Source organism: Vibrio sp. R12-SG2-ISO1 (assembly GCF_059834045.1).
On record NZ_JCBDGO010000021.1, the window covers coordinates 288,358 to 346,028 of the forward strand.

The 57,671-nt window shown below is 50.3% G+C and carries 48 protein-coding genes (2 of these 48 only partly in view); 30 read left to right on the forward strand and 18 right to left on the reverse strand.

Going from position 1 to position 57,671, the window contains the following annotated elements:
- From AC6R10_RS16145 to AC6R10_RS16205, 13 genes are all read left to right on the forward strand, one after another.
- Positions 1–1,378: the 3' portion of an ABC transporter ATP-binding protein gene (locus AC6R10_RS16145; RefSeq protein ID WP_500672883.1), read on the forward strand. Its footprint begins 182 nt before the window's first position; only the last 1,378 of its 1,560 coding nucleotides appear in the window; its start codon lies off the left edge, out of view; it ends in the stop codon at positions 1,376–1,378.
- On the forward strand, positions 1,371–2,477 hold the full coding sequence (locus AC6R10_RS16150) for an ABC transporter permease (RefSeq protein WP_500630807.1): 1,107 nt from the start codon (positions 1,371–1,373) through the stop codon (positions 2,475–2,477). The genes AC6R10_RS16145 and AC6R10_RS16150 overlap by 8 nt, the downstream gene beginning before the upstream one ends.
- The gene (locus AC6R10_RS16155) at positions 2,477–3,406 is read left to right on the forward strand and encodes an ABC transporter permease (protein WP_500672884.1); all 930 of its coding nucleotides are present in this window, start codon (positions 2,477–2,479) and stop codon (positions 3,404–3,406) included. Before AC6R10_RS16150 ends, AC6R10_RS16155 begins: the two co-directional genes overlap by 1 nt.
- A gap of 311 nt (positions 3,407–3,717) precedes the next feature.
- On the forward strand, positions 3,718–4,794 hold the full coding sequence (locus AC6R10_RS16160; RefSeq protein WP_500672885.1) for a BMP family ABC transporter substrate-binding protein: 1,077 nt from the start codon (positions 3,718–3,720) through the stop codon (positions 4,792–4,794).
- A gap of 93 nt (positions 4,795–4,887) precedes the next feature.
- Complete coding sequence (xdhA, locus tag AC6R10_RS16165) at positions 4,888–6,300, forward strand: xanthine dehydrogenase small subunit (RefSeq protein WP_500672886.1); 1,413 nt, start codon at positions 4,888–4,890, stop codon at positions 6,298–6,300.
- Positions 6,293–8,653: a xanthine dehydrogenase molybdopterin binding subunit gene (gene xdhB, locus AC6R10_RS16170; protein WP_500672887.1), complete on the forward strand. Its 2,361-nt coding sequence runs from the start codon at positions 6,293–6,295 to the stop codon at positions 8,651–8,653. Before xdhA ends, xdhB begins: the two co-directional genes overlap by 8 nt.
- The gene (xdhC, locus tag AC6R10_RS16175; protein ID WP_500672888.1) at positions 8,646–9,548 is read left to right on the forward strand and encodes a xanthine dehydrogenase accessory protein XdhC; all 903 of its coding nucleotides are present in this window, start codon (positions 8,646–8,648) and stop codon (positions 9,546–9,548) included. The genes xdhB and xdhC overlap by 8 nt, the downstream gene beginning before the upstream one ends.
- The gene (locus AC6R10_RS16180) at positions 9,535–10,053 is read left to right on the forward strand and encodes a 2-oxo-4-hydroxy-4-carboxy-5-ureidoimidazoline decarboxylase (protein WP_500672889.1); all 519 of its coding nucleotides are present in this window, start codon (positions 9,535–9,537) and stop codon (positions 10,051–10,053) included. Before xdhC ends, AC6R10_RS16180 begins: the two co-directional genes overlap by 14 nt.
- Positions 10,050–10,373 carry a hydroxyisourate hydrolase gene (gene uraH, locus AC6R10_RS16185; RefSeq protein WP_500637530.1) on the forward strand — a complete coding sequence of 108 codons (324 nt, stop codon included), beginning with the start codon at positions 10,050–10,052 and terminating at the stop codon, positions 10,371–10,373. Before AC6R10_RS16180 ends, uraH begins: the two co-directional genes overlap by 4 nt.
- 2 nt (positions 10,374–10,375) lie before the next feature.
- On the forward strand, positions 10,376–11,743 hold the full coding sequence (gene guaD, locus AC6R10_RS16190) for a guanine deaminase (protein WP_500672890.1): 1,368 nt from the start codon (positions 10,376–10,378) through the stop codon (positions 11,741–11,743).
- A complete protein-coding gene (locus tag AC6R10_RS16195) occupies positions 11,689–12,990 on the forward strand; it encodes a urate hydroxylase PuuD (RefSeq protein WP_500672891.1) in 1,302 nt (433 codons plus the stop codon). The genes guaD and AC6R10_RS16195 overlap by 55 nt, the downstream gene beginning before the upstream one ends.
- Positions 12,991–13,116: 126 nt before the next feature.
- Positions 13,117–13,377 (forward strand): EF-hand domain-containing protein, encoded by a 261-nt coding sequence (locus AC6R10_RS16200; RefSeq protein WP_500627243.1) that lies wholly within the window; start codon positions 13,117–13,119, stop codon positions 13,375–13,377.
- A gap of 116 nt (positions 13,378–13,493) precedes the next feature.
- Positions 13,494–13,772 (forward strand): putative quinol monooxygenase, encoded by a 279-nt coding sequence (locus AC6R10_RS16205; protein ID WP_500672892.1) that lies wholly within the window; start codon positions 13,494–13,496, stop codon positions 13,770–13,772.
- 10 nt (positions 13,773–13,782) lie between these two features.
- On the opposite strand, the gene AC6R10_RS16210 is transcribed toward AC6R10_RS16205, so the two are convergent.
- The 6 genes from AC6R10_RS16210 to AC6R10_RS16235 are packed head-to-tail and all read right to left on the reverse strand — an operon-like array spanning position 13,783 to position 21,567.
- The gene (locus AC6R10_RS16210; protein ID WP_500672893.1) at positions 13,783–15,048 is read right to left on the reverse strand and encodes an allantoate amidohydrolase; all 1,266 of its coding nucleotides are present in this window, start codon (positions 15,046–15,048) and stop codon (positions 13,783–13,785) included.
- Positions 15,049–15,057: 9 nt separating this feature from the next.
- A complete protein-coding gene (locus AC6R10_RS16215) occupies positions 15,058–16,308 on the reverse strand; it encodes a pyridoxal-phosphate-dependent aminotransferase family protein (protein ID WP_500672894.1) in 1,251 nt (416 codons plus the stop codon).
- Complete coding sequence (locus tag AC6R10_RS16220; RefSeq protein ID WP_500672895.1) at positions 16,308–17,876, reverse strand: gamma-glutamyltransferase family protein; 1,569 nt, start codon at positions 17,874–17,876, stop codon at positions 16,308–16,310. The genes AC6R10_RS16215 and AC6R10_RS16220 overlap by 1 nt, the downstream gene beginning before the upstream one ends.
- The gene (locus AC6R10_RS16225; RefSeq protein WP_500672896.1) at positions 17,839–19,062 is read right to left on the reverse strand and encodes an amidase; all 1,224 of its coding nucleotides are present in this window, start codon (positions 19,060–19,062) and stop codon (positions 17,839–17,841) included. Before AC6R10_RS16225 ends, AC6R10_RS16220 begins: the two co-directional genes overlap by 38 nt.
- A 34-nt stretch (positions 19,063–19,096) precedes the next feature.
- Entirely contained in the window at positions 19,097–20,095 is a 999-nt protein-coding gene (locus tag AC6R10_RS16230; RefSeq protein ID WP_500672897.1) for a bile acid:sodium symporter family protein, read from the reverse strand.
- Between the two features lie 26 nt (positions 20,096–20,121).
- Complete coding sequence (locus AC6R10_RS16235; protein WP_500629463.1) at positions 20,122–21,567, reverse strand: NCS1 family nucleobase:cation symporter-1; 1,446 nt, start codon at positions 21,565–21,567, stop codon at positions 20,122–20,124.
- Positions 21,568–21,841: 274 nt separating this feature from the next.
- Between AC6R10_RS16235 and AC6R10_RS16240 the strand changes: the two genes are divergently transcribed.
- The 4 genes from AC6R10_RS16240 to AC6R10_RS16255 all read left to right on the forward strand — a co-directional run bounded on the left by AC6R10_RS16240 (position 21,842) and on the right by AC6R10_RS16255 (position 25,807).
- Entirely contained in the window at positions 21,842–22,516 is a 675-nt protein-coding gene (locus AC6R10_RS16240) for a GntR family transcriptional regulator (protein WP_500672898.1), read from the forward strand.
- Between the two features lie 9 nt (positions 22,517–22,525).
- Positions 22,526–23,257 (forward strand): aspartate/glutamate racemase family protein, encoded by a 732-nt coding sequence (locus AC6R10_RS16245; RefSeq protein WP_500672899.1) that lies wholly within the window; start codon positions 22,526–22,528, stop codon positions 23,255–23,257.
- Between the two features lie 18 nt (positions 23,258–23,275).
- Positions 23,276–24,205 (forward strand): allantoinase PuuE, encoded by a 930-nt coding sequence (gene puuE / locus AC6R10_RS16250; RefSeq protein ID WP_500672900.1) that lies wholly within the window; start codon positions 23,276–23,278, stop codon positions 24,203–24,205.
- Between the two features lie 225 nt (positions 24,206–24,430).
- Positions 24,431–25,807: a nucleobase:cation symporter-2 family protein gene (locus AC6R10_RS16255; protein WP_500672901.1), complete on the forward strand. Its 1,377-nt coding sequence runs from the start codon at positions 24,431–24,433 to the stop codon at positions 25,805–25,807.
- Positions 25,808–25,889: 82 nt separating this feature from the next.
- Here the strand turns inward: AC6R10_RS16255 and AC6R10_RS16260 are convergent, their stop codons facing one another.
- Positions 25,890–28,688: an EAL domain-containing protein gene (locus tag AC6R10_RS16260; RefSeq protein WP_500672902.1), complete on the reverse strand. Its 2,799-nt coding sequence runs from the start codon at positions 28,686–28,688 to the stop codon at positions 25,890–25,892.
- 256 nt (positions 28,689–28,944) lie between these two features.
- Here AC6R10_RS16260 and AC6R10_RS16265 point away from each other — a divergent pair, with 256 nt between their 5' ends.
- Both AC6R10_RS16265 and AC6R10_RS16270 read left to right on the forward strand, forming a co-directional pair.
- Positions 28,945–29,130 (forward strand): hypothetical protein, encoded by a 186-nt coding sequence (locus AC6R10_RS16265; RefSeq protein ID WP_500627255.1) that lies wholly within the window; start codon positions 28,945–28,947, stop codon positions 29,128–29,130.
- Positions 29,131–29,321: 191 nt separating this feature from the next.
- Positions 29,322–31,064, forward strand: a complete 1,743-nt coding sequence (locus AC6R10_RS16270) for a choice-of-anchor I family protein (RefSeq protein ID WP_500672943.1) — start codon at positions 29,322–29,324, stop codon at positions 31,062–31,064.
- Positions 31,065–31,122: 58 nt separating this feature from the next.
- Here the strand turns inward: AC6R10_RS16270 and AC6R10_RS16275 are convergent, their stop codons facing one another.
- From AC6R10_RS16275 to AC6R10_RS16290, 4 genes are all read right to left on the reverse strand, one after another.
- On the reverse strand, positions 31,123–31,827 hold the full coding sequence (locus AC6R10_RS16275) for an aspartate/glutamate racemase family protein (protein ID WP_500632993.1): 705 nt from the start codon (positions 31,825–31,827) through the stop codon (positions 31,123–31,125).
- Between the two features lie 169 nt (positions 31,828–31,996).
- Positions 31,997–35,056, reverse strand: a complete 3,060-nt coding sequence (locus AC6R10_RS16280; RefSeq protein WP_500672903.1) for an efflux RND transporter permease subunit — start codon at positions 35,054–35,056, stop codon at positions 31,997–31,999.
- On the reverse strand, positions 35,053–36,108 hold the full coding sequence (locus AC6R10_RS16285; protein ID WP_500672904.1) for an efflux RND transporter periplasmic adaptor subunit: 1,056 nt from the start codon (positions 36,106–36,108) through the stop codon (positions 35,053–35,055). Before AC6R10_RS16285 ends, AC6R10_RS16280 begins: the two co-directional genes overlap by 4 nt.
- On the reverse strand, positions 36,108–37,184 hold the full coding sequence (locus AC6R10_RS16290; RefSeq protein WP_500672905.1) for an efflux RND transporter periplasmic adaptor subunit: 1,077 nt from the start codon (positions 37,182–37,184) through the stop codon (positions 36,108–36,110). Before AC6R10_RS16290 ends, AC6R10_RS16285 begins: the two co-directional genes overlap by 1 nt.
- A gap of 184 nt (positions 37,185–37,368) precedes the next feature.
- On the opposite strand from AC6R10_RS16290, the gene AC6R10_RS16295 reads away from it, so the two are divergent.
- Positions 37,369–38,073: a TetR/AcrR family transcriptional regulator gene (locus AC6R10_RS16295; protein ID WP_334551977.1), complete on the forward strand. Its 705-nt coding sequence runs from the start codon at positions 37,369–37,371 to the stop codon at positions 38,071–38,073.
- 118 nt (positions 38,074–38,191) lie between these two features.
- Here the strand turns inward: AC6R10_RS16295 and fusA are convergent, their stop codons facing one another.
- Positions 38,192–40,210, reverse strand: a complete 2,019-nt coding sequence (gene fusA / locus AC6R10_RS16300; RefSeq protein ID WP_500672906.1) for an elongation factor G — start codon at positions 40,208–40,210, stop codon at positions 38,192–38,194.
- Positions 40,211–40,512: 302 nt separating this feature from the next.
- Between fusA and AC6R10_RS16305 the strand changes: the two genes are divergently transcribed.
- From AC6R10_RS16305 to AC6R10_RS16325, 5 genes are all read left to right on the forward strand, one after another.
- The gene (locus AC6R10_RS16305) at positions 40,513–42,051 is read left to right on the forward strand and encodes a GNAT family N-acetyltransferase (RefSeq protein ID WP_487901412.1); all 1,539 of its coding nucleotides are present in this window, start codon (positions 40,513–40,515) and stop codon (positions 42,049–42,051) included.
- Between the two features lie 200 nt (positions 42,052–42,251).
- Positions 42,252–42,818 (forward strand): mechanosensitive ion channel domain-containing protein, encoded by a 567-nt coding sequence (locus AC6R10_RS16310; protein ID WP_500629476.1) that lies wholly within the window; start codon positions 42,252–42,254, stop codon positions 42,816–42,818.
- A gap of 178 nt (positions 42,819–42,996) precedes the next feature.
- Complete coding sequence (locus AC6R10_RS16315; protein ID WP_500672907.1) at positions 42,997–43,863, forward strand: hypothetical protein; 867 nt, start codon at positions 42,997–42,999, stop codon at positions 43,861–43,863.
- A gap of 10 nt (positions 43,864–43,873) precedes the next feature.
- Positions 43,874–44,551: a nucleoside monophosphate kinase gene (locus tag AC6R10_RS16320; RefSeq protein WP_500672908.1), complete on the forward strand. Its 678-nt coding sequence runs from the start codon at positions 43,874–43,876 to the stop codon at positions 44,549–44,551.
- Between the two features lie 141 nt (positions 44,552–44,692).
- The gene (locus AC6R10_RS16325) at positions 44,693–45,709 is read left to right on the forward strand and encodes a helix-turn-helix domain-containing protein (protein WP_500672909.1); all 1,017 of its coding nucleotides are present in this window, start codon (positions 44,693–44,695) and stop codon (positions 45,707–45,709) included.
- A 56-nt stretch (positions 45,710–45,765) separates the two neighbouring features.
- Here AC6R10_RS16325 and AC6R10_RS16330 read toward each other — a convergent pair whose 3' ends face one another.
- From AC6R10_RS16330 to AC6R10_RS16340, 3 genes are all read right to left on the reverse strand, one after another.
- Positions 45,766–47,244 (reverse strand): inorganic phosphate transporter, encoded by a 1,479-nt coding sequence (locus AC6R10_RS16330; protein ID WP_500672910.1) that lies wholly within the window; start codon positions 47,242–47,244, stop codon positions 45,766–45,768.
- 8 nt (positions 47,245–47,252) lie between these two features.
- Positions 47,253–47,927, reverse strand: a complete 675-nt coding sequence (locus tag AC6R10_RS16335) for a DUF47 domain-containing protein (protein ID WP_500629481.1) — start codon at positions 47,925–47,927, stop codon at positions 47,253–47,255.
- 98 nt (positions 47,928–48,025) lie between these two features.
- Positions 48,026–49,603 (reverse strand): SLC13 family permease, encoded by a 1,578-nt coding sequence (locus tag AC6R10_RS16340; protein WP_500672911.1) that lies wholly within the window; start codon positions 49,601–49,603, stop codon positions 48,026–48,028.
- Between the two features lie 353 nt (positions 49,604–49,956).
- Between AC6R10_RS16340 and AC6R10_RS16345 the strand changes: the two genes are divergently transcribed.
- Both AC6R10_RS16345 and AC6R10_RS16350 read left to right on the forward strand, forming a co-directional pair.
- On the forward strand, positions 49,957–50,595 hold the full coding sequence (locus tag AC6R10_RS16345; RefSeq protein WP_500672912.1) for a hypothetical protein: 639 nt from the start codon (positions 49,957–49,959) through the stop codon (positions 50,593–50,595).
- A gap of 10 nt (positions 50,596–50,605) precedes the next feature.
- Positions 50,606–51,088 (forward strand): CYTH domain-containing protein, encoded by a 483-nt coding sequence (locus AC6R10_RS16350; protein ID WP_500672913.1) that lies wholly within the window; start codon positions 50,606–50,608, stop codon positions 51,086–51,088.
- Positions 51,089–51,136: 48 nt separating this feature from the next.
- On the opposite strand, the gene AC6R10_RS16355 is transcribed toward AC6R10_RS16350, so the two are convergent.
- The 3 genes from AC6R10_RS16355 to AC6R10_RS16365 all read right to left on the reverse strand — a co-directional run bounded on the left by AC6R10_RS16355 (position 51,137) and on the right by AC6R10_RS16365 (position 54,030).
- Positions 51,137–52,108, reverse strand: a complete 972-nt coding sequence (locus tag AC6R10_RS16355) for a TRAP transporter substrate-binding protein (protein ID WP_500672914.1) — start codon at positions 52,106–52,108, stop codon at positions 51,137–51,139.
- 26 nt (positions 52,109–52,134) lie between these two features.
- A complete protein-coding gene (locus AC6R10_RS16360; protein ID WP_500672944.1) occupies positions 52,135–53,439 on the reverse strand; it encodes a TRAP transporter large permease in 1,305 nt (434 codons plus the stop codon).
- 75 nt (positions 53,440–53,514) lie between these two features.
- The gene (locus tag AC6R10_RS16365) at positions 53,515–54,030 is read right to left on the reverse strand and encodes a TRAP transporter small permease (RefSeq protein WP_487901410.1); all 516 of its coding nucleotides are present in this window, start codon (positions 54,028–54,030) and stop codon (positions 53,515–53,517) included.
- A 337-nt stretch (positions 54,031–54,367) separates the two neighbouring features.
- On the opposite strand from AC6R10_RS16365, the gene uxaC reads away from it, so the two are divergent.
- The 3 genes in view from uxaC to AC6R10_RS16380 are tightly spaced (at most 43 nt apart) and all read left to right on the forward strand, a layout consistent with a single transcriptional unit that may run on beyond the window.
- Positions 54,368–55,780 carry a glucuronate isomerase gene (gene uxaC, locus AC6R10_RS16370; protein WP_500672915.1) on the forward strand — a complete coding sequence of 471 codons (1,413 nt, stop codon included), beginning with the start codon at positions 54,368–54,370 and terminating at the stop codon, positions 55,778–55,780.
- 43 nt (positions 55,781–55,823) lie between these two features.
- Positions 55,824–57,299, forward strand: coding sequence for a tagaturonate reductase (locus AC6R10_RS16375; protein WP_500672916.1), 1,476 nt, complete (start codon positions 55,824–55,826; stop codon positions 57,297–57,299).
- On the forward strand, positions 57,296–57,671 hold the beginning of the coding sequence (locus AC6R10_RS16380) for a UxaA family hydrolase (protein ID WP_500672917.1). The gene runs 1,112 nt beyond the window's last position; 376 of the gene's 1,488 nt are visible here — the first part of the coding sequence; the start codon lies at positions 57,296–57,298; its stop codon lies beyond the right edge, outside the window. Before AC6R10_RS16375 ends, AC6R10_RS16380 begins: the two co-directional genes overlap by 4 nt.

Here is a 57,671-nt window from a genome sequence, read left to right on the forward strand (position 1 = left end):
GATATTATGGAACAACCATGAAGTCACGATTGCCTCACCGACCCAAGCAAGAGAGATGGGGATCGGCATGGTATTTCAACACTTTTCCGTGTTTGAAACGCTCACTGTGTTAGAAAACATCGAGCTGGGATTGGATAAAACCTTTCTGGCGACCATCGGCAATCTCAGACAAACGATCATCGATAAAAGTCTCCAATATCAGCTCCATGTTGACCCCGATCGTTACGTACATAGCCTAAGTATCGGTGAACGACAGCGTGTTGAAATATTGCGCTGCTTGATTCAAAACGTGAAGCTATTGATCCTCGATGAACCGACTTCAGTACTTGCGCCGCAAGAGATCGAAGGGTTGTTTGCGGTACTCAACCAACTTGCCTTAGAAGGCTGCGCCATTTTATTCATCAGCCATAAGCTCAAAGAGGTGACCGCCTTATGCCACCGAGCCGTCATTCTACGCGGCGGAAAAGTGACCGGTGAGTGCGACCCAAGCCAAGAAACGCCCAACAGCATTGCCAGAATGATGGTTGGAGAACATGCGACCCTCTCAGAGCACTATGACAAAGTGCAGGGCAGCGCCCCTGTCTTGCACACGAAAGGCTTGTCACTCGAGGCTTCTCATCCTTTTGGCTGCGCACTAAAAGACGTCGCTCTCCGCCTTAATGCAGGCGAGATCTTTGGCCTCGCCGGAGTGGCGGGAAACGGCCAAGAAGAACTGCTAGCGGCGCTTAGCGGCGAAGATACCCGAGCCAGCAAGCGCAGCATCCAGTGGCAAGACGAGGCGATTGGACACCTTGATGCCGGGCAAAGGCGCAAACGCGGCCTTGCCTATGTACCTGCTAACCGGCTTGGCCAAGGCGCAGTACCAGAGATGAGTTTGGAAGAGAACACGCTACTGACTCACGCCGCCCGCTTAAATCACAAGAGCTTGATTCAGTTTCCCAAACTCAAACAACTCGCCAAGCAGTTGATCCAAGACAATCAGGTCAAGTGTCGCAATGAGCAATCGCAAGCAAAAAGCCTCTCTGGCGGCAATCTGCAAAAATTCATCATGGGACGAGAAATCGCTCAATCCCCGACGCTACTGATTTGCGCCCACCCGACCTGGGGCGTGGATATTGGCGCAGCCAGCGCCATCCATCGCCAACTGATTGCACTGCGTGACCAAGGGGCAGCGGTGTTGGTGGTATCAGAAGATATTGATGAACTCTTTATGATCTGTGACCGCCTCGCCGCCATCTATGAAGGGCATGTCTCTCCGGCCGTAAAAACCGACGACACCTCTATCGACCAACTGGGTGAGTGGATCGCGGGTGGCTTTTTATCGCCATCTTCCCACCAAGGCGCAAGCAGCGAATCGCAGGGGGTGAGTCATGGTTAAAGTGGAACCTAGATTAGAAAGCTCGCAGTGGATGATGTGGCTATCGCCATTCATTGCGATAACGCTGACGCTTGCGCTGTCGAGCCTTTTGTTTGTCTGGCTGGATGTCAGTCCGGTGCGCGCCTTTGAAGTGTTTGTCGTTATGCCGTTTGAGGACAGTTATAACCTCGGCGAGTTGTTGGTGAAATCCACGCCGTTAATGCTCTGTGCGGTCGGTTTGGCGCTCTGCTATCGCGCCAATATTTGGAATATTGGCGCTGAAGGCCAACTGCTGATTGGCGCCGTAGCAGCAAGTGCGGTTGCCATCAGCGCCACCGAACAATCAGGTCCACTTCATCTAGTACTGGCCATCGGTGCTGGTGTTGTGGCTGGCGCGGGTTGGGCGGCCATCCCCACCCTGCTCTATCGACGTTTTCACACCAACATCATTTTAACCACTATCATGCTCAACTATGTCGGTCTCTATATTTTGCTCTGGGCGGTACATGGCCCGCTAAGAGACCCGCAAGGGTTTGGTTTCCCAGAGTCCGTGATGTTTGCCGATGCAGTCATGCTAAGCCCGCTATTTGAATCCGGCCGTGCTTCGATGGCGATCGTCATTGCCATTGGCATCGCGCTGCTCGCGGGGTTTGCCTTGTTTCGAACCTTACCCGGCTACCAACTGCGCGTGTTAGGTGAGGCCAAGGCAGCGGCTAAATACGCCGGTTTTTCAGAAAAGAAACTCGTCTGGGGCGTGATGCTTCTCGCGGGGGCGCTTGCGGGCTTTGCTGGGGCGGCGGAAGTGACTGGGCCCATTGGACAACTGATCCCGTCTGTCTCTCCAGGCTATGGGTACGCCGCGATCATCGTTGCGTATCTGGGGCGCTTAAATCCTATTAGTGTGGTGATTGCGGCTTTGTTTATGGGCGTGCTCTATATGGGGAGCGATCTCGCGCAAATTGAGCTGGGCTTACCTACTGCGGTGACAGGCCTATTCCAAGGTACTTTGCTGTTCTTCCTCCTTGCGTGCGACTTTTTGATCAACTATCGCTTGGTGATGGTGAAACCGCTTTTCGCCCGCACTCAAACTAACCCAATTGACCACCAAGGAGCCGCCTAATGGACGCACTACTTATCCAATCGCTGCTCATAGCAGCATTAAAAACTGGGACGCCGCTACTCATCATCGCCCTTGGTGAACTGATTTGCGAAAAAACCGGCGTACTGAACTTGGGCCAAGAAGGCATGATGCTGATGGGCGCCATGGCGGGCTTTGCCGGCGCGTATTTCACCGGCAGCCTCGCGATGGGCGTTCTCCTCGCTATGGTCGCAGGTATGACGATGGCCTTTATTTTTGGTGTACTGACACTCAGCCTGAGTGCCAATCAAGTCGCGACAGGCTTAGCACTGACTATTTTTGGTACTGGTTTGAGCGCCTTCCTCGGCGGCAGTTTAGTGGGATCCACCCTTGAAGGCTTTCAACCGATAGCGATTCCGCTGCTTAGCGATCTGCCTTTTCTTGGGCCGCTGCTTTTTCAACATGATCTATTGGTTTACGCCAGCTTTGTTCTGGTCGCTGTTAGTGCTTGGGTGCTCAGTCGGACGCGCGCTGGGTTGGTGATCCGTGCTGTCGGTGAGAACCCGCATTCGGCCAATGCCCTTGGCATTGAAGTGATCAAAGTACGCTACCTTGTCACGCTACTGGGCGGCGCACTTGCAGGACTGGCGGGCGCCTACATGTCTTTAGCCTATACCCCAATGTGGATGGAGAACATGACAGCAGGTCGAGGCTGGATTGCGCTGGCTCTGGTAGTCTTCGCTTCATGGAAAGTGGGACGCTTGATGCTTGGTGCCTACTTGTTCGGCTTGACGTCGATTATGCATTTAATGATGCAAGGGGTCGGTTTGGACATCTCGCCCAACTTATTAGCCATGACCCCCTACGTCGCCACTATCGTTGTGATGGTATTACTCAGTTCCAACGAGTTGCGCCAAAAATTGGCAACACCAATGAGCCTTGGTAAACCGTTTGACCCCAAACGCCATTGATTGTTCTTATGGTTGTGGTGATAGCGGTTGTGGTAATAGCGTCCGTGCATTAAAACGGTGCACGGGCGGTATTATTTCGCACAACAATGAATCACACCACCCTCATCCACCACGCGTATCACTCAAATCCCTCGAAACTAAGAAGCACGTAAACCTCACCCCACACCAGATTTGACGGGCGTTGCGCGATTATTTTCACCCTTCGGCTAAAAATACGACCAATTGGTCAAGTTTTTGCTATGCAGATAAATAAGAATCAGTTTCAGCTTAGGTTCTTACTACTCAAACCAAAAATGAAAACGGAGAATTTCATGAAAATGAATCAGTGGATGACAGCGGTGGCCTTATCAGTGACCTCGTTGCTCTCAGCTTCAACGCTTGCAGAAGATGAAGTCAAAGTCGGCTTCGTCTATGTGGGTCCCGTCGGCGATCATGGCTGGAGCTATGAGCACGACCAAGGCCGCATTGAGATGGAAAAACATTTCGCTGGAAAGGTGAAAACCACCTTTGTCGAAAACGTACCCGAAGGGGCGGATGCTGAGCGCGTGATCACTCAGTTGGCCAAATCAGGCAACGATGTCATCTTTACCACCTCGTTTGGCTTTATGAACCCAACACTGAAAGTCGCCAAACGTTTCCCAAACATCACCTTTGAACACGCCACGGGCTATAAAATGGCCAAGAACCTTGGCACCTACACTCTTCGTACCTATGAAGGCCGTTATGTGTCTGGTGTTGCTGCGGGCATGGCGACAAAGAGCAATACCCTTGGCTACATCGCGTCTTTCCCTATTCCGGAAGTGATCCGCGACATTAACTCAGTCTATCTTGGTGCGAAAAGTGTCAATCCCGATGTGAAACTGAAAATTGTTTGGGTCAACACTTGGTACGATCCGGGCAAAGAGTCTGACGCCGCGAACGCGCTCATCGACCAAGGCGTAGACATCATTATTCAACACACCGACAGCCCAGCGCCTCTGATTGCCGCGGAAAAACGCGGTGTGATGGGGATTGGACAAGCTTCCGACATGAGTCACTTCGCGCCGAAAGCCCACATGTTCTCGGTAAGGGATAACTGGGCACCGCATTACATCAAAACGGTACAGGGAACAATGGATGGCGCTTGGGCACCACAAGACTATTGGGGTGGTCTAAAAGATGAGTTGCTGCAAATTGTCTCGATCAATCCAGACCTGCCATCTGAGATCAAAGACGCCATCGCCGAAACCGAGGCGAAGATCAAATCTGGCGAGTTCCATCCATTTACCGGCCCGATGAAAGATAACCAAGGCAACGAAGTCATTGCAGCGGGATACACCCTCAATGACAAAGAGCTTGCGGGCGTGAACTGGTACGTCGAAGGTATCGACGCAAAAATTCCTAACTAAACCTATCTAGGCTCGCATCTCGCTCACGGGTGCGAGCCTTTTTTTACCTAAATAGTTGACCAGTTGGACAAGATAATAAGAACAGAGGAAGTTATGTTGGAGCTCATGATCAATCGTGAGGTTGTTAAGATTGCGTCCCTCGACGCCGACACCATGTTGCTTAACTACCTACGCGAACACAAACAACTGACCGGCTCAAAAGAGGGCTGTGCCAGCGGTGATTGCGGCGCATGCACTGTTGTCATGGTGGAATCAGACCCAAACGGCGAACTGAGCTACAAGCAAATCAATGCCTGTATCACCCCCGTTCACGCGCTGCATGGTAAGCAAATCATTACCGTCGAACACCTCAAACAAGCGCAAGCCTTGCATCCGGTGCAACAAGCTGTAGTGGACAAAAATGGCACCCAGTGCGGTTTTTGCACGCCTGGGATTGTGATGTCCCTTTACGCACTATCGAAGCAAAAACAGACAGTGTCACACCCGAGTGACTACCTCGCAGGAAATTTGTGTCGCTGTACTGGCTACGGCCCGTTGATCGAGGTCGCCAACACCATCGCAAGCCAGTCAATTGACGATCCGCTGGAGCAAGACGCCAGCGCAGTGAAAACCTGGATGGCCAGTGTCGATGACGCCTCTTGCCACCCCTACGCCAGACCAAAAACGCGCCTTGAACTGGCGCAAGCCAAATCCCAAATGCCCAGCGCTAGACTGATTGCTGGTGGCACAGACCTCTCATTGGAAGTCACCCAACAAGGTCGCTCACTACCTGAACTGATCGACATCTCTAATGTCGATGATCTTCTCACCATCACCGAGACCACCTCTGGTTGGCGTATCGGTGCTTCGGTGCCGATGGACCGTGTACACGCCTTTGCACGCGAGCATTTCCCCAGTGCCGATGAGGTGATTGAAAGACTGGGCAGTTTAACCATTCGCCACCGCGCAACGCTTGGCGGTAGCTTAGGCCACGCCTCACCCATTGGCGATATTGCTCCTTTGTTGATGAGCCTCAACGGACGTATCGAAGTGGATGACGGCGTGACGAAAACGCTGTTTGCCCCCGAGGACTACATCACGGGCTACCGTGAAACCTTATTGCGTGGCCATCAATGGATCAGTGCGATTCACCTACCCAGACTCGCGCCTAATCAACATCACGCGATATACAAGATAAGCAAACGCTACGAAGACGACATCGCCACGGTCACCCTAGGCATCAATATGACAATAGATAGCGACCAGCGTGTCAAGAATTGCGTCATTTCCGCTGGTGGAGTCGCCGCAAAATCGGTGCGCCTCCACGAACTTGAGAAAGTCTTTGTCGGGCGTCCTCTGAGCCTGCCTATCGTCCATGCGGCGCAGGAGAAGGTTCCTGAGGTTATCCAGCCGCTGTCTGATGTCCGTGGCAGCGCGCAATATCGAGTTAAGTTAGTGCAAAACCTGCTCAAACGTTTCTATCTGCAAACACAACACATTGATGTGAGGTTGGTTCACCATGCGTAAATTAACCGTACTTGAACAGACTCAAAACAGACAGCCATCCAAGATTGTTGGCCGCTCCGTCAAGCATGAAAGCGCCGACCGACAAGTCAGCGGCGAAGCCCGTTTCGTCGACGACTACCCCACGCCAGCGGGCTGCTTGCATGCGGCGGTGATCACCAGTAACGTCAGCAAAGGCCGAATCACACGTTTGGACGTTGAGCGCGTTCGCGCGGCGGACGGTGTCGTCGCCGTGCTGAGTGAGCGCGACCTCCCTGCGCATAAGGACATCGGTGCGATTTTTCCCGGCGATCCACTGCTGACGATCGACCAACACATTCATTTCCACGGTCAACCCATCGCATTAGTACTGGCACGTAGCCACCAGCAAGCATGGCGCGCCGCCTCACTCGCTGAAGTGGAGTATGAGGTTAATGACCGAGTGATACTCCACCACCAAGACGCAGTTGGCCAAGCGCCGCTTCTGCCGGTGCACCAAATGGGCCCAAGCAAAGCGTGCGACTGGCAGCAAGGCGCGGATGTGGTGATTAATGGCGAACTGCATGTGGGCGGCCAAGAGCATTTTTACCTTGAAGGTCAAGTCAGCTTGGCGCACCTAACTGAAGAGGGTGGCATTTTTGTTCAATGTTCCACTCAACATCCCTCTGAAGTGCAAAAACTCATTGCCGAAGTGCTCGGTCTCGATTTTAACCGCGTCACCGTTGATATGCGCCGCATGGGCGGTGGATTTGGCGGTAAGGAGAGCCAAGCGGCGCAATGGGCATGCTTAGCCTCACTGGGCGCGTACTACACTCGACAAGCGGTCAAGCTGCGCTTGCCGCGCGCGCTCGATATGACAGCAACAGGCAAGCGCCACCCTTTCTATCAAAGCTATCAACTGAGTGCCGACGGCAACGGTATCATTCAAGGCGCCAATATTGCCATTCATGGCCTATGCGGCCACTCACCGGATCTCTCTGATGCGATTGTCGACCGCGCGATGTTTCATGCAGACAACGCCTATTCACTCGGTGAAGCGACCATCGTGGGTCATCGCTTAAAAACCGACACTGTGTCTCATACGGCGTTTCGTGGTTTCGGCGGCCCGCAAGGGATGATCGTCATAGAAAAAGCGATGCAAGAGTTAGCGATAGCCACCGGCCAAGACCCGCTCGATGTGCGTCTTAACAATCTCTATAACGAGAATAAACACACCACGCCTTACGGCATGGAAGTGTCTCAACACCAAGAGATGCGAGAACTGATCACATCGCTCGAAGCTCGCTGTGAGTATCGTCAGCGCCGAGAAGCGGTTACTCAGTGGAACCTCACTCATCCATATCTGAAAAAAGGTTTGGCGCTTACCCCAGTGAAGTTTGGAATTTCATTTACTGCCAAACACCTCAATCAAGCTGGCGCCTTGATTCATGTCTACACCGACGGTTCGGTACAGGTCTCACACGGCGGCACCGAGATGGGCCAAGGTTTACACACCAAAGTGGGACAAATCGTCGCGCAAACCCTGGGCGTATCACTTGACGCCATACTGGTCACCTCAACACGCACCGATAAAGTGCCTAATACCTCACCGACCGCCGCCTCTTCGGGCGCCGATCTCAACGGCATGGCGGCGCACAACGCGGCGGCAGAGATCAAACAAAGGCTGATTGAGTTTGCTAAAAGCCATTATCAAGTCGCAGAGATCGATATCGAAGGCGGTCAATTGATCGGTAGCAAAACGCCAGTCAGTTGGGCGGAACTGGTGCAAGCGGCGTATATGAACCGCGTTTCTCTCTCCGCAACTGGCTTCTATCAAACGCCGAAAATCGGCTACGACAGAGCCAGCGCGAGCGGTCGACCATTTTACTACTTCGCCCTTGGCGCTTCGTGTTCTGAAGTGATGATCGACACGCTAACCGGCGAAATGACCGTCGAGCGCGTCGACATCCTCCACGATGTTGGCAACAGCTTAAATCCGGCCATCGATAAAGGCCAAATTGAGGGTGCCTTTATCCAAGGTTTAGGCTGGTTAACCTGTGAAGAGTTGGTCTGGGCAGACGATGGGCGTTTACTCAGTAACAGCCCAATGAACTACAAAATCCCCACCATTGGTGATTACCCCAAACAGTTGCACATCGATTTGTTCGACAAACCCAACCCAGAAACCAGCATCTATCGCTCTAAAGCGGTGGGTGAACCGCCATTTATGCACGGCATCAGCGCTTGGTGCGCCATTTTTGATGCGATCTCATCCATTAGCGAACACCAACACGCCGCCTTGCTGCATGCGCCTGCGACCGGCGAGGCGATTCTCTCTGCATGCGAAGACCAACTGACCTGGCTCGAGCAACGAGCGAAGGAGCACAGCCATGACTAATTCGCCATTTTTCCATTCCCGCTCACTCTCATGGCTCAGTGCCTGTCAGCAGCTGGAGACACAAGGTGTGGCTTACTGCATCGCTACCGTGATTGCCAGTGTCGGCTCGGTACCTCGTAATCAAGGCGCTAAGATGGTGATCACCGAGAGCGCCCAGTTTGACACGCTTGGTGGCGGAAACTTGGAATACCAAGTGATTGAAAAAGCGCGTCAAGGACTAGCGACATCCCAATCGACTCTTACCATCGAACGCTTTTCTCTCGCCGCCGATCTTGGCCAGTGTTGCGGCGGCGGTGTGCAAGTGATGTTGGAGTATTTCCTTACCCAAACACCACACGTCGTCGTGTTTGGGGCTGGGCATGTCGGCCAAGCGCTGTGTCGGATCTTAACTGAGCTGCCTTGCCAGTTGCATGTTGCCGATACCCGCAGTGAGTGGTTAGCTCCGCTCAAAGATGCCCACATTCATACCCATCTGATCGAGGATGTCACGCAAACCCTTACATCGCTACCTAGCCATGCTTACATCGTGGTGATGACGCAAGATCACGCCCTCGATTTCGACATTACTCGCCAAGCCTTGGATGCCAACAGGTTTGCTTTCGTTGGTTTAATCGGTTCAGAGGGGAAAAAGCAGCGCTTTAGCTATCGCCTGAAAGAGCAACTGGCCGACCCGGCCACGCTTGAGCACCTCACCTGCCCGATTGGGCATCCTGATGTCAAAGGCAAACTGCCGATGCAAGTGGCTATTTCGGTCGCAGCGCAGCTCAATGCTTACTTTGCCAGCCACTCATCCTCGGCGATAGAAACGAGCCCTGAATCGCTTTGGCGCGAGGCCAACGACGCTCGTCAACTCGTGACCTCCCAACTCGAAAGGAATGCGCATGACTGTAGCTAAAACCACAAGTGATACCTCAAGCAAACGCCCGATTGCGCAGCTCGATGCCTTCGCGCTCAGTCAGATTTGCGCCAGTTTGCGCTGGCAAGCCTTGGTGATGGAATCGGCACCTTTTCAAGACGGTGAAGCACTGCGCCATAGCGCAAGCCGTGCCTTCCAGCAGCTTAAAGAGAAAGATTGGCTTGAGGCCTTTGCCGGGCATCCAATGATCGGCGATCTCGCCAGTCTAGAAAAGAAATACGCGCAAGGCCGAGCACTCAGTGAAAAAGAGCAGAGCCAAGTGGCCAGCGCCGATAGAGAGACCCTAGAGCGATTGCTCACACTCAATCAGCGCTACCGAGAGAAATTCGGCTTCATCTTCATCGTCTGCGCGACCAACAAAAGTGCAAAAGAGATGCTTGCACTACTTGAATCGCGGATTGCTCGAAGCCGAGAAGTGGAACTGCGCGAAGCCGCGCAAGAACAGATCAAAATCAGTCAAATTAGAATGGAAGCTTATTTATGAACACGCTCAGTTGCCATATCCTCGACACCGCCAGTGGTCACCCCGCAGCAAACATTGAAGTGGAACTCTATCCACTTGGCGCACAGGATCCCATCGCCCGCATGCACACCGACGATGATGGCCGCGCCCGTTTTGAAAACACCACATTAGCAGCAGGCAGTTATACCCTGCGATTTTTAGTCGCGCCCTACTGCCAACGCGTATTTTCCAACGCCTTTTTCCCCTACGTGGACGTGCACTTTAGCGTTTCAGACACGCGTCATATCCACATACCGCTGCTGCTCTCTCCTTACGCTTACTCCAGTTATCGAGGCAGTTAATTATGGCTAGACAGATTCACCGTGGCAGCTTGTTGCACTTTCCAACAGCGACATCTGAGCCCAAAAAGCACTATGAGTATTGGCGCGATGGCGTGTTGGTCATCGAAGAGGGCAAAATCGTTCATGTGGGTGATGCCAACACCTTCTTCGCCCACTCTGCCAACCAAGATCTTCTCACACAGGGACGAGTCAAGGTTCACTCCGGTTTATTGATTCCTGGCATGATTGACTCTCATGTTCATTTCCCGCAGATTGAGATCATCGCCAGTTATGGAAAACAGCTGCTAGATTGGCTCAACACCTACACCTTTCCCACTGAGCTTCGTTTTAGCGATGCCCACTACGCCAAGCAGCAAGCCGACTTTTTTCTCCAACAGTTGTTTGCCCACGGCACCACCACAGCCAGTGTCTATGCCACAGTGCATCCGCAGTCGGTCAACGCTTTTTTCAGCGCCGCGCAAGACTACGATGCGCGCATGGTCTGTGGCAAGGTGATGATGGACCGATTCTGTCCTGACGCACTGCAAGACACGCCTGAGAGCAGCTATCGTGATAGCAAAGCTTTGATTGAGCGCTGGCACAAAAATGGCCGCGCTCTTTATGCCATCACGCCGCGTTTTGCGCCGACCAGCACACCGGAGCAGTTAGCGAAGGCAGGACAACTGGCCAATGAGCACCCGGATACCTTCATTCAAACTCATTTAAGCGAAAACATTAACGAAGTCGCTTGGGTTCAATCGCTTTACCCAGACGACAACGATTACCTTAGCGTCTATGAGCGCCACCATTTGGTTCGCGATCGAGCCCTATTTGGTCACGCGATTCATCTTAGCGAGCGGGAACAACATGCGCTGGCGAGCAGTGGTGCGTCAATCTCATTTTGTCCATCATCGAACCTGTTTTTGGGCAGCGGTTTGTTTCCCTATCAGCAAGCAAAAGAGGCCGGTATTCCCATTTCGATTGCCAGTGATGTCGGCGGCGGAACCAGTTTGAGCTTGCTTAAAAACCAAAGTGACGCCTACAAAATCTGTCAATTACAAGGCATCAGTCTCGATGCGTTTGAGTCCTTATATTTGTGTACCCAGGGCGCCGCCGTCGCGATGGGGCTGGATCACTGTATTGGCAACTTTAACGTCGGCACGGAAGCCGATTTTGTTGAGTTAGATCTCAACGCGTTTCCCATGCTCAAGCAGCGTACAGCGCGCTGTCAGGATTTGAATGAGCAACTCTTCGCCCTTGTCACCTTAGGCGATGAGCGTGTCATCGAACGCACTTATGTTCACGGAAATTTAGTTTATCAAAAGGATGTATCAGTATGTGGCCACAACTCTACGAATGGTTTGCGCTCTTTATCAAATGGTTTCATGTAATCTGTGGGGTGGCTTGGATTGGCGCCAGTTTCTATTTCACTTGGCTTGACAATAGCCTAGAAAATCCACCGCAATGGAAGAAAGATAAAGGTATCAAAGGCGACTTATGGGCCGTGCATGGTGGCGGTTTTTACGAAGTAGCAAAATACCAGGTTGGACCTCAAAGCATGCCGACCAACTTGCACTGGTTTAAATGGGAAGCCTACACGACATGGATCACTGGCACCGCGTTAATGATTTGGATGTACTATTTTAACGCCGCCGCCTACCTCATTGATCCCAGAGTCATGAGTTTAACTAGCCTCCAAGCCGTAGGTTTGGGCTTGGGTGGCATTGCACTCGGCGTTGTCGTCTATGAAGCATTGATGCGCTCCCCCCTCTCGCGTCACGCCGGTCTATTTTGCGGCGCACTCATCGCGCTTGGCGCGCTGTTCTTCTATGGATTTACCCACGTCTTTAGTGGTCGGGGTGCCTTTATCCATATGGGCGCATTGATGGGTACCATCATGGTCAACAACGTGTTCCATAAAATCATTCCCGGCCAACGTAAAATGGTGGCGCAAGTAGCGGCGGGTGAAGCGGTCGATCCGGCTCCCGGACTGGAGGGTAAACGCCGCTCTATCCATAATAACTACTTCACCCTTCCCGTGATTTTTCTCATGATCAGCAATCACTACCCGATGATCTACCAACACTCGCTGAGTTGGCTAGTAGGGATGCTGATTCTGGTGATCAGCGCATATTTACGCCATTACTTTAACCTTAAGCATGCAGGTAAATCGAAGCCAAGCGTACTCATTTCAAGCTCGATAGCCATGCTGCTTCTCGCGGTTTTCGTCAGTTGGGGATCCGTTCAAGCGAATAAAGCCTCGCGTGCAGAGGCGACCGCAAGCAGTGTGGCCACGCAAACGACCACTTCTCAGGACTCAGCCCTGCATCAACAGAGCGCGTCGGAAGGAGGCACTTCCGGCCTTGCTTATGATATCAATCGTACTCACTATATCGAAATAGCGACGCAGATCATTGAGCAGCGCTGCACCCAATGTCACAGCGCCACACCGACTGACGATGTGTTCACCGTCGCACCTAGTGGCGCAATCTTCGACTCTTGGCAAGATATTGAGCGCTGGAGCCCGCGCATTCTAGCGCGTACGGTCGAGTCGGCCGATATGCCCTTTCTCAACAAAACCAATATGACAGACCAAGAACGTCAGCAACTTAAAGAGGCCCTTAGTCACAGCCATTAATCTTTCCCCCTCCCGCCAGTTCACACTGGTGGGAGCGTAAAATGTAAGAAAATGTAAAGCTACGAACCAAATCCCACTCAACGGCTCCAATGCTGTGTGTCAATCATTGTTAACAAGGAAAATACGATGAAAACTCTCACCATTGGTACCGCGCTACTCGGCGCTCTGTTAATCACCACCGCTTGTGCAAATGACGGGGATCGCAAGGGCCCGCCGCCAAGTTTTAGCGATATCGATTCAAATAGCGATGGCTACATCACCACTGATGAAGCCAAAGGGCCGTTAGCCCGTGATTTTAGCTCTATTGATGCCGATGGCGATGGAAAAGTCACCGAGGCGGAACTCTCGCAATTTATGAGTGAGCACCGTCCACCGGCTCGCGACTAACGAACTTAACGCTCACTTAAGACGTGCTCTTAGTGGGCGTTTTTTTATCGCTATCATCCCTATGATTTCACCTATGGGCACGGTATGCTGAAGGCACTTAATCCCAAGGACGCACAATGAACAAAGTGACACTCTCCGGCCATATCATTATTCCCTTAGAGGATCGTAGTATCGTACTGGCCGAACTGGAGATACACCGTAAACTCACTCGAAATGAGCCGGGCTGCCTGTGCTTTGAGGTCACGCAAAATCCTGACGACACCCATCGATTTGATGTGTATGAAGAGTTTGTCGATCATGAAGCATTTCTGCAGCATCAACGACGAGTGCAAGAGTCACAGTGGGGAAAAGTGACTCAGAATGTCGCAAGATATTACGACATCACTGAATCCTAGTTAGAGGGCGTTAAGGCGACTTTGCCTTGAGGTTCATTGAATCAATCATGCCTATCAAGCATTCCAGTGCTACCGCGACATCGTCTTGATTCACTTGTTCTTTAGGATGGTGGCTAATGCCTTTCTCACAGCGGACAAACAACATTGCGATGTCGGTCGCTTTCGCCATCACCATGGCATCATGGCCTGCGCCACTCGGTAAACAGCGCGCCGTTTGACCGGTCACCGACTCAACGACTGAGGCCCATTGCTGCTGCAAGGCGGCATCACAGAGGACCGCTTTCGCTTGATATATCTTGTCGCTGTCGAAATGTAGGCGACGTTTTTTCGCAATCAAGTTCAACTCGTTGATGACGACCTCACAACACGCCTCCAGCGTCGGCTGATTAAGCGAGCGAATGTCCAAAGTAAACTCGACTGCACCTGGGATCACGTTCACCGCACCCGGTGCGACGGATAGTTTACCCACCGTCGCGACAATCTCTTGCTCTCTGGCAAAACGTTCAATAAAACTCACCATTTCAGCCACGCCGCACAGCGCATCCTGACGCAAATCTATCGGCACTGTGCCTGCGTGTCCCGCCATGCCCTCTACCTTGCAGGTAAAACGTTTTGCCCCGGCAATACCGGTCACGATACCGACGGGCAATGACTCTGCTTCTAGCACTGGGCCTTGCTCAATATGCACTTCCAAGTAGGCAAGCAGATCGTTACGCGCGTCATTTCCTGCGAGACTCGGCGCCAGTCCAAACTGGCGCATGGCGTCTGCCATGGTCATACCATCGGCATCCGCGATATCGAGCCAGTTGGGATCAAACTGCCCTGCGACACTGCTCGATCCAATGAGCGTGGTGTTAAAACGCATCCCTTCTTCGTCTGCAAATGCCACCACATCGATGTGGAACGGAAAGCGGCACTCTTTTAGTTGCGACAGTGCTTCAATTGCGAGAATAATACCGAGGTTGCCATCGTATTTACCTGCATTTCTGACCGTGTCACTGTGAGAGCCCAGCACCAATGCTTTCGCCTCAGGGTCGCTGCCTACTTTGCGCCCCCACTGGTTGCCGACACTGTCTTGCCAGGTTTCTAGTCCCGCATCGCGCATCCATTTTGCGATCAGGTCGTGGGCATTTCGATGCTCTTTGGTCAGGTATCCGCGCGTCAGCGCACCCCGTTCTGCGCTGCACTGAGCGAGTTGGTCGGCTTGAGCCATAATGCGCTCAGTACCGATGCTCATCGCTTGGTGACTCTTATCATCCACTGTATCTACACTCATGGCTGCTCCTTATTGATAATGCGCCATAGCCGCCAGAACTGCCTGACCGGGAATGATGTCCGCTTGGTGTTTGATCAGCACCGCTTCTAGTGCCGCCAAGGTGGTCAATACGCACTCTTGTCTCGCGTTGAACCCCATAGTACCGATGCGCCAGATCTTGCCATGCAGTGGTCCAAACGAGGTACCAATCTCGATACCAAACCGGTGAAGCAGCTCAAGACGCACCGCATCGCCATCGACCGTACCCGCCGCTTTTTTAACGCTCGGTATGGCCACACCGACCACGTTGTTCATTTTGTAGTTTTGATTGCCAAATAGCTCTAGCCCCATCGCGCGAAGCCCCGATGCCATCGCGTCTCCCGCTTGCTTGTGACGCGCGATGACCTGCTCTGGGCCTTCTTCAAGGAACAGCCTTGCACACTCGCGTGCGGCATAAAGCATGCTGGTCGCTTCGGTATGATGGTTAAGGCGCTCTGGCCCCCAATAATCCATCACCATGGCTAAATCAAAGTAGTTCGATTGAATTGGTGCTTCTTCACCATCAACGTGGTGAGCGGCACGAATGCCCGCTTCGACGTGTTTACGACTGTTGATTAGCGCAGCGCAGCGCTCGCTCAGCGTAATCGGCGCTGAGCCCGAAGGCCCGCCTAAACATTTCTGCAGCCCTGCTGACACCGCATCGAGATGCCAGTCATCGACATACAATTCATTACCGGCAATCGACGCAGTGGCATCACAATAGAACAGCACACCATAGCGCTGACACAGCTCGCCCATCTCAGCCAACGGTTGGTTCATGGTCGTGGAGGTGTCTCCTTGAACAGTGGCGAGCAATTTGGGCTGAAAGGTTTTGATCGCCTGTTTAATTTGCTCTGGCGCGCACACTTCACCCCACTCAACATCGATGGTTTTCACCACAGCGCCAACCCGAGTAGCAATTTCGCACAATAAGTGACCAAAGCGGCCAATAACGGGGATCAGCACTTTGTCGCCCGGTTTTAACACCGACACCAGCACCGCTTCAATCCCCGCGCGCGCAGTGCCATCCACCAGCATCGTCTGCGGGTTTTGGGTGTGAAAAACGCCGCGATAGAGTGACTGTACTTGGTTCATGTAACCGGTCATCACAGGGTCATACTGACCAATCAGTGACTGAGCGATGGCCTGATGCACGCGAGGATAGGCGTTGATTGGCCCCGGCCCCATCAAAAGGCGTTGCGGTGGGTTAAGTGTTTCAAATAGCTCGTTGGCCTGTGACATTATTGTTCTCCTACAAAACTGCGGCCATCGCTACGCGGATCGCTACTGGCGATGGCTCTTCCTTGTTCATCCAGCACAATGGCGCCAGCATGGCCCATCAGCTCGTTATTATCGTCAACGGTGGTAACGTCGTGACCGAGCGCCACCAACTCAGCGCCGCTGCGTTGGTCAAGTGCGCGCTCTAAGCGTAAGTTGTGTGTCGCATCGCCCCACGTGCGCCCCAATAGCCAGCGAGGCTCTGAGATCGCCTTATCCAAGGGATAAGATTGATAGTGGTAGCGGCTAAATAGGCACGCTTGCGTTTGGGGCTGACCTTCACCGCCCATTGTGCCGTAGCTCATTCTGCGGCCATCACTGAGCTCAGCATAAGCAGGGTTGAGGGTATGGAAAGGCTTCTTGTTGGGTGCCAATACATTGTGATGCTGCACATCCAGAGAAAAACTCTTGGAGCGGATATTCCATAACACTCCGGTCTTTGGCAGCACAACACCAGACCCAAACTCCCAGTAAATGCTTTGAATAAAGCTGACCATGGTGCCGTATTGATCACTGGCCCCCATCCAGATCGTATCGCCGGGTTTGGCTTGGTGAGGCCAAGCTAGGGCGCGGTTAGGATTCACAGCAGCGGTACACTTAGCCACCTCGTCGTCGCTGAGCCAATGCTGCAAAGGCTCGCGCGATGACGCCTCATCACATACCTCTCGATCACGAATCAAAAACGCTTGTTTAGTCGCTTCAACAAGGCAGTGAATGTGCTCCACTTCGGTCTGAGCGTTGACCGCTAAACGATCGTAGATAGCCAAAATCAGCAGTGACGCCACCCCTTGGGTCGGTGCACCAAAGTTATACAGTGTGCCTTTGGAGGTCGTGACATGCAGTGGCTGCATCACTTTAGCGCGAAATTGATGAAAATCTTCAAGACGGATTGGACTACCCATCGCGGCTAGATCATCGGCCATCGACTGCGCCAAATCTCCGCGATAGAAATCCTCTAGTCCTTTGTCTGCCAGCATCGATAGAGTATTAGCAAGCGCCGAATTGCAGATACGATCGCCGACCTTGAGCGTCTCACCTTGATTCAGATAAATATCGGCAAACCCGTCTAGCGAAGCCAGTCGCTGATAGGTTTTTTCACTGGCATTGACCAAGCTCTGCGTCGCGGTGATCCCCTCGCGCGCGGCATCGATCGCGGGGGTAAGTAATCTATCCAGTGTCATATTGCCATGATCATACTCAAGCGCTGCTTGCCAACCTGCGACCGTGCCCGCCATCGTGATGGCCGAAAGCGCGCCATGATCGGGCAGTTCATCACCCAGAGATCGGTAGGCGTTGACATCCACCTGCGCCGCCGCATCGCCGCTACCATCAATCGCGACTGGGGCTTGGCCTTGTTTCGCAATCAACCAAAATCCATCCCCTCCGATGCTATTCATATGGGGGTATTGCACTGAGATCATCGCAGCGGCAGCGACCATCGCTTCGCTAGCCGTGCCACCGGCGTCTAAAATCGCTTGGCCAACTTCGGCTGCTTTATGATGTGGGGCGGTAAACGCGGTTTGATGCTTCATCGGCCACTCCTTGGCTCGTGTCTAGGTTGAGTTGCATGGCAGTCTGGATAAGGGCACGTTCACTGTGCGCACTACCAAGAAACGAGAGTCCGCACGGCATCGCTGCTGCGGCGTTAGGGAGGTGCAATTGCGGTAAGCCAGAGAGCCCAGCAAGACTCGTGAGACCCATAAGCTGGGTGCGATAAACGGCCAATTCATTAGCTGGCATGGTCAGTTTCGGCGCTTCGGCGGGCGTGGTAGGCAGTAGCCACCATAACGCATGGTCTTCCATATGCTGCACTAATGCCTGTTTGAATCGCTGTTGCTCATCACAAGCCACTGTATACTCTGACTTGGTCAAGGTTCTTGCCCACTCGACGCGCGTTGCAATCGCTGGATCCAAGCTCTCCCCATAGCGTGCTAACCACTCACCGTGTTGGCGAATGATCTCGAAACCTTGCAGGGTACGAAACAGGTGACTTAACTGATCGAGCGTCCATCCCGCACGCGCAAGATAGTCACCTTGTTGAATCTTTACACCCGATGCTTTGAGGCGCGTTAACTGCTCGGTGTGATCGGCACTCATAAGAGCACGGCACTGCTCATCAAGATAGAAGGACCGTTGGTGAGGTGCTGCACCGTGGTCAGTCGACAAACTCGTCCACACTCGCTCCATCATCGCCAAATCTCTGGTGAAAATACCGGCAGTGTCAAAGCGAGCCGCCAGTTCAAAGCAATGTTGAAGGCTCAACGCACCATGCGTCGGCCTCAACCCATACAGCCCACAATAACTGGCCGGGACACGTACTGAACCACCTGTATCCGTACCGATTGAAAAATCGCAATCGCCACTTGCTACCACCACCGCACTGCCGCTCGATGAACCACCTGGAATCGCGTCAGGCGCTTTGGGGTTCACTGGCGTGCCGTAATAGATATTTTGACCGTTTAAGCTGTACGCCAGCTCATCGGTCTGTACTCGCCCAACACACTCTGCACCACTCTCAAGCAAAGTGGTAATGAGCGGCGATGTCTGGCTAGCAACATCATGAGTGGCTAACCACTGTGGATTGCCTGCCCCCGTTCGGTAGCCTTTTACATCAAACAGATCTTTAAAGACAAACCGAGTGCCACTCAGTCGGCCTTCTTTTGTCGGCGCCAAAGAGTGTGGCCCTTGCGCGCAATAAATTCGAGTATCCTTACTCATCATCTTTCCTTAATGGTTGCACCGATTAGCGCGCTTAAAGCGCGGCGGCTTTTACCCCTTCGCTCTGCTTGGCGTAACGGTTAGCCAGCACGGCGCAATAGAAAATCTGGATTGGGTGATACAACATGATCGGCAGTAGCAACATACCGAGCGTTGGGTCGGTTCCAAAAATGACTTTCGCCATCGGGATCCCGGCCGCTAATGTCTTTTTGGTGCCACAGAATACCGCCGCCACTTCATCAGGAAGATCGAAACCGGCTTTTCTTGCTCCCCACTGAATGGAGTGGACCATCACCAACAAAATCACCACACACAGCGCAATCGCCGTCAACAGCAACCCCGCAGAGAACTCACTCCAGATACCGTTAATAACAGAATCACAAAAGGCGTTGTAAACGATCAAAAGAATCACATACTTGTCGACTTTATTGACCACCGCTTTGTGTTTCTCCGTCCAAGCCAGTAGGTAAGGACGAAGGAGCTGGCCTAAAATCATCGGAACCAAAAGTAACTTAGCAATCGACAACACGGAGTCGAGCAGATTGAGTGACCCCCCTTCAAAGCCCATAAAGAGCTGAATCAAAGCTGGGGTGATCACCACACCAATAATGCTCGATAGCGACGCGTTAAAGATCGCCCCCGGCACGTTTCCCTTACCGACACTCGTCATCGCAACCGATGACGAGATGGTGCTCGGTAGAACCAAGAGATAACAAAACCCAAAAGCCAGAGCCGCAGGCATGGTTGCGATAAAGAGATCGCCAAACACTACCCATAAAATTGGGTAGGCAACAAACGTCGCCACCTGGATGTAAATGTGCAGACGCCAATTGGTCAACCCCGCTTTAATCGCTTGTGGCGATAACCCTAGACCATGAAGAAAGAAGACAATGGCAACCCCCACCGCCGTCAATTGGTCCAAGTGAATCGGCCCCCCGGAGCGTCCAATATCTGCCGTGATCGTCGCAAGCGCTATCGCGACCACCATGCCGACCAAAAACCACTCTTTCTTAAGTTTTGCTAATAGATTCATTTTGTTACTCAGGTTCTTCTCTAAAATTACGCTTTACTCTTTAATGCTCGTGCTGCGACGATATTGAAAGACGCTGCGGACATTAAATAGCGATAAGCCAACGCTGACACTCCACCACCAATAAACAACGCATAGTTGGCCAGTTGAGGAATGATAAAAGTCGCCACTATAGCGCACACACTGGCAATACCAAGTGCATAAACACTGCGCATGTTGACACCATTTTGATACCAGTACAGACCTTTGGGTGATTCGGTATAGAGTGACGGTACATCAATCTTACCCTTTTTCACAAAGTAGTAATCCACAACGATTATGCCGTAGAGAGGGCCAATCATCGCGGCTAACACGTCCACCGTGTAGTGAATCACCTCTGGGTTATTAAATAGGTTCCACGGAGTCAACAATACGGAACCGAACGCAGCAATAAATCCGCCCGCCTTAAAACTGATTTTTTGTGGAGACACATTGGAGAAGTCAAACGCCGGTGCGACAAAGTTTGCGACGATATTGATGCCGACCGTTGCAAAAATAAAGGTCAGCGCACCAAGCACCGTAATAAGTCCTGAGTCTAGTCGTTTTACTGTCTCAACCGGGTCGGTGATCATCTCACCAAACACAGGAATCGATGCAGAAACGATCACTACGCTGAAAATTGAAAAGAGTAAAAAGTTCACAGGTAGTCCGAGTAAATTACCGAACTTGAGCTGTTTATAACTGCCACAGTAACGAGAAAAATCACTGAAATTGAGCGTAGGACCAGCAAAGTATCCCGCGACCAACGCGGATGCGACGATCATCGTCATGATGGCATCCAAACCTTCCAGTTTTTGCGAACTCAAATTGAATTGGATGTTCTCCCACCCGGCTAAATCGATCATGTAGAGGCAAAGCGCAAACATGGCGATATAGATAGCAGGGCCAGACCAATCGATCACTTTGCGGATCATATCCATACCGAACATAAAGACGATGCCCTGAATGATCCACATGGCCGTAAATCCTATCCAGCCCAAATACGAGAGCCCCAAGAAACTGGGTTCTGCGAGCGCTTCCATCGAAGGCACAAAGTAAAGCAGTAGAATGATGAACGAACTGGACGCCAAAAAGGTTTGAATACCGTACCAGACCACCGCGATCAATCCTCGTATTACCGCAGGAATATTCGCGCCAAACACACCAAATGACATTCTCGCCACTACGGGAAATGGGACTCCCGCTTTTTGCCCTGGTTTGCCCATCAGGTTGGCAAACACCAATACAATAGAGATGCCAACAAGCAAACTGATAAACACTTGAATACCATTGAGTCCAAGTGCAAATAAACTTGCTGCAAAAACATAGCCGCCCACGCTGTGAACATCTGACATCCAAAACGCAAAGATGCTGTACCAGCCCCACTTTTGTTCTCTGTCTGGTAACAGATCATCGTTGGCCAGACGTGAACTAATCGGTAAATCCTTTTCCATCATGGTCACTTCCTTGTTTGATATTGTATACAATCCTAAATACAAAGACTGTGCCAAGTTGTTGACCCCCTCTCTATGGGAGCTGAACGCTAAGTAATCAGTAGAAGTAAGCATTCTTCGCACCAATTTCTCGCACACCTGCCTCATAAGAGTGCGTTAAAGGCTCCGATAATTCAGCAAAACATCTCAGAATGCGTGATTACGCGACGTTTTACCCCCTCAAACATGGTATACATGTTGCTAGGTATAATTGTATACAAACAGATAGAGAGTCATCATGTCGAACGACGAAAAGATTTATCAAAAGATGCTCAAAGCCATTGTTGAGCATCAGCTTCCGCCCGGTGAGCGTTTGCCCGAAGACAAGTTATCGGAAGCGTTTGGGGTGAGCCGTACCGGGATACGCAAAGTGCTACAGCGCCTCGCGATTGAACGTTTTGTCGTGATTCAGCCGAATAAAGGCGCACAGGTCAGTCGTCCGAGTCGTCAAGAGGCCGAAGAAGTCTTGGATAGCCGCATTACATTAGAGCCTCTGTTGCTCGCTGAGATTTCGGACAATTGGGATCTCAAAGTGTCGCAACGTTTTCGCGATATGGTGGCGCAAGAGAAGCAAGCCGAACAAGACGGCGATTTAGCCCGTTCCATTCAATTGACGGCGAAGTTTCATTATGAGCTTGCTCATATGGGCAACAACTCGGTCTTGGCTGAGTTTATCGAGCAGTTGTGCTATCGCTCATCCTTGGTTATCGCCGCCTACGGCACTAGAGAGAGCGTGAGTTGTGATTGTGGCGATCATCTTGAGCTGATTGATTTGCTCGACACCCATCAAGTCGACAAGGCGCAGCAGTGGATGCGACACCATTTGATCCATATTAAACGGTCGATTTCATTAACAGGTAAAAAAGATGCCCACGTTGATTTTACTCAGCTGTTTGCCAACATGGACTCGTAAAGGTGTGCTATGAAAATCCAACTGATTAACCCAAACACCAGCGTTACCATGACAGATAAAATTGCCCAATCGGCTTTGACTGTCGCGCTACCCTCCAGCGACATCCTCGCTCGCTGTCCTGAGCACGGCCCTGAAAGCATTGAATGTGCGTTGGATGAAACCATCGCCTCTGCGGCCTTACTCGATCTCATCACTGACGGGGAGAAAAAAGGCGTCGATGCGCATATCATTGCGTGCTTTGGCGATCCCGCGCTTGATGCTGCGCGCGAAATAGCGCAAGCGCCTGTCATCGGCATCGCCGGTGCAGCTTTTCAAATCGCCAGTTTGGTCTCGCATCGATTTGGTGTGGTCACCACCCTCTCTCGCACCGTCCCCACCGCCCACCATCTGTTGCAGCGCTACGGCTATGCGCATCTCTGTACCGGTGTGCGCGCAACCGACATTCCCGTGCTTGCCTTGGAATCGGTGCATACCTCGCTGTATGAACAGTTGCGCCAAGAGTGCCGTCAAGCGCTTTCGCAAGATGGGGCTGAAGCCATCGTATTAGGCTGTGCGGGCATGTCAGATCTTGCGGCGGAACTGAGTCAAGATCTCCAAGTTCCAGTGATTGATGGCGTCACTGCCGCGGTCAAGCTTGCGGAGTCTTTGTACAGCTTACAACTTAACACGGCCAAGTGCGGTCATTATGGCGCGCCGATAGGGAAAGCCTTTCACGGCCGCTATCAGCACTGGAGTCAATAAAAAACTTAAGGGATACAAATGGATATGGATAATCCAAGAAATTATACAGGCTATGGACGCGATAACGTCCCTGATGCTAAGTGGCCAAATGGGGCAAAGATTGCGCTGCAATTCGTCTTGAACTACGAAGAAGGCGGCGAGAACTGCGTATTGCATGGCGACGCACATTCGGAAACCTTCTTGTCCGAAATCGCTGGCGCGAGCGCTTACCCTGATAGACACATGAGTATGGAATCCTTGTACGAATACGGCTCTCGGGTCGGCGTGTGGCGAATTCTCGATGAGTTCAAAGCGCGAGGTCTTCCTCTCACCGCCTTTGCCGTCGCGACAGCCTTGCAAAGAAACCCAGCTGTGGCCAAGGCCTTACTCGACGATGGCCATGAAATTGCCTGTCACGGCTTGAAATGGATTCACTATCAAGACGCACCGATTGAGAAAGAGCGTGAGGATATGGTGCAAGCGCTCCAAATCATTGAGACGCTCACAGGAAAAAAACCGATCGGTTGGTACACAGGACGTGACTCCCCCAATACGCGCGCTCTCGTGGCCGAGCACGACCACGTCCTCTATGATTCTGACTATTATGGGGATGACCTGCCGTTTTGGACGCAAGTACCTGATGCACAAAAACCCGGACAGACGCGGCCTCATCTGATTGTGCCGTACACGCTGGATACCAATGACATGCGATTTGCCTCCCCTTATGGATTCAGTCATGGGGAAGAGTTTTTTCAATACCTCAAGGACAACTTCGATTGCCTCTATCAAGAAGGGCAAAGCAAACCGAAAATGATGTCAATTGGCCTGCATTGTCGCATCATAGGCAAACCTAGTCGCTTTATGGCACTGAAAAAGTTCCTCGACTACGTGCAATCCCATTCGGATGTGTGGATCGCCACGCGAGAGCAAATCGCCCGTCACTGGATAGAACATCATCCGCCAACCTAGTTTCTGTTTTGCCGCTGCGGTGCCTTCCTACCCGGCGGTTTTTTCTTTCTCAGCCCCCAAAACGGGTCAACTGCACCAAGTCTATGCAACTTAGCGACTTCGTTGACTGACCACTCTTACATAAATCACTGTATTTATTAACTTATCGATCCGGTTTATGAATGGCACAATGGTTGCTAACTTGATCAATACAATGTCAACAATATTGTATACAAGGAAGTCAACATGTCTCACAAGGAAAACAGTGACCTGATTTATGCACTGGAAGATCGACCCGCAACGGGTCAAGCGCTCTATGCAGGTCTGCAACACGTTCTGGCGAGTTTCGTCGGTATTATTACTCCAACGCTTATCATTGGTGGCGTGCTCGGCCTTGGCCAGCATATTCCCTATCTCATTAGTATGGCGCTGATTGTTTCGGGTGTCGGTACCTTTATTCAGGCTCGCCGTATCGGACCGATTGGCGCTGGCATGATCTGTGTCCAAGGGACCAGCTTTGCGTTTCTTAGCTCCGTACTCGCGGCCGGGTTCATTGCTAAATCTCAAGGGGGTGGCCCAGAAGAGATTCTCGCGATGATCTTCGGTGTCTGTTTTGTCGGTGCGTTTATTGAAATTGTGTTATCTCAGTTCATCGACAAACTGCAACGTATCATTACTCCTGTGGTCACAGGGATCGTCGTCACCACTATCGGCATCTCATTGATTAAAGTCGGCATGACGGATTTAGCCGGTGGCGTCAAAGCGCCCAACTTTGGCGATTGGCACAACTTAGTACTCGGTGCACTGGTTCTTGTCACTATCATTGCGCTTAACCGTTCAAAAAACCTGATGGTGCGTTTATCGTCCATATTGGTGGGCATGGTGGTCGGTTATCTTGCCGCTGCATCGATGGGTACGGTCAATTTCGACAATGCCTTTAATCAGCCGCTATTCAGCATCCCTCAACCGTTCAAATACGGCTTCGATTTCGATTGGTATGCATTTATTCCCGTCGCCGTTATCTACGCGATTACCGCGATAGAATCGACAGGTGACATTACCGCCAACTGCATGATCACCAAACAACCGGTCTCCGGTGAAGGCTATTTGAAGCGCATTAAAGCAGGGATTCTCGGGGATGGGGTCAACTCCATGCTGGCGGCGATTTTCAACACCTTCCCGAACACCACCTTTAGCCAAAACAATAGCGTCATTCACTTAACGGGTATCGCCAGTCGTTACGTGGGTTACTTTGTAGCGCTCATTTTGGTAGTGCTGGGTCTATTCCCCATCATTGGGGGCGTGTTAACCACCATACCGAAACCTGTCATTGGCGGCGCGACGCTGGTCATGTTTGGCACGGTGGCGGCGGCTGGGATTAAAATCATCGCGCGCGAGAAATTGGATCGTCGCAACTTGATGATTTTGGCCGTCTCGTTTGGCTTTGGTCTCGGTGTCATGCTCGTGCCAGACATCTTGGGCCAAATGCCTAAACTGGTGCAAAGCGTGTTTGGCTCTCCCGTCACAACCAGTGGTATTGCGGCAATCATTATGACGTTGGTCCTGCCCACTCAGACAATGGTGGAAACAACGCCCTCTGCCGAAGCTAAGTCGGTCGCTTAACGACATTTGAACTCAAACGCCCGCCTCTTTTTAGAGGCGGGCGTTTTTAATTGTGCCAATACAAGACCTTATGCAGTGGCATTTAAGCACTGGAAAGATTAGCCGGTTGCGCTTTTACTCGTGCGATAAAGGCATTCTCTGTCACCGGTTTTGAAATCAAATAGCCTTGAATGTAATCAAAGCCCACCTCATTCAAGCGCTCCAACTCTTGCACTGTCTCGACCCCTTCAACAATCGGGGTGATGTGCAGTGCATGACAAAACACCAAAATCCCTTTCAATATACCGATGTCCACTTCACGTAGCCCGTGGCGCACAAAACTTTGGTCAACTTTTAGGGTATCGACCGGCAAACGCTGTAAATAGGTCAATGACGAATAGCCAGTGCCGAAATCATCTATCGAGAAACGAATACCCAACAAACGGCACTTCTTAATCATGTTCGACACGTGATTCAAATCTTCAAGCGCGTGCGTCTCTAGGATCTCGATTTCAAGCAAACCTTGTTTGATGTTTGGGTAACGCGCCAGTTTGTCTTGTAGTATCTCAAACAGGTCGGTTTGACTGAAATATTCGTGGCTGAGGTTGATACTCAAGTTAAGCGCTAAGCCTGCCTCACACCAGGCATCTAGCGTCTCCATCGCGCGCTCAATCACCCAATCATCGATCTGTTTAAAGAGGCCTAAACGATGCACTTCTGGCAAGAACATATTGGGGGTTAAAAAGCCTTTGACCGGATGATTCCAGCGAATAAGGGCTTCAGCGCCGACGATTTTCTTCTGCTTAGAGCTGGCTTTGGGTTGGAAGTAGAGCTCCAACTCATTGTGGTGGATCGCGCCGATTACCTCAGTGATAAACTCATTGTCGGACGCTTTTTGATCCTGACTATTATCAAGGCATACCGCTTGGTTCCCGCCTCGCATTTTTGCTTCATAGGAGGACAGTTCCGCACGGCGCAAAAGCTGCTCTGGCTCCGTCACCCCTTCTGCTGGGTAGAGTGAGATCCCGACACTGACACTTAGCGGTATCGTATTGCCTAAAATGTTGACCGTTTCTGGCAACTGGCGCTGAATGTCTCGGATGGTTTGGCTAGCGTGCGTCTCGCCATAGACGACCAAATAAAATTCATCGCCCCCCAATCGCAGCGCTTGACCGGACTCGCCCACCAGACGGTTCAATTTATCCAACACGATGTCAATACAGTGATCCCCAGCAGTGTGGCCATAGGTTTCGTTGATGTAGCGGAAATTATCGATATCAAAAAAGCCAACCGCAGTTTGACCGCCGACAAACTCGCTTTTGGACATCACATCCGTTAAATAGGTAAAGAGTTTGACGCGATTCCCCAAGCCGTTGGTCGGATCTTGATAAGCAATCTGCTCGATGATGCGCTCTTGTGTTTTACTTCGGGTGATGTCGATGGATGAACCACAGATGGCGTAGATGTCGCCCTTGTCATTCATCAAGGGGACTTTACGCGTATGCACGATCATCTTCTTGCCGACATCTTCATGCCAATAGGTTTCTTCACTGCTGTAGGGCTTTTTCGAATTGACCACTAACTGATCGACGCTTGAAATACGCGTTGCGACGTTTTCATCAAATAAGTCATAGTCGTCTTTGCCGAGCACCTCGTCTTCGTCCAAAGAGAGGTTTTGACACATTTTTTTATTCGCAAACAGATATCTACCATGCTCATCCTTGAGGTAGATGTAGGAGTCTAAGCTGTTCAATATCGACTTTAATTTGTCTTCATCTTGCTCTGCGGTGCGTTTTTTCACCCACGCAAGCAGCGCCAAGGTCGTTAAGATGATAAATACCAAACCAAACAGCGTCATGACTTCGGCATAGTAGCGACTTAATAGCGGCTCGGGCTTGCCCAATATGTGGCTGCCTGAGGGCAAATCGCGCTCTTTAATACCAAAACGTTTGAGCTGAGCATAATCAAACAGCGCCTTGGTGGGGGGCTGAACCACCATGTCCTCTTCCATAAAATAGCCGCGATGAAAGTATCGGTGAGCAAGCTCTCCGGCGAGTACCGCATGAGCGCGGTGATCCACCACTAATCCACCCAGTAACCCTTGACCAATACCATGTTGATAAGGATGGACGATCGGCGCAGTGGTAGCATCAGTGATAAGATCCACCGACTCCTCAAAAGAGAGAGCCACGTTATTCTTGTCTCGATAAGCCGAAATCAGCAAGACCACACTGTTGTGTGCATCAATCGACGCCATGTCCTCTATCAATTCACCCCAAGCAAGCGTCGCTAAATCGAGTTTCTTCCAATTAAAATTGGGGTAGTCTGCCATAGTGCGAGACAGTTTCTCAAAGTCGGCACGCCCTGTGGTAGTACCATCCACTAACAGATGAATGTTCTCCACGTGGGGCATTGCCTCATGAATAAACTGTATATTTTCATCAAATGACACAGCTTCAATCACGCCTGATACCTGCTTGTCTCCTTTGAGAGATAAGGCAAGCTCGACATTGTTGACACCCAAAAACACAATCGGCAAATCACGAAACAGCCCTTCCCGCTCAGAGAGCGCCAATTGCAGCGCGTTGTCGTCCACCGTGATCACCATGTCGTACTTCTGACTGTTGAGAAATTGGTAGGACAGTGCCGTTTTGTAATTGGCAACACTCACAGCATCGTACAAGCGTTTACTGTGCATATAGGAGATGTCGAGAAGCACCGAATCTTGATCTAACACTTCGGTTAAACCATGGGAGATATCGGTGTAGGTAGGAAAGTTGGGATCGTAGGATTTGATCACAAGAATGCGAGCATGGCCTATATCACTAGCTAAACTTTTCAGTGAGACCACTAGGCACATCAGTACACACCAGCAAGTAAAGCGTCCAAGGCCTAGATTCATCCATTACTCCAGTTTTGCGCGTTGTCCTTTATCATCCGTCACTCAGCATTTAATGTTTAGCGTGTTTCATTTTTGCAATGAATCTACGCAATTTATGCGATTTCCTCAATAAATGAATAGCCTATAACCTTCATTTTCGCAACGCAAGTGGCGCGAGTCTGCCACATTTCCCCTAAGCTTGAGCCAGGTCATTTTTTCTGTAGAAAATCCAAGTTAGGTTGAAAATTGTAACAACAACCAAACAGGGACGAAACATATGGAACTCAAAAAAGATCCTCGCTGCTATACAGACGTTTGTGTCGACGGTCGTTGGTTTCACCACGATCACTGCACGACTCGAGTCTACATGCTTAAGGGGGGCGCAGAATGCGAGCTGGAGCTTGCAAAAACACCCTCTACCGAAGATGAGCTTGTGCACTTAATTACTCAACAACAAAGTTAGTTTTTAGAAGTCCTCTCACTCTTTGGTTTAGCCGTTTAAGTCAACTTTTCTGTCACATTGATGAGATAAAAGCGACACGTTTTGTTCATAAATCCTCCTTAGACTAGGCCCACATTCATCAAGGAGGATTTACTTTGTCTTTTCAATCTCATACCGCGCCTTTTGCTTTTCGTACATTGGCAATCACTGGCATGTTGACCGCCCTTTCCGCTTGCTCATCACCGACAGAACAAAGTCGTGCACTTGTCCCAGCACTGAGTTGTAAAGCAACTGTCGCACCTTCGCAAAGTGAGACTTCTATTGCAGGTTTAACGCTTGTGGGTCGATACGTGGCCAATGCGCCGTTTGCCACCTCGGCCGCTGAAATCGTCAAATACGATGCCTGCACTGACCAACTATTTGTTGTTAACGCACAGGCCAAGAAAGTCGACGTACTCACGCTTAGTCACGACCATGCACCCAGTTTGAAGACGCAACTCGATCTTCAGCGGGCGGCGACACACGCAGGCATTGAGATTGGCGCGGCCAATAGTGTCTCAACGCATCAGGGGTGGGTCGCGGTCGCGATTGAAAACAGCATCAAGCAAGAAGCGGGCATCATCGCACTCTACCGCGGTGATACCTTTGAGCTGCTGACCACCTACCCTGCTGGCGCGCTGCCAGATATGGTGAGTTTTTCCAAAGACGGTCGATACATTGCGGCCGCCAACGAGGGAGAACCCAACAGCGATTACAGCGTCGATCCAGAAGGCAGTGTCACCCTCATCGACCTTTCAACGGGTTATCAAAATGCGATTGTCACGCAAATTGGCTTTACCGATTTCAATGAAGGTGCCGTCCGTCACGACGAATTGGATAGCGATGTGCGACTCTCCGCTCCGGGTGCCAGCGTGGCCCAAGATCTCGAGCCGGAATACCTTGCCTTTGATGACAAAGGTCAGCTATTTGTGGCTATGCAAGAGAACAACGCCCTCGCGAAAATTGATGTGACGACAGGCCGAGTTGAGGCCATTTATGGACTGGGCGGCAAATCCTGGTCTACTGCCACTCTTGATGCTTCAAACAAAGATAAAAGGCTCGGTCATTTTCAATCCTACCCACAGCTGGTTGGCCTTTATATGCCCGACTCCATTGCCACCTATTCAGTCGATGGCATCAGCTATATCGTTACCGCGAACGAAGGGGATGGCCGCGAGTATGGTTTCGATAGCACTCAACAGCAATGCGATACCAAGGGCTACCAATGGGATGGCGACGATTACTCTGGCACCGCTGATTATGGTTCAAAAGTCGATTTTTGTATCGCGTATAGCGATGAATTACGAGGCAAAAAACTCAAGGTGAGTGACGATCATCCACTGACTCTCGCGTTAAAAGATAATCAGCAGCTCGCACGATTAAAGGTGATCGACCCAGGCAAGACGTTACAGAAAGATGAGGTTGTCGAGGCGTTTGGCGCGCGATCGTTTTCTATTTGGAATGAGCAAGGCGAACGCGTTTACGATAGTGGCGATCAATTTGCACAGATTGTCTTCGTCACGCAGCCGGAGCACTTCAACAGCACCAATGACAACAACGATAGTGCAGACGACCGCAGTGATGATAAGGGCGTCGAACCTGAAGCGATCGAAGTGGCTCAGATTAACGACCGTCACTACGCGTTTATTGGCTTAGAACGTCAAGGCGGTATCATGGTGTATGACGTCACGGACCCTAGCGATGCGATGTTCCTTCACTATGTGAACCCGCGTGATTTTAACCAACCTGTCTGCACCAAAGTCGATGAGGGAGAATGTGACAACGAGACCTACAACCCTAAAGCCGGTGATTTAGGCCCTGAGTCGATTCATTATTTCACTCGAGCTGGCGAGCACTTTATCGCGGTCGGCAATGAAGTCAGCGGCACAACCTCGATTTTTCACATTGATTTGTAACTCTGCTCAATTGAGGCCGTCGTAACAGGCGGCCTACTTAGCCTCAAGAATTCGCTGTCTAAAGCGAGCCTTCCTCAAGCGCCATTGCCACCGCTTCTGCCGCGTGAATGGCGACGGTGTCGAATAAAGCCACTGAGGTGTCTTGCTGTTTGACCAACAATCCTATTTCGGTGCAGCCCAGAATCACCCCTTGTGCGCCGGCTGCCGCTAACTCATCAATAATGGTGTGATAATCGTTTTTCGAGCGTGGATTGAGCGTTCCCAAGCAGAGCTCTTGATAAATCACGTCATGTACCAATCGGCGCTGCACGCCGTTGGGCACCACCACCTCAATACCAAATTTATCCGTTAACCTTTGTTTGTAAAACGCTTGTTCCATCGTAAATGCGGTGCCAAGCAGCCCCACTTTTTCGATACCTTGCGCCTGAAGTGCACGCCCCGTTGCATCGGCAATGTGTAAGAGAGGAATCGACACGGCGCGCTCAACCTGCTCCGCCACTTTGTGCATCGTGTTGGTCGCTATGATGAAAAAATCGGCGCCAGCACGTTCGAGCGATTGCGCTGCCTGCGCCAATATCCCCCCCGTTGCCTCCCACTCACCTTGATGTTGCAACGCTTCAATTTGTGCAAAGTCGACACTGTGGATAATCACTTTTGCGGAGTGCAAACCACCAAGTGCGGCTTTCACTCCCTGGTTGATCTGCGCGTAGTAGGTTGCCGTTGACTCCCAACTCATGCCGCCAATCACGCCTATGGTTTTCATACTCTGTCCTTGTGAATTCAAATCATGCTCTAAGCCCACTCTATAGCAGGCATAGATCGCTCGCAAGCACCCGTTGGGTTGGCCGAATGCCAGGCCAACCCATTCTAAGTGCGTAAAAAAGCCCGGCTTAACCCCGGGCTGCCTAACTATCGAATCAAGGTATGGTTCACTATCCGGCAGTGGATGGTTTAATTCGATATAAGAGGGCAAAAAGTACCGGTACTACAATTAACGTGAGTACCGTCGCAAAGCCAAGCCCTGCCATAATGGTGATAGCCATTGAGCCAAAGAAGGCGTCAAACACCAGTGGAATCATGCCAAGAATGGTGGTTAATGCCGCCATACTGACCGGGCGCACACGGGAAATGGCACTGTCAAACACCGCTTGATAAGGATCTTTGCCTGCTGACAGTTCTATGTTGATTTGGTCGAGCAACACAATGCCGTTTTTCAAAATCATGCCACTCAAACTCAGTAACCCAAGAAACGCGGTGAAACTGAACGGCATATCCGTCGCCAGTAAGCCAATCGACACCCCGATAATCGAAAGCGGCACGGTAAACCAGATCACCAATGGCTTACGCAGCGAATTAAACAGCAGCATAGTGATGATGAACATCAATAAGTAGCCCATCGGCAACGAACCAAACAGTGCCTGCTGGGCATCTTTTGATGACTCATATTCGCCGCCCCAAGAGATCTCATAGCCCTGTGGCAACGGCAGTGCTTCCACTTTCGGTTGTACGCGGGCAAACAGGCTGGCCGGAGTTTCATGACCCAACACATCGTGATCGGCGAGTACGGTCAAGGTGCGTTTTCTGTCTCGACGCTGGATGAGCGGCTCTTGCCAATCCAGTGCGACACCGTCAATCACCTGCTCCACTGGCACATAAGTTTGCAACGTGGGGCTGTATATTTTGACATTGGCTAGCGATTCAAAGTCAATGCGCTCTTGCTCGGGCAAACGAGCCAAGATCGGCAGCATATGCGTGCCATCCCGCAATAGGCCGATGGTTTTACCACCAAATGCCATTTGCAACGTATCGGAAAGGTCTTGTTTCGAGATACCTAATCGGCGCGCCTTCGATTCGTTGAACTGCGGCACCAACTGCTTGGAGCGTTCACGCCAATCATGACGCACATTTCGTGCCCCTTCATCTTGGAGCAGTACGTCTTCCACTTGCAGCGCAATATCACGCAATACTTGAGGATCTGGGCCGGTAATACGCGCTTCAATTTTTGACGCCGGCGATGGGCCAAATTCCATCAGCTTGAACTGGAATGTCGGCTTGTTGAAACTCACTGCCAGAGTCTGATCTAACTCTTCCAACAAGGTGAACATCGACTCGCGATCGTGGGTGCGCACTTGCAGCTGAGAATACGCTTCATAGCTTTTCTCAGGCTGGTAGGTCAACGCGAAACGTTGCAAGCCTTGACCCGTCGTGGTCGAGACAAACTCGACGTTCTCTTTTGAGCGAATAAACTGCTCAACTTTCTGCGTCTCTTGCAAGGTTTCACGAATGTCGGTGCCTTCCGGCATCCACATATCGACGTAAAACATCGGCGTGTTGGACGGTGGGAAAAACTGCTGTTTAACCAGGCCAAAGCCTCCGACCGCGACCACCAACAGACCAATCATACTGGCGACAGTCAACCAACGAAAACGCAGGGCGAATTTAAGGCTCGCACCAAAGATAGCAAACAATATCCCTTGGTATGGGTCTGCGTCCTTGTCTTCATTTTGCGGCGCTTCTTTGAGCAGCAAGTCAGCCAAGAATGGCGTGAGGGTCAAGGCCGTCACCCAACTTAAGAACAGCGAATAGCAGAGTACCCAAAATAGAGAACCCATAAACTCGCCGGTTGCATCTTCGGACAATCCAATCGGAGCAAACGCGGTAATCGCAATGACCGTCGCACCAAGCAATGGCCACTGGGTTTGTTTGACAATGTCGGTGGCCGCCTCAAGCTTAGATTTACCGCGCTTGAGACCGACCAAAATCCCCTCAACCACCACGATAGCGTTGTCCACCAGCATACCGAGCGCAATGATCAGCGCCCCTAGCGAAATTCGGTGCAACTCGACGTCATTTTGCTTCATCATAATGAAGGTGCCGAGCACGGTCAGCAGCAGCACAGCGCCAATAATCAACCCGCTACGCAGCCCCATCGCAAACAGCAGTACCACGATCACAATCGCCACGGCTTGGCCTAAGCTGACAATAAAGTCATCGACGGACTTTTCTACTTCCGCCGCTTGATTGTAGAAATACTGGATATCCACACCCGCAGGTTTGATGCTTTCAAGCGCTGACAACTCCGCCTGCAAGGCTTTGCCTACTTCGACAACATTGACGCCCGCGCCAAAAGAGATGGCTAGGTTGATCGCTGGTTCACCATTGAAGGTCAGCACATTGGTCGGTTTCTCCTCAATGCCACGACTGATGGTCGCGACATCCTTGAGACGAATCAGATTCCCCGTATCTCGGCCATGAATGATCAAATCTTGCAGTTCTTGCTCAGAAGTCAATGAACCGTTCGGTCGAATGGTCAGCACTTGACCATTGACCATGATTTCACCCGCCGATTGCACGCTGTTTTGCTGATCGAGCAAGCTCACCACGGAGTTCAAATCAAGATTCAATGCCGCCAATCGCTCCAAAGAGATCTCAACAAACAGTTGCTCTTGCTGATCACCACTGATCGCGACTTTGCCCACCCCAGGCACCAACTCCAGTTCGCGACGTAAATAATCGGCGTAACGTTTCAGTTCGATGTAGTCGTAATCCTGACCGGTCAACATCAACATGACGCCGTAGACATCACCAAAATCATCAATGATCTGAACAGAAGTGACGCCACTGGGCAGATTGGGTTTTAAATCATTGATCTTGCGACGCATTTCATCCCAGATTTGCGGTAATTCATCCGGTCCGTATTCCATTTCCATGCTCACGGTGATTTGTGACATGCCATTGGACGAGGTCGAGGTGATTTTATCGATATACGGCAGTTGACGAATCTCTTTCTCCAGCGGATACGTCAGCTCCTCTTCGACTTCTTGTGAGGTCGCGCCCGGATAGGTGGAGATAATCATGGCGTCTTTAATAGTAAAAGCCGGGTCTTCCAAGCGGCCTAAATCCATGAAAGAGGTGTAGCCACCCACGGCTAAAATGATCAGGAACAACCAACTGATCACTTTGTTCTTGATTGAATATTCGGCAATACTCACAGCTGCGCTCCTGAAATGTCCATGCCTTCTCGTAATTTGCGTAGGTTGGAGTTGATTAATACATCGCCTTGCTTAATACCACTGGCCACCAGCGCGCCTTGTCCTGTAATTTGGTCCACATTGATGGCGTAGCGATGCGCCTTGCCATCTTCAAGTTTCCAGACATAAAAGGCTTGCTGATCGCGCCCGGCATCAATGGCCGTCATCGGTACTTGGTACGCGTTGATTTGACTCAAACCCGCTTTGACCAAATCGACGGAAATTTTGGCGCTGGTGCCCGGAAGTAACCGCTGATCCAACGCGGGCATGCTCAGCCATAATTGGTAAGTTTGTGTTTGCGGGTGGAGCTCACTGGTGTGCTCAAGATAACGCATCGGATAACTGCCACTTAATCCAGAAAAGGTCGCGACAGGTTGATATTGCTTAGCGTTCACGGTCGGATTTAGCATGGCGAGCACAGAATCGGACACTTCGATTTTCACGTAGACATTATCCGACTGATACAGTGACACCACAGACTCGCCCGGTGTGGCATTTTCAAATTTCTTCTTCTCAACCGACGCAATCACACCATCAAACGGCGCTTTCAAGCGTGTATAGTGCATTTGTGCCTTTGCCAAGCCCAAGTTTGCCTGCGCCAATTGTAAGTTGGCGCTCAATTGATCAAGCTCCGCGCTCGAAATCATGTTCTCTTGGCGCAGGTTCTCACCCCGTTTTTGCTGTTTAAGCGCCAATTCGTAGCGAACTTGAGCATCAATCAAGGCTTGCTTCGCTTTCGAATCATCGAGCAGCGCAACCACCTGACCTTTAGTGACACTGTCACCCTCTTTCACCAACATGGCACTGATTTCGCCATCTAAACGAAAAGAGAGTGGTGTCAGTTCTGCGGGCATCACTTGGCCATTGAAAGTGCGAAATTGACTCTCGACGGAGTGGTTCACTTCGTATGTCTCTACCAACAGCTCATGGCGGGGACGATGCGCATTGTCTGGCGTGCATGCTGCCGTCAGACTGGCCGCCATCACCAACAATGAAAGATGAGAAAACTTCATCAGATGCCTCCCTCTTTGGTCCATGCTTTGACTTGTTGACCGGGCATCAAGCGTTCCACTCCGGCTTGCACAATCAAGTCTCCTTGGTTAAGACCCGAGGTAATATGGCCTTGCGCATCCACCATCACTTGCACGATTTCCAGCGTTTGGGTTTGGTCATCAAAACGATATAACTCACCATGATGCTGATCGCGGCTCACCCAGGCACTGTCATCAATAGCAAACTGACCTTGCAACTGCGCGTTGTGCAGTTTCACCTGACCCGTCATCCCCGGCAGCAAATTAAGCGTTTCAGGGCGAGTGAATGTCAGGCTTGCGCGGTAACTGTTGGTGTCGCTGTCTGGCTCGGTCGAAATCTCTTTGAATTGGGCAGGAATCATCACGTCACGATGACTATCCATCACCAACGCAAAGTCAGACGAACCAATATGAGACAAACCAAAGCGCTCGGCGTAGCTCACAGGAATGGTGAACACCACATCCAGCACATCGTTATTGATGACATTGAGGACCACTTGGTTCGCCGCAACCACTTGATTCTCTCTGCTGAACGTGAGGGACACCACCCCATCAAAAGGGGCAACGATCTTCGTGTATTCAAGATCTGTCTTTGCCTGCTCTAGGGCGGCGGAAGCGGCTTTGTATTCTGTCTCACTTTGATCAAACGTATCCACACTGATGAGCTTCTTCTCGTGCAATTGTTTGGCGCGCAAGTAAGCGGTTTTCGCCAACTGGTATTGGGCCAGTTTCGCGTCGTAGGCCAATTGGTAATCGGTGTCATCAAGCTCGGCCAATACCTGACCTTTTTTCACTTCACTGCCCATGCGTACTGCCAAGGTGTCAATTTCACCGGCCACTTGAAAGGACAACTCTGCGCGGTCAGTGGCATCAATATTGGCAATAAACGAGTCAAAACGCTTTTTGTCCAAATCAGGCACTTCCAACAGTTTGACGGGTTTGACCACGGGGTTGGTGACCTCTGAATTAGCGGGATTGCACCCAGCTATCCACGAACTCACCGCAGCGACAAGCGCGAGCTTTGCCAAGGTAGGCATAGACTGTATCGATGTATCCATTGTTATCACATTACGATTTATTACACACTCGTGCAGTATATGAGTTTTATTGGCGGGATCAATATTTATTTTCCATACGTACAATATAAAATTTGTTATAGTGTCGCGGTTTGTCACGCCGCTTAATGAAAGTTGCACTAAGATCTGGTAAAACTGCACTGTTGCAGATGTATGAAAGAAAACGATGACAGAAAGAAAACAAGGTAGACGCAGCGCACAAGACGCTGAGCAAACCAAATGTGAAATCATGAACATCGCCACTGAGCTGTTTTGCGAGCTGGGGTACGAACGCGTTTCGCTCCGTAATATCAGTGAAAAAGCCGGCGTGTCTCATAGCCTGATCCGCCATCATTTCGGCAGCAAAGAACAAATTTGGTACGCCATCAGCGACGGCCTTCACCGTTACATGGAAAAGTACATGCGTGCCATCTTGGACAACATGCCCGAAGGGGCACCGCCGAATGTGCAGCTCTATCGTTTTGCGGTCCACTTGTTGGCCAATATGTTGCACTTCAAGCAACCGATACAACTGATCGCAGACGCCGTGCGCCAAGAAGATGCGCTGTTTGATTACTTTATCGATAACAGTGGTGAAATTGAGAACATCGTCAAATCGCTCGAAACCGAGTACAACCAAGCGCACCCTGAGGCACCTATTAAGATTTGGGAAATGAAGTGGCTGATGATGATGTTTGCCCACGGTGCCGCTAGCCTGACCCCATTTATGAAAGAAACTTGGGCAGATGAAACCAGTGATTATCAGCAGTGTCTACTCAATCACTGGCGCATGTTTAATACCATGATGTCGCGTAAGTTCCATGTGGATCCACAAGACATCCTCCACCCCACCAGCGTGGAAGCGCTGATTTTCGATGTGCCGTGTGAGTAATCACGCCTAGCCAACCCAAGGGCTTGTCGGTAACCGCATTCACTTCAGAACCAAAACTTCAGAATCAAAAAAAGCGCCAACTCAGGTTGGCGCTCGTTTCAACTTGAACTCCACCCATTTAGGCGTTCGACGATTGGCATACCTGCTGCTGCACTTGAACCGGCGCTGGCTCGTAGTGGCTGAGCGTCATGCTAAAGCTGCCTTCGCCTCCGGTGAGGGCGCGTAGACGGCGCGCGTAATCTTGCAGCTCATTAACCGGTGACTTGGCTTGCAAGCGCGTGAAGTTACCGTCAATTGGCACCGTCCCCTCTATCAAACCGCGATTACCCGACAGGTCGCCCGACACATCGCCGACGTTTTGAGTAGGAATTTGCAACTCCATCTGGACGATAGGCTCAAGCACAATCGGATCCGCTTGATTAACCGCATCAAGAAACGCCTTTTTCCCTGCGATGACAAACGCGATCTCTTTGGAGTCCACCGAGTGATATTTGCCATCGTGCACAGTCACTTCGATATCACGAATAGGATTGCCTGAAATCGCACCCTCTTCTAGCGCTTGACGGATACCCTTTTCAACCGCAGGGATCAACGAGGTAGGAATCGCGCCGCCAACCACTTTATTGACAAAGGTAAAGCCTGCGCCGCGCGGCAGCGGTCTAACCGACAAACTCACTTCACCAAATTGCCCCGCGCCGCCGCTCTGTTTTTTGTGGCGGTAATGGCCTTGCGCTGGCTTGGTGATGGTTTCAAAGTACTCAACGCTAGGTTGACTGGTTTCCACTTGCAGCTTGTAGACGCTCTCCATTTTCTCCAGCGCAACTTTAAGGTGGAACTCGCCTTGACCACTGATGATGGTCTCATTGGTGCGGGCGCGGTGCTCAATCCGCAGAGAGGGATCTTCACTGGCGATTTTGCTCAGTATGTCACCCAGTTTTTGCTCGTCGCCACGCTTGGTCGGTTTGAGGCACAATGAGTACATAGAGTCAGGGAAATCGAGCGTTTTTAGGCTCACGCCATCTTCATCATGAGAGTCATGAACAATCGCATCAAACTCCAGCTCATCGACTTTCGCGAGCACGCAGAAATCCCCTGCTAACGCTTTTGAAATCTCGCGCCGCTCTTTGCCTTGCAACTGATAGAGATGCCCAACTTTGAACGGTTTATTACCATCGCCTATAAAGAGTTGGCTCCCGGCATTAATTTCACCTTGGAACACTCGTAAATAGGCCAGTTTGCCCATATAAGGGTCAACGCTCACTTTGTAGACGTGTGCCACGCTGTGCGACAAGGTCTCACAATCGACGCGCACTTGTTTACCTTGTTTGACGAGCAGCGGCGGGTTACCTTCGTTTGGCATGGGCATAATTTCACTGAGCGTGCGCAGCAGCAATTCCACACCAGCTCCGGTTTGGGCAGAAACAAAACAGATCGGGATAACGTGCCCGGTGCGCAATGCCTCTTCAAAAGGGTCATGCAGTTGACCCGCCGTCAACTCTGAACCTTGCTCAAGGTAGAGTTCCATCAGCTCTTCATCGACTTCGATCACTTGATCAATCAAGGTTTCGTGCGCCGCTTCGACATCGGTAAGCAGTGTTGATTGTTCATAGTTGGGCTCAAAATAGCAATCGACGACTGTCTTACCATCACGGGAAGGCAGGTTAATCGGCAAACAGTAATCACCGAAATGTTCGATTATCATCTCCATCACTTGCTCAAGCCTATCACCATGATTATCCAGCTTGTTGATGATGATCATCTGACATTTTTTCTGCGCCTTAGCAAAGGCGTAGAGACGGTCAGCGGTTTGGTTGATGGGCATCTGCGGGTCAATCACTAGCGCCGTGGTTTCAACCGCAGGGTAGACACTGAATGTGCGCCCAAGCAGCTCTGCTTGTCCTGGGGTGTCGATAATATTGAGTCTGTGCTGCTGCCAACTGAGGGTAACAGGGGTCGCTTCAATGCTGTGTTGATATTGGATCGATTGAGCGTCGAAATCAGTGACAGTATCGCCTTTTTCAACGCTGCCAAGATGTGTGGTGGCATCGCAGGTGAAGAGCAGTTTTTCGATCAGCGTGGTTTTACCGCTACCTGCCTGACCGACAAATGCAATATTGCGTATCTTATTAAGTGGCATAACGCCTCCTAGCTTCTGTACGTGGTCATATCCCCTAGAGTGGGGTCATCGGCGTGGGAGTGTGGGCGGGATTACCGCCGAATCGTCTTCCATGTGAGTTTTCGAATAACGCTCTGCATAGGACCACCTAAGGGCAAATACATCGGGACTTCAACTGGGATACCGATTCAGCATGCCGCAATAACCATATTTTTTATGTGACTTATTTCAAAACGTTAAAGGGACTTTTTGCATCAGTTATGTTTATGTTAACTCGCGCTTGTGGCATGCTGATTTCGTTGTGGTAACAAGGACATGATTAAATGGATAGCACTACTCCAAGACTCTCTTTACGTACAATTGAATCGGGTGATTATCCTCAGCTTGCAGAGCTGATGGACCTCGTCTTTCCCGATGTGGGTGGCGCATGGCCACGAATGACCATCATGGACCTGATTCACCAATTTCCTGATGGGCAAATCTGTATTGTCGATAACGATAAAATTGTTGGCGCCGCGCTGACGATCAAAGTCGATTACAATCGCTTCTCTCTGCCGCACACCTACACAGACATCATTACCGAGCAAAACGTGATTCAAAACCAGTCCTCGGGTGATGCCATGTACGGGCTGGATGTATTTGTCCACCCAGATTATCGAGGCCTACGTTTAGGACGCCGCCTCTATGACGCGCGCAAAGAACTGTGCCGAAATAAAAACTTCAAGGCGATTTTGGCGGGGGGACGCATCCCCAACTATCACAAATACGCCGACAAAATGACCGTGCCCGAGTACATCGATCAGGTCAAACGTCGCAAACTGCACGACCCGATTCTCTCTTTCCAGCTGGCCAACGATTTTGATGTAAAGCGCTTGATGCGTAATTATCTGCCTGAAGATGACGCATCGAAAGGCTACGCTACCCTGCTTGAGTGGGACAACTTCTTCTATGAAGAGGACATCATCTCTGTTCACGACATTGAAAAAACCTTAGTCCGCATCGGCGTGATTCAGTGGCAAATGCGCGCCATGCGCGATCTCGACGATTTGATGGACCAGGCCGAATACTTTGTCAGCTCTCTCTCTAACTACAAAGCGGACTTCGCGCTGTTCCCAGAGTTTTTTAATGCCCCGTTAATGGGCTTGCAGACTGGGCAAAACTCCGTCGAAGCGATTCGTTTTCTCGCCAGTTTCAGTGAAGAGATCAAAAACCGCTTCTCACAAATGGCCGTCACGTACAACATCAATATCATTGCCGGCAGTGTGCCAGTGGTGGAAGACGATCAGCTCTACAATGTCTCCTATCTGCTGCACCGTGATGGCGACATTGACGCGCAATACAAAATCCACATCACCCCGCACGAGCAAAAAGACTGGGTGATTGATGGTGGCGACAATGTGAAAGTGTTCGACACCGATGCGGGTCGAGTCGGCATTTTGATCTGCTATGACAGTGAATTCCCAGAGCTGGGCCGAATGATGGCCGAACAAGGCGTGCAAATCATCTTTGTGCCTTTCTGGACCGACACCAAAAACGGCTACCAGCGAGTGCGGATCTGCTCTCAAGCTCGAGCGATTGAAAACGAATGTTATGTCGCCATTGGCGGCAGTGTCGGCAACTTGCCAAGGGTCGATAATGTCGATATTCAATATGCTCAGTCTGCGGTCTTCTCGCCTTCCGACATCTATTTCCCTCACGACGCGACCTTAACCGAAGCGAGCGCCAACACCGAGATGATCATCTTTGCCGATGTCGATTTGACGAAGCTTAAGCAGCTCAACACCGAAGGTTCGGTCACCAATCTCAAACATCGCCGCAGTGATATTTACGGCACCTTCATTAAACCCGACAACGAGTCGTGATCTCTCACTGAGAATCACCGCTTTTGCCCATCACTGAGCGCATGCCTCCTCCGCGCTCAGTGATAGCAACCTTGAACATCCATTCTGCTCTATTTATTCAGCGTTTGTGAGGCAAACCAGTATCGCTAGACAAGGAGACCGGATTGCCACATCATGGCTCCACTGTGCTCACGGCTTAACCCAACGACATTACTGACACTATGCAAATTTTCGGCTTCAACGTCTCTGAATCGCTTCTTGGTAAACTTCTGTTCGCCTTCCTTCTATTCATCGCCTTAAAGCTCATCAAACACATCCTAGTGAAAACCATTCACGCCATGGCGCGTAAAAAGCAGGCGAAAAATAATCGCACCTTTTTTATCATTCGCGGGTTGAACATTGCCCTCTACTTTGTGTTTATTTCGCTGTTTTTGATTGCCTCAGGGATTGGTTATGGCGATGTCTCGCTGTTTCTCTCGTCGATTTTCGCTGTGCTCGGCGTCGCCTTGTTTGCTCAGTGGTCGATACTCAGTAACGTCACTGCCAGCTTTTTGATTTTCTTTGTCTTCCCATACCGCGTCGGCGATTTGGTCAAAGTGATCGATAAAGATGAGGACGTCACCGGAGTGATTGTCGACATCACCACTTTTCATGTCCACATCAAACACGAAAAGGGCCACATCATCACCTACCCCAACAACCTGATTTTGCAAAAAGGCGTCCTTAAACTGCCGCCAAAACCCAAAGTAACTAAAAAGCCCCGTTTGTATACGCGGATTAAAAAATGATTCGCAGTGGAAGACACAATGAGAGACCTTAGCGAAAACAGATAGCGCACAACGTATCGCGGTCACAAAATAGACACAAATGTAAGATTAAGTTAGGATTTATTATTTAGATCCAGTTTTACTCTGCATATTTTTCTAACATAGTCTGCAATCCTACCATCGCCAACAAGGAGGCGTTATGAAACTCCACACTCTTGGATTGTTAAGCCTATTCGCGAGCGCTGCTGCCCTTGCAAACCCTGAGGTTACCTCCCGTGAATACAAGTTAATGCTTGAGCATCAACGCTTTCAGTTTTCCAGTGAAGCAGAAGATGTCGCGCGGTTTGTTCAAGAATTAGAGTCGGTGATTCGCACCTCTATCGACAGACCAACATCCGACGCCATGACACTAAAAAAGCAGCGAAGTGTCTCTTTTTATGACGTGCCGGGCGAATGTATGCTCAACGCGAACGGCTACTCATATCGAGAGCGCGTGGATAGTAAATCGTCCGTATCATTAAAATTTCGTAGCCCTGACCGGTACATTGTCGGCTTTGACGACGTGACGTCCAGCGAGCCTAGCGCCAAATCCAAAATGGAGCTTGACGTCAGCGCCAATCGTCACAATACATTTCGCGCCATCTATAGCGCCTCAACTAAGTTTACTAACCATGATGTCATCGACTCACTCGGGCACATTAACCAACGCTTTAGTGGCTTTGCTGAGCGCTATGCGCTAAGTGATGCCCTACCCCTTAAAAAAGTGGGTAACCTGACCATTTATGAGCGTGTCTACAGTGGTCTTGAAGTGGATCTGGGCAAGTTGGATGCCGAATTTGATCTGACATTATGGTATCTCAATCAACCCAGCAAAAACGAGAAACCTGTCGTCGCTGAAATTTCATTTAGCTACGAAGATGACAGTGCAAGCTACAGCCGAAAAGTGGTCCACCGCTCCAAGGCGCTGTTTGAAGCCATGCAAGGGATGAAGCAGTGGGTCGCCCCCGATTTCATCACCAAAACCGCGTATGTCTATAACTTTGATCCCACCTTTTGTGGCAAGTAGGAGGCCGCTCATGAAGATGATCATTATCGGCCCTCCCGGCTCTGGAAAGGGCACACAAGCGCAAGTGATTGAGCACACTTTAGGCATTACGCAAATTTCAACCGGCGATTTATTGCGGGCTGAGAGTCAGCAACCGACACCGCAAGCTACAGCCATTAACGAGACCATTGCGAAAGGCAAACTGATTGATGACGATATTGTCTTGTCATTACTTGCCAAGCGATTAGCCCAACCAGATTGCCAATCAGGCTATCTTTTGGATGGTTTCCCTCGCACCGTTGAGCAAGCACAAGCGCTTCATCAAGCTGGCATCCACATCGATACGATCGTGGTTCTCAACGTGCCAGATGCCTGCATTATAGAAAGACTCAGCGGTCGGCGAATTCACCCTGCGTCCGGGCGCAGTTATCACCTTGTCTATAATCCGCCAAAACGTAGCGGAGTTGATGATGTCACCGGCGAACCACTTGAGCAGCGCAGTGATGACAATCCAGACACCGTGGTGAAACGCTTGGCTGTCTATCAACACATTACCTCACAAGTACTGAGCTATTACCAACAGTCGGTATTTAGCCAACAGACAAAGCTTATCCAAATCGAGGTGCAAGATTGGATGCTTAAAGAGGATGTCAGCGCCCTCATCTTTGAGCAGCTCAGCCCAGCGAGTGAAACGTCTCTCCCAGCGTAAACTCTGTGATTGAAAACATAGATTGAAGCAGTCATTGTCGATTATTGACTGCTTTTTTTTGCCTAAAACGTTACTATCAAACAGACAATTTATCGCTCTGACTGGGTCGATAAAGGATTGATACAAGGGCTTTTCTCGTCTATGAAAGATGATTCAGTACGTTCTAAATTGGCGTTTTTACGTCTGGCCGATGAGCTAGGTAACGTATCTAAAGCGTGCAAAATTTATGGCTACAGCCGAGACAGTTATTACCGTTTGAAAAAGCTCTATGAGCAAGGTGGAGAAGCCGCGCTCGTTGAGCAGGTCCGCGCCAAGCCTCTGCTACGCAACCGCGTGGCAAAAGAGATTCAAAGTAAGTTGATTGAGTACACCTTTGAACACCCAGAGCTAGGGCAAAAAAAAGTCGCGCAAGTGCTCAGCGAACAAGGTTACGCCATATCGCCCAACGGTGTGCGTTCTGTTTGGCTGCGTTATGATCTGGAAACCAAACAGAAACGTCTTACCGCACTTAAGGTCAAAGCGGAAAGCGGCCAAGTCACCCTATCTGAAAAGCAAATTGCGGCGCTTAATATTCAAGCCAACAGCTTAAAAAACGCGTCAGGCCAACTCGATACGCAATGTCCGGGCGATCTTCTGGTGCAAGACAGCATTAAGTTCGACTACTTTCCGCAATTGGGCACCGTCTACCTGCATCTGGCGATTGATAGCTTTAGTCGCTTCGCCTTTGCGCGCTTTTCGCTCAGCAGTGACAGCGACGGCGCCACCGCATTGCTATCGGACACCGTCATGCCCTTTCTTGCCAAGTATGGCGTGAGCGTACAACGCGTGCTCACGGACCGAGGCGCTGAATTCTTCGCTCCTAGCGACAGCACCTCTTTCCAGCAATACCTCAACCAACACGCAATCGAACACGTTAAAATCAAAGCCTACAACAGCTCCAAAATAAACGGCTTATGCTTTGAGTACATGCAGCACATTATTCGCTACTTTTGCACTCCGGCTGCGCGTCAACACAGCATCAATAGTCTTGATGATTTAAGCCATGTGTTCCAACAATGGTTAGATAACGACAATCACCAACGTGAAGACACCAGTGCCTACTGCTTTGGCAAAACGCACTTCGAGACACTCACCTGCCACAGTGACCTAGACACGTAAGTAAAAAGAGGCAGCCAATGTCATCACTGGATGCCTCTTCTTTCTGACAAAATCAATCAATACGCTTGATGCGAGTAGCGAAGCAAGGTCGCGTAATCTTGCTTTAATTGACGGTTGTATTGCTTATTCAATACCGTATCTTCTGCACTGCGCCAATCGCTGCTGGTGTGGGTGAGCGCTTTCAGCAGTTGCCATGAGTGTTGATACTCACGCGAACCCAAGGCATGCAATGCCTGAAGTCTTGCTGGGCTTAGACTCTCTGTCCAAGCTTGCGGCAGCAAAGAGACATCCACTTTGATCGGCTCTAGCAAGGCGAGTTCAATCACCGCCTGCTGCGCGGATTCACTCAAATATAACGGCTCAAGCGCCGCTTTGAACGAGCGAATGTCGGTGTAAGTCGCCCCATAGAGCTCGCTCAAATCCCACTCCTGCGCGCTGCGCTGACTTAGCTCCTCAGCCACGTGTGGGCTCACGCGATAATGCAGTGGGGAGTAAACGGTGAGACTGAAAATATTTTGCAAGCAAAACAGCAGCAGTACACTACTCACCATCGCAATAGGAGGCGTGGTGACCCACCCCGTTGCAATTCTACCGAGCACTTTCCAATCAAGTTCTTGCCCACCTTTGAGCAAACCAATACCTATGATCGCCCCCACCACCGCTTGAGAGCTCGACACCGGGACCAGAGGAATGGTTGGCAAACCGCGACTGGCCAACGCGTATTCTAACCCTTCGGAGGCAAATAGAAACAACACGACGGAATGCGACATCACGACAATACCCGCGGTAATCGGCGTGAGCGGCATCATACTATTACCAACTGTCAGCATTACTCGCTTAGAGTAGGTGAAAATGCCGATCGCAATGGCAATCGCACCAATTAGAAACAGCTGCTCTGCCGTGCCAAAGGTGATGGAAGCCAGCGTGATCTCATCGAGCGATACCGCATTGACGAACACGCCCATCACATTGGCGATATTGTTCGCGCCCAAGCTGTAAGAGCCAAAAGCTCCCGCGATAATCAGTGCCGCTCGTGAAGACCAGTCCAGCGTCAAAATATGCGGCTTTACATGTTTAAGAAACCCTTTCACAGCTAAATAAATCACCACCGACATCAGTGCAGACAAGACCGGGCACAATACCCAGGTAAATAAGATGTTCATCAGAACTTGGGTGTCAGTATCAATCCCAACAAACACGTTCCAGCCAATGATCGCACCCACTACCGCTTGCCCTGTGGAGACGGGCAGTTCACATTTAGTCATGACTAACACCGTTAAGGCGGCAGAAAGTGACACCACAAAAGCACCACCAAGTGCGTTGACTTCGCCAAGCTTACCCAGCGTATGTGCCGCTCCCGAACCGCTAATGGTGGCACCAAGAATCACAAAGATGGACGCAACGATCGCGGCAGTGGAAAACTTCACCATTCGACTGCCAACGGCGGTGCCAAAGACATTAGCAGCATCGTTTGCCCCTAATGCCCAACCTAAAAATAGGCCGCTTGAGAGAAAAATCAGAATGAGGATATCCATAGCGCCCCCTACAATGAGCGTTTAATGGCGTAAATTACCAGGGAGTCAGCAATGTCCTCTGCAAAATTTGCTACATTATCAATTCGCTCGATAAAGTAGCGAATGTGGATCTTCTGTGCTAATTCCAGTTCGGAGGAGAACACCTTTTGCTTCATGCGTGTACTCAGTTTGTCCGCCTCACTTTCAACAAATATCACCTTGTGGACATGATCTCTGACCTGATTCTGATCGCGCATAAACGCGCGGCACGCCTGGATCAGATGTTCGCAACACTGAGCCACCGTTGTTTGCAGTTCCAGAAAATCATCATGGTAGGCTTGGGGAATCGTGGGTCTTTCATTGATAAGGTTAAACGCCGATGCTTGTTGCAAGTTAATCAACACATCGACCCCTTCAATCAATTTGAGCAAATCACTACGAAGATCTGGGACTAGCGTTTTCTCATACAGAATGCTTTCGACATCACGGCGCAGATTATCGGCTGAAATTTCAATTCGACTCAGTTGCTCAAAACGAAGTTCGATTTGGGTTTCATTGTCTTTGCTCGGTGCAACGCTATTGGCGAGATAGAGTTTGAGAATAATTCGAAACACATCGGTAGAATCGCCGAGCAAATCGTAAAAAGCGTCAATGTTGCGTTTGAGCTGATGAGTGGTGTTCATAAAGCTAAATTTTGTTTTCATTGTGTCTCCTCGGGCCGAGGGCGGCCCTTCCAGTGGCCTGGAATAGAATCTTGTAAGGGGGATGAGCGCGCGTCACGCGCGCTCAGACTGAGGGAAGGTTAGAAAAAGCCCGGAGAGATGCCGATCCACATCAGCCAAGTTTGTCCAGCCACCAGCATTAATAGCCAAGTGAAGATACTGGTCCACAAGCCATAACGCCACGTTTCACCCATAGTGTACTTGTTGGTGCCGTACAACAGCGCCGCTGGCTTAGAGTTGAACGGAAACGTCCAGCACACGTTGATGCACAGAGCGACAGGTAGCGCAAGCGAAAGGATGTCGTAGTTCATCGCCTGCGCAATACCAATAACAATCGGGATAAATATCACCGTGCGCATGGTTTTACTCTGGAAAATCCAGTGTGAGGCGATAAAGATGCCCGTGAGGATACTGTAGAGCGCAAAGTAACTCATGCTCTCCATACCCAGTGCGTCCATCATGTTTGAGATCGCAATCTCCATGATTTTAGTGGCCGAAAGACCAGCACCAATCGCGTACGCGCCTGCGGAGAAGATCAACAAGTGCCAAGGCAAATCAACGTCGTTCCAAGTAATAAGCTTGGTTTGAGGGGCTAGCATGATGATAGAACCAATCAAAGCCACCATCGTTGGGTGAATGCCGTGCAGTTTGTCGGTCGCCCAAAATGCCAATACGGTTAAGAAGATAGCAGCGGCTTTGATCTCATCCCAATGCACTTTACCCAGTTTCTCAAGCGCGTTCTGGATGGACTCCATTCCGCCTTCAAGCTTCGGTGTTTCGTCTTCCTTCGTCAGTGGGAAGATAAATTTTACGCCAATAATGTAGGTAAAGATGCCCAGTGCGATAGTGACCGGTAAACCGGCCAGCAACCAATCAAAGTAATAGAGTGACGCACCAGCACCGACCATCATGCCAGCTGCAACTAAGTTCGCGCCGGAGCCGGTCAAGAAGGCGTTACATCCAGCATTAATCATCAGCAAATTATGCAGAATCAAGTTACGCGCGAAGTTGTTGCTCTTCTCACCAGTAGCGCCATACACCGCCGAGACCACCATAAAGATCGGCATCAGTAACGCCGCTTTGGCCGCCGTCGCATTGATAAAAGCACTGAGAATCAAGTTAACCGCAATAAAACTGAGGAATATCGACCCTGCATTCTTACCGTACTTAACGATAAACAACAGTGCGACCCGCTCTGCCAACTTGGTTTTGACCAAGGCCGAGGCGAGAATAAATGCCGCAATATTAAGCCAGATAATTTGGTGACCAAGTACCGCAAGTGCAGCCTTTTGCGGCACTATTTCTAACAAAATCACACTGACAATCAAGGCGATCGATGTTAAGTAATTGGGGATAGACTCTGATATCCACAGTACGATACAGGCGACAAACAGTCCTAGCATGTACTGCGCTTTTTGGTCCAAAGACTCAAAATTAAACACAAAGCTAAACAGCACAAAACTGATAACGGCAGCGGGTAGCCCCCACTTCTTCATCGCAAGGCCAGCCTTCGTTGGCGGACGTTCGACCACTTTGCCCATTTTGTATTGTGACATGTCTAACGGATCGTGAACCGGTGTCGATGGGGTGTTATCCACTACAGGTTCGTCGGGTAGGTTGGCATCTTTTCCTGGATGCCAATGCTGAATTTTTTCCATATCGAGATCCTTTTGTTTCGGTCATTTTATTATCGTTATTTCTTCCCTCATAGAATCTCACCAGCGCAGCGGAAAAATATTGATCGAAATCAACCCCAAACTTTTGAGACCCAACTAAATATGACAATTTTATCTTCGATCACGAATTTAACTTTTAGGCAACGGAGTGTATAACCAACTAAACCATTATCAAACATAAGGTTAGGTCTTATTGTTTAGTAAGTGACATGCAATAAACCAACATGTGTCAGATTAATTTGGTGCTTTTATTGTTTTGATCACAGTTTTTCTTGCCACAGTGGCGCTAGTCTAAAAAGACACGAACACACTATCGAACATCAAGGAGAAATCGAATGAGTGATAAAATGGTCATTGGTGAAGTGTCTAAACCCCGTTTTGAATTTCGCTCTTTTGGGCAAGACTTTGAAGCGCCTGCAGCGCGTATGGCAAGGCTCTCTGTCCCTGTACCTGAAAAGGTGTGGGAGCGCACCAGCGCCGAAATCTATATTTTGTCTCGCACCAACGACGCCAATAACACCAAAATTCGCGACGGCAAGATGGATATCAAAACCTATGTACAAACGGTCGATGGCTTGGAGCAGTGGAATCCTCTAATGAAAGGTGAGTTCCCTATCCCCGCCGCGCAGCTTGAGACCGAAGTATTCCCTGCGTTTAAAGTTGAGATGCTCACTCTTAAACAAGAGACTTATACGTTGGGAGAGTTCCTCGCAATTATCGATGCACATCCAGACCTTCAAGCGGTCAATGTGGTTAAACACCGCTTTGGCTACATGGTCAATGACACCATTTGTGAATACGGTGAAGTGCTCGTCAATGGCGCAAAAATCTGTACCATCAACTCAGAATCCACTGAAATAGAAGACATTAAGCAAACCTTGAGCGATGTCGGTCTGACTCAAGTGGAAAACATCAACTACCTTCAAGCGATCAAACGCGTGATTGGCATGATCAACAAGCCATTGGCGAACTAGGAGCCCCACCATGATTGAAATCGAAAGAAAATTCCTGGTCCAAACTGACCAATATCGACAAGATGCTCATAAAGCAACACGCATCATCCAAGGCTATCTCTGTTCCGTCCCTGAACGTACTGTGCGAGTTCGCGTAAAAGGCGACAAAGGATTTTTGACCGTCAAAGGGATCGGCAGTGACAGCGGTGCTAGCCGTTTTGAGTGGGAACGTGAAATCAGCGTTGAAGAAGCCAACGCCCTACTCGCCATCTGTGAGCCTGGTGTAATAGACAAAACCCGCTACCTAGTCAGCGCAGGCCAACACACCTTTGAAGTCGATGAGTTCTATGGTGACAACGAAGGGCTCACCGTAGCAGAAGTTGAACTCAGCTCTGAAGATGAATCCTTCGACAAACCTGTCTGGCTCGGCGACGAAGTCACCGGCCAGAGCCGCTACTACAACTCGATGTTAATGAGGCAGCCGTTTAAGAGTTGGGAAAAAGAGACGGCATAATAAAAACCAAAACCGCCAGTCACAGACTGGCGGTTTTGTATTCAATGATTAGTGCGTCGATTGAATTTGCTCTAACAGGGGTACTAGGCTTGGATTCTGTTCGCGGAATTTGTCGTAAACAGGTTTAACCGCCGCTTGGAATTTAGCAATATCACTGTCGACAAACTCTACACCGTATTGCTCAAGATCGCCGACTGCGGCTTGCTCGTAGGCGTTCCAATTCTGCTCTTGCACCGCAATCGTTTTCTGAGCCGCGCTACGAATACCTTGCTGTTGCTCCTCGCTCAATGTGTCCCATACTTTTGTTGAGATAACCAACACATCTGGCACCATAGTGTGCATGTCGCGCGAAAAGACCTTTTTCACTTCATAGTGACGAGATGAGAAATACGAGGGGATGTTGTTTTCCGCACCATCAACCACACCTTGCTGCATCGCAGAGTAAAGCTCTCCGTATGGAAGTGGCACAGGTGTCCCACCGAGGGCTTTGATGGTATCAATGGAGATCGCTGAGTTCTGAACACGAATTTTCATCCCTTTCAAATCATCGGGCGTTTTAATCGGTTTGCTGGTGTAAAAACTGCGTTCACCGGCATCAAGAAATGCCAAACCAATAAAGCCAGAATCACGTGAGGAAGCAAGAATTTCTTGCCCAATGGGGCCATTAAGCACCTTGAGGTACTGGTCTCGGTCACTGTAAAGGTAAGGCAGAGACAACAACATATAGTCAGCCGCGAAGGTGTTCAATGTAGCGGCGCTGGCCTTGGTAAATGCCACCGTACCGTTCTGAACCATTTGAAGCCCTTCTGCTTCATTGCCTAACGTCCCATTTGGGTAGACTTTCACGCGTAATTTCGCATCTTTGCGCACTTCTTGGGCAAACCAGTCGAGAGATTTGTGGACAGGGTGCTCAGTCGGCAGCGCATGCGACATTTTTAACGTCGCTGCCTGAATTCCCGTCGCCGCTATCGCGGACATCGATACAGCACAAGCGATGACTACTTTTGTTAACTTATTCATTTTGTTTCCTTTTATTATATGTAGGGTTATCTGACGTACCCAGCAAGCTCTGGCAACCAGAGACTGAGCGATGGGAATACGACGATGAGTCCAAGAGTGAGGATCATGAGGACAAATAACGGCACCATTTTCGGCACCACTTCACCTAACTTGGTGTCATAGACACTACAACCGACAAACAACGCTGTCCCCACCGGTGGAGTACAGATGCCGATACACAAGTTAAACACCATGATGATGCCGAAATGGATAGGATCGATACCCATCAAGGTTGCGATCGGCAAAAAGATGGGGGTAAAGATCAGCACTGCTGGTGTCATATCCATAAAGGTACCAATCACTAGCAGCACAATATTCATCAGCAGCAAAACCATCAGAGGGTTATCCGACGCTGCCAAGATGAAATCTGAAATGAACACCGGAATGTCGGCATTCGCCATTGACCACGACATAGCAGAAGACGTCGCAACCATTAACAAGACAATCGAGGTAGTGACCACGCTATCGATGATGATGGGAAACAGATCACCAACTTTGAGTTCTTGGTAAGCAAACCCGAGTAACAAGGCGTAAACCACCGCGATGGCAGAGGCTTCCGTTGCGGTAAAGATCCCCGCAAGAATCCCGCCCATGATGATAACGACCAGCCCAAGACTTGGTAGTGCATCAAGGATGACCTTGCTCGCCTTTTCCGTAAACTCAAACTTCTCCGTTGGGATGCCAAACTTGCAACCAAACAAAAACACACCCGCCATGATGGCAAGCCCCATCATGATGCCCGGTACATAACCGGCGATAAACAGGTACTGCACCGAAGTGCTACTGACCAACGCAAACAAAATCAGAATATTTGACGGTGGAATCAGCAGACCTGAAGGGCAAGAAGCAACATTGACCGCTGTTGAAAACGCGCGCGGATACTTGTTCTCCTCTTGAAGTGGTCGCATGATGCCCCCCACCGCAGCGGCAGAGGCCGTCGCAGATCCAGAAAGCGCACCGAACATCATGTTAGCGATGACATTCACGTGCGATAATCCCCCTGGGAAACAACGACCAAGCAACATGGCAAAGTTAATTAAACGCGCAGCTAAGCCGCCACGGTTCATTAAGTTACCCGCCACAATAAAGAAGGGTAAGGCCAACAAGCCAAAGTTGTTTAACCCATTGGCCAGCTTTTGAGAAATCAGCATTGACGTTTGGTCGATTGGAAAATCGACAAAGACCGTCAAAAAAGCCGCAAAGCCAATAGCAAACGCAATAGGAACACCCAGCACGAGCAGAATGCCCAACACACCAAACAGCACAATCACAGGGAACACGTCATAAAACATATCCGGCGCATTCAACAGAAAATCCTGTGAGAACAATAAATCAATGAGAGTCATAAATATTTCCTACATTCATCACTATGAATGCGATCGTGAATCAATAAGTGAAGCGCCCGCTCGGATCATGTCGAGCAATCCAAAGTAACTGATGAGCAATCCAGCAATAGGGACGACCAGATAGACGTAGCCAATCAGTAAATGGCGGCCAAAGATCACGATCCCTGGGGAGATTTGTCCGTTGGCAACGGTTGTCGTGACCAATTCAGTGCCGCCATACACAAATGCGACAGATGAAAGAAGGACCACAAAAAAGTTGGTAATGATGGCCAATACAGCTCGACCTCTCTCACCAGCTTTGGCATACAAAATTTCGAGCGCGAGATGACGTCGGATTGAGAAGGTGTAGGCGCCCCCGAGCACACCAATCCAGATCAGTAAGTAGCGCGACAGCTCATCGGTAAGGTTTGAGGGATCATTGAGAACAAAGCGAGAAAAAACCTGCCATGTCACTGCAATGATCATCGCAGCCATAAACAGAGCGAGCAGAATCCTCAACCCTCTGTCAATGAACCCATTAATTGTTGTAATAACCATTGTTTCTATTTCGTTCCATGCTAATGACAGGACGTCGCAATACACGCTCGTATAACACATCCTTATCTTTACGTTTTATTATGCAATTGCACATTGGTTGACCAAAGGCAGAGTTATCATACACAAACACTTGTTAAAAAAGCCCATCCAGATCAAATTTGAATGAATCTGGTATAACATCTTGCTTTTATGTGATCAAAAACACGCAGCATAATAACGACACTGGCAAATACCCAACTCAGATCAACAAATTGGTTTTATCAACCCCTAGCAACTTGTAATCCTCTACTTAGAATGTATTCTAATGCTCACAAATTGGTATAACAGGTCAAACACCATGACACATTTCCTAACGGACGACTTCCTACTCCACAATGAGTTTGCTAAGCGGCTTTATCATGACGTCGCGGCATCGCTACCTATTATTGATTACCACTGTCACCTACCGCCGGAGCAGGTGGCTGACGACTATCGCTTTAGTAATCTGACGGACATATGGCTGCGAGGCGATCACTACAAATGGCGAGCGATGCGCAGCAATGGGATTGATGAGCGGTTGTGTACTGGTGCAGCAAGTGACAAAGAGAAGTTCCTCGCGTTTGCGAAAACGGTACCCGCCACGATTGGCAATCCCATTTTTCATTGGACGCACTTAGAACTGCGCCGCCCTTTCGGCATCAAGGATCTGGTCTTAAATGAGCACAACGCCGAGCGTGTTTGGCATCAATGTAATGAAATGCTCGCCTCACCTGAGTTCAGTGCGCGTGGCATTATGCAGACCATGAAGGTTGAGATGGTGGGCACCACCGATGACCCCATTGACTCCCTTAACGCCCACCATACGGTGGCGAAAGACAAAGACTTCCCGGTCCAGATGTTGCCTAGTTGGCGTCCAGACAAAGCGTTCAATATTCATTTGGACACGTTTTCAGACTACATCCTTGAGCTAAGTAAAGCGGCCGATGTGGACATCGCGACCTTTAGCGATCTCTGCCAAGCGTTAGAGCGGCGACTCGATCACTTTGCGGCTCACGGTTGCTGCATTGCCGATCACGCGTTAGACACCGTCAGCTATGCGACGGCAACCGAAACGCAATTGGATGCAATTTTGCGCCAGCGATTGTCCGGTCAACCGGTCAATGAGCACCAAACAGCGCAATTTAAGACGGCCGTATTGGTTTACCTTGGCAAGCAATATGCGCAGCGCGGTTGGGTTCAGCAGTACCACATCGGCGCGCTGCGTAACAACAACGCACGCATGTTCCAGTTGCTTGGCCCTGATACGGGTTTTGACTCTATCAATGATGGCGATATTGCTAAACCGCTAGCGAGCTTACTCAATGCACTCGATGTCGATGATAGCCTGCCAAAAACCATTCTGTACTGCCTCAACCCAAGAGATAACGAAGTGCTGGCCACTATGTGCGGCAATTTTCAAGGCGGCGGCGTCAAAGGTAAGATCCAGTTCGGTTCGGGTTGGTGGTTCAACGATCAGAAAGATGGCATGGAGCGTCAGATGACACAGTTGGCCCAGTTGGGTTTATTGAGCCGCTTTGTCGGAATGTTGACAGACAGCCGAAGCTTTTTGTCTTACACGCGTCATGAGTATTTCCGTCGCATCTTGTGCCAAATGATCGGCCAATGGGTCGAAAACGGCGAAGCCCCTGCGGATTTCGAACTGTTGAGCCGCATGGTCTCCGACATTTGTTACCACAACGCCAAAGAGTACTTCGGTCTTTCCACAAAATAATCACGGTAGGTGCAGCCTTGGCTGCGCCTTAAGAGCCTTTACTATGAAAACATTAAATCGAACTGTCGTTGCCAGTGAACCACGCCCAACAAAAATCCTCCAATTTGGCGAAGGCAATTTTTTGCGCGCCTTTGTCGATTGGCAAATTGATCTCCTCAATGAACGTACCTCACTCAACGCCGGCATCACGGTTGTGCGCCCTATTGACACTGACTTTCCGCCCTCTCTCAATACGCAGCAAGGGCTATATACCACCTTAATTCGTGGCTTAGATAGCCAAGGAAAACGCGTGGATGAACAGCGCGTTGTCACCTCAGTCAACGATGAGATTTCGGCTTATCACGACTTTGACGCTTTGCTGTCGGTCGCCAGAGAGGCTGAATTACGCTTCGTCTTCTCCAACACCACGGAGGCGGGCATTGCCTTTAATCCTGATGATTTACAAACGAATGCGCCGCCGAGCAGTTTTCCTGCGAAACTGACTCGCGTATTGCTTGAACGCTTTGATGCGTTCAATGGCGATCCTAGCAAAGGGCTGATTCTCATTCCTTGTGAACTGATTGACTATAACGGTGACGCGCTTAAGCAGATCATCAAGCAATACATTGAACTGTGGCAGCTACCAGACGCGTTCGCTCTTTGGTTGGATGAAGCGAATACGTTTTGCTCGACCTTGGTTGATCGCATTGTCACCGGCTACCCGAAAGAGGAAGTTGAGCACTATTACCAACAGTGGCAATACCGCGATCAGTTTGTCGTCAGCGCGGAAAACTTCTACTTGTTCGTCATTCAAGGACCCGAGTCCCTCGCCGATGAGTTGTGCTTGAATGAACTGCCGGCGGCCCAGAGTCTCAACATTAAAGTCGTGCCTGATATTAAACCGTATAAAGAGCGCAAAGTTGCGATTCTCAATGGTGCACACACCGCCTTAGTGCCTGTCGCCTACTTGGCCGGTATCGACACCGTTGGTGACAGCATGACGGATGAACTCATCACGCGCTATCTAGACAACGTGATATTTGAAGAGATCATTCCGACCTTGTCACTGCCGCGCGATGAATTGGTAGCCTTTGCCAATGATGTGAAAAACCGCTTTAAAAACCCCTACATTCGCCACTTGCTGCTGTCGATCTCTCTCAACAGCCTGACCAAGTTCAAGACACGCATTTTGCCTCAGTTGCTCGCCTTCGCTAAGCAAACCGGCACACCACCTGCGGGCCTCACGTTCGCGCTTGCGGCGCTGATTGTGTTTTATCGCGGTCGCCGTGGTGATGAGACTATCGCCCTCGCCGATGACCAACCGTTTCTCGACTTCTTTGCTTCCCGTTGGGCAGATATAGAAAGCGGAGAGCTTCAGCCAGTGAACTTAGTCACTGAGCTCCTGGCGATGGAATCACATTGGCAGCATGACCTCACGTTAGTCCCGCAACTCGTGTCGATGACCACCCACTACGTCGAACAAATCCTTGCAGTGGGCATGCGTAAGGCGTTAGAGAATTCAATTAAGGAGACGGTGTGAGTCGATTGCTTAAAATCCACCCGAAAGACAACGTCGCGGTCGCGTTGAGTAATGTCAACGCGGGGGAAATCATTGATGTCGATGGTCAAACCGTCACCATCAAACAAGTGGTCAGCAAAGCACAAAAAGTAGCCTTAGCCCCCCTCTACCTTGACGATTTAGTCATCAAGTATGGCTCCCCTATTGGCCACGTGACAACACCGATTCCACTGGGTGGATTGGTCAATGAAACCAATATTCGCACCAACCTTGACGCGCTGGATGATTACCAATACCAGCCAGACTTTCAAACGCTAGCGGCTCAAATCGGTGACCGAGACGTACAACTGTTTCGCCGCGCCAACGGTCAAGTCGCCATACGTAATGAGCTGT

Coding starts and splice junctions, on each gene's coding strand:
- uraH (WP_500637530.1), top strand. CDS start 10,050: ATGAACACGCTCAGTTGCCATATCCTCGACACCGCCAGTGGTCACCCC.
- AC6R10_RS16285 (WP_500672904.1), bottom strand. CDS start 36,108: ATGAAGTTTTCTCATCTTTCATTGTTGGTGATGGCGGCCAGTCTGACG.
- AC6R10_RS16290 (WP_500672905.1), bottom strand. CDS start 37,184: ATGGATACATCGATACAGTCTATGCCTACCTTGGCAAAGCTCGCGCTT.
- AC6R10_RS16350 (WP_500672913.1), top strand. CDS start 50,606: ATGATTGAAATCGAAAGAAAATTCCTGGTCCAAACTGACCAATATCGA.
- fusA (WP_500672906.1), bottom strand. CDS start 40,210: ATGCCACTTAATAAGATACGCAATATTGCATTTGTCGGTCAGGCAGGT.
- AC6R10_RS16365 (WP_487901410.1), bottom strand. CDS start 54,030: ATGGTTATTACAACAATTAATGGGTTCATTGACAGAGGGTTGAGGATT.
- xdhB (WP_500672887.1), top strand. CDS start 6,293: ATGCGTAAATTAACCGTACTTGAACAGACTCAAAACAGACAGCCATCC.
- AC6R10_RS16225 (WP_500672896.1), bottom strand. CDS start 19,062: ATGAGTAAGGATACTCGAATTTATTGCGCGCAAGGGCCACACTCTTTG.
- AC6R10_RS16240 (WP_500672898.1), top strand. CDS start 21,842: ATGTCGAACGACGAAAAGATTTATCAAAAGATGCTCAAAGCCATTGTT.
- AC6R10_RS16295 (WP_334551977.1), top strand. CDS start 37,369: ATGACAGAAAGAAAACAAGGTAGACGCAGCGCACAAGACGCTGAGCAA.
- AC6R10_RS16160 (WP_500672885.1), top strand. CDS start 3,718: ATGAAAATGAATCAGTGGATGACAGCGGTGGCCTTATCAGTGACCTCG.
- AC6R10_RS16210 (WP_500672893.1), bottom strand. CDS start 15,048: ATGAGTGTAGATACAGTGGATGATAAGAGTCACCAAGCGATGAGCATC.
- AC6R10_RS16180 (WP_500672889.1), top strand. CDS start 9,535: ATGACTGTAGCTAAAACCACAAGTGATACCTCAAGCAAACGCCCGATT.
- puuE (WP_500672900.1), top strand. CDS start 23,276: ATGGATATGGATAATCCAAGAAATTATACAGGCTATGGACGCGATAAC.
- AC6R10_RS16270 (WP_500672943.1), top strand. CDS start 29,322: ATGTTGACCGCCCTTTCCGCTTGCTCATCACCGACAGAACAAAGTCGT.
- AC6R10_RS16375 (WP_500672916.1), top strand. CDS start 55,824: ATGAAAACATTAAATCGAACTGTCGTTGCCAGTGAACCACGCCCAACA.
- AC6R10_RS16260 (WP_500672902.1), bottom strand. CDS start 28,688: ATGAATCTAGGCCTTGGACGCTTTACTTGCTGGTGTGTACTGATGTGC.
- AC6R10_RS16220 (WP_500672895.1), bottom strand. CDS start 17,876: ATGAAGCATCAAACCGCGTTTACCGCCCCACATCATAAAGCAGCCGAA.
- AC6R10_RS16150 (WP_500630807.1), top strand. CDS start 1,371: ATGGTTAAAGTGGAACCTAGATTAGAAAGCTCGCAGTGGATGATGTGG.
- AC6R10_RS16340 (WP_500672911.1), bottom strand. CDS start 49,603: ATGGAAAAAATTCAGCATTGGCATCCAGGAAAAGATGCCAACCTACCC.
- AC6R10_RS16330 (WP_500672910.1), bottom strand. CDS start 47,244: ATGGATATCCTCATTCTGATTTTTCTCTCAAGCGGCCTATTTTTAGGT.
- AC6R10_RS16245 (WP_500672899.1), top strand. CDS start 22,526: ATGAAAATCCAACTGATTAACCCAAACACCAGCGTTACCATGACAGAT.
- AC6R10_RS16335 (WP_500629481.1), bottom strand. CDS start 47,927: ATGAAAACAAAATTTAGCTTTATGAACACCACTCATCAGCTCAAACGC.
- uxaC (WP_500672915.1), top strand. CDS start 54,368: ATGACACATTTCCTAACGGACGACTTCCTACTCCACAATGAGTTTGCT.
- AC6R10_RS16230 (WP_500672897.1), bottom strand. CDS start 20,095: ATGAATCTATTAGCAAAACTTAAGAAAGAGTGGTTTTTGGTCGGCATG.
- xdhC (WP_500672888.1), top strand. CDS start 8,646: ATGACTAATTCGCCATTTTTCCATTCCCGCTCACTCTCATGGCTCAGT.
- AC6R10_RS16205 (WP_500672892.1), top strand. CDS start 13,494: ATGAACAAAGTGACACTCTCCGGCCATATCATTATTCCCTTAGAGGAT.
- AC6R10_RS16355 (WP_500672914.1), bottom strand. CDS start 52,108: ATGAATAAGTTAACAAAAGTAGTCATCGCTTGTGCTGTATCGATGTCC.
- AC6R10_RS16315 (WP_500672907.1), top strand. CDS start 42,997: ATGAAACTCCACACTCTTGGATTGTTAAGCCTATTCGCGAGCGCTGCT.
- AC6R10_RS16320 (WP_500672908.1), top strand. CDS start 43,874: ATGAAGATGATCATTATCGGCCCTCCCGGCTCTGGAAAGGGCACACAA.
- AC6R10_RS16265 (WP_500627255.1), top strand. CDS start 28,945: ATGGAACTCAAAAAAGATCCTCGCTGCTATACAGACGTTTGTGTCGAC.
- AC6R10_RS16275 (WP_500632993.1), bottom strand. CDS start 31,827: ATGAAAACCATAGGCGTGATTGGCGGCATGAGTTGGGAGTCAACGGCA.
- AC6R10_RS16215 (WP_500672894.1), bottom strand. CDS start 16,308: ATGTCACAGGCCAACGAGCTATTTGAAACACTTAACCCACCGCAACGC.
- AC6R10_RS16360 (WP_500672944.1), bottom strand. CDS start 53,439: ATGTTTTATGACGTGTTCCCTGTGATTGTGCTGTTTGGTGTGTTGGGC.
- guaD (WP_500672890.1), top strand. CDS start 10,376: ATGGCTAGACAGATTCACCGTGGCAGCTTGTTGCACTTTCCAACAGCG.
- AC6R10_RS16310 (WP_500629476.1), top strand. CDS start 42,252: ATGCAAATTTTCGGCTTCAACGTCTCTGAATCGCTTCTTGGTAAACTT.
- AC6R10_RS16195 (WP_500672891.1), top strand. CDS start 11,689: ATGTGGCCACAACTCTACGAATGGTTTGCGCTCTTTATCAAATGGTTT.
- AC6R10_RS16255 (WP_500672901.1), top strand. CDS start 24,431: ATGTCTCACAAGGAAAACAGTGACCTGATTTATGCACTGGAAGATCGA.
- xdhA (WP_500672886.1), top strand. CDS start 4,888: ATGTTGGAGCTCATGATCAATCGTGAGGTTGTTAAGATTGCGTCCCTC.
- AC6R10_RS16235 (WP_500629463.1), bottom strand. CDS start 21,567: ATGATGGAAAAGGATTTACCGATTAGTTCACGTCTGGCCAACGATGAT.
- AC6R10_RS16155 (WP_500672884.1), top strand. CDS start 2,477: ATGGACGCACTACTTATCCAATCGCTGCTCATAGCAGCATTAAAAACT.
- AC6R10_RS16325 (WP_500672909.1), top strand. CDS start 44,693: ATGAAAGATGATTCAGTACGTTCTAAATTGGCGTTTTTACGTCTGGCC.
- AC6R10_RS16200 (WP_500627243.1), top strand. CDS start 13,117: ATGAAAACTCTCACCATTGGTACCGCGCTACTCGGCGCTCTGTTAATC.
- AC6R10_RS16345 (WP_500672912.1), top strand. CDS start 49,957: ATGAGTGATAAAATGGTCATTGGTGAAGTGTCTAAACCCCGTTTTGAA.
- AC6R10_RS16305 (WP_487901412.1), top strand. CDS start 40,513: ATGGATAGCACTACTCCAAGACTCTCTTTACGTACAATTGAATCGGGT.